Below are 57,143 nucleotides of genomic sequence, written 5' to 3' on the forward strand. Positions count from 1 at the left end.
AGATCCCGGGCGTCAGTCTACGAAGCGGGCCCGTCCGGTGCCACCCCGTCGGCCCCGCGCGTTTCAGAGAGGAACCCGAGAATCCTCGCGTTCACCTCATCGGGCTCGTCGAGGTGGAGAAAGTGGCCCGCTCCGGCGACGACCGCGGCGCCGCTCCCGGGCGGCAACACCTCGCGGACGCGGTCGGTGAAGCGTGACTGCATGCAACCGTCGTCGGCCCCGTGTAGGTACAACGTGCGGCAACGGGGTTCGCCGAGCCAGTCGTTGCGAAAATCGCGATATCGCGGATCGACACGCGGCTTACGCAGCGCCCGGTAGTAGCCCAGGGCCGCTGACCGATGTGCCCGGGTGGGCAGCGCCGCGAGCGCGTGATCGATGTCGAGACTTGCCGGACGGGACCCGCGGGTCAGCCGCCACCGGCGCCACAACAGCGGGATCAGCGTGTCCAGGCTGCGCTCGGGCACCCAGGGCAGTTGATTGAACGCGATGTACCAGCTCATGAGCATCTGACGACCGAGCATTCTGGCACCTTCGGCGCCCTGGGCCAGGGAGCGCCTCACCGCGGGCACCGGCGGCACCGCCATCGACACCACCGCCGCGTAGGGATTGTCGAAGCGATGCGCGAGCGCGTTGGCCGTCATCGCGCCCCAGTCGTGCCCGATGAGCACCGCATCCTCACCCGCACCCACCGCCGCGTGGATCCCGCGGGCGTCGTGGGCCAGCGCGGCAACGTGAAAGTCCTTGTCCGCCGGTATGTTCGACGGCGCGTAGCCGCGCGTGAAAGGAGCGATGACCCGGTAACCGGCCGCTGCGAGCTCCGGACCCAGGTGCCGCCAGGTCCAGGCCGAATCAGGAAAGCCGTGGAGGCACACCGCAACCGGGCCGTCGTCGGGACCCCACGTCAGTGCGCGCAGGGTGAGGTGGCCGAGGTCGATGACGACGGTGTCCGGAGACCGGCCGCCGGGGTCGGAACCGGAATTCGATCGGCCGTCGGGGTTCACCTGGCCGCGCGCCAGGCCGTCTGCTGAGGTCATCGACGCCAATCTAGCCCTGTTGCCAGGGCACCCGCATCGACTTGCCCCGGTTCAGCGCGGGGCGAGCGCCACACGGGCCTCTCGCAGCTCACCGTCGACGAGCCGGAGAACGCGCGACTCCGACGCCTCGGCGGTCAGCGGGAAATCCGTGCGGACGTGCGCACCCCGGGACTCGGTGCGGGCGGCCGCCGACGCCACGACGGCCGACGCGGTGAGGGTCAGCGCCGCATCTTCGACGTCGCGCGCCGATCGCGGAACCCGTCGAGGTGCCGTCGAGAGCAGGTCGGCGGTCTCGGCGAGCCCGTCGGCCGACCTGCGCAATGCCGCGCGGCGCGACATCGTGTCCTGCAGGAGGCCGCGGTCGAGGATCGGGACGGTTTCCGCGACCGGGCGCCGCGCGCGTTCCGGCACCGGCAGGCCACGACGGGTGATCGCGACCCCGGCCGCGCGGCGACCCATGACCAGACCTTCCAGAAGGCTGTTCGACGCCAGACGGTTGGCGCCGTGCAGGCCGGTGCGCGCGACCTCCCCGGCCGCGAGCAACCCGTCGACCGCGGTCTTGGCGTCGCTGTCGGTCACGACCCCGCCGCAGAGGTAGTGCGCGCCCGGCACCACCGGGATGCGACGGGATGCGGGATCGAGCCCCGCGGCCCGGATTCCCGCGCTGACGGTCGGGAACCGGGCCTCGAAGTCGGGGACGCCTCCGACATCGAGGTAGACGCACGGATGGCCGGTGAGTTCGATCGCGGTCTCGACCGCGTCGGCGACCACGTCCCGCGGGGCCAGGTCGCCCATGGGGTGGACCCCGGCGGTCACCGACCGGCCCTCGACGTCGACGAGTGTTCCGCCCTCACCGCGGACCGCCTCGCTGATCAACGTGCGCCGGCCCCGTGCCCCCGCGGTGTAGAGCATCGTCGGATGGAACTGGATGAACTCCAGGTCGGCCACCTCGGCACCGGCGCGTAGTGCGAGCGCGATGCCGTCACCGGTCGCACCTGCGGGGTTCGTCGTCGCCGCGTAGAGGTGTCCCGCGCCGCCCGTCGCAAGCAGCACGGTCGGGGCGAGTACCGACTCGGCACGCCCGTCGCGCAGGACGGCGACGCCGAGCGCCCGCTGCTGACCGTCGTCGCGGTCGTAGTCGTCGAGGAGCACCGCGGTCGCGATCGCGTCGTCGAGGAAACGGATCGCGGGCGTATCCCCGCGGCCGGCTGCGGTACGCACCGCCGAGTGCAGCGCGCGCTGGATCGCAGCACCGGTCGCGTCACCGCCGGCGTGGATGATCCGACGCAGCGAGTGACCGCCCTCGCGGGTGCGGAGCAGCGCGCCGTCGACGCCCCGGTCGAACTCGGCTCCCCAGTCGATCAGCGCCGACACCGACGCCCACCCGTCTTCCAGGATCGGTCTCGACGCGGAGGCATCGGTGAGGCCGGCGCCCGCCGCGACGGTGTCGGCGAGGTGACGGTCCACGGAGTCGGCGGGATCGTCACCGACAGGGCCTCCGTGGCCCGCGGGCATCACCACGGCGACACCGCCCTGCGCATAGAACGTGGAGGTGGGCTGCTCGCCGCGGGTGGCATCCCAGCGCGGCCCCTTGTTGAGAACGACCACCTCGAGCCCGTTCTCGGCGGCACACAGGGCGGCGGTCAGTCCCGCGATGCCCGCCCCCACCACGACGAGGTCGGCGCGCAACGAGCCGGGCTCCTCGATCCGCCCGTGTGTGGACCCGCTCATCTCAACCGCCTCTCGCCGCCGGCCACCCGCACTCGAGGTCAACTCCCGGCTCACGTTTTCGATTCCCAGTCGAAAACCCTACTCCTCGGTGAGCCCCGTCGAAAATGTTTGATTCCCCCTGATCACGGCAAACCCGGGGGTCATGAAAACACTCTGGTTCGACCCGGCCGGCGACTCCGCCTCCGACGCCCTGCCCGACGTCCGCCCGGAGACGATGCCCATCGACGTCATCGACACCTTCGACCAGGTCGTCATCGGTGGCGGTATCACCGGCCTCACGACTGCTCTGCTGCTCGCCCGAGCCGGGCAGACCGTCGCGGTTCTCGAAGCGCGGCACATCGGCGCCGCCGCGACGGGACACACCACCGGCAAGCTCTCCCTGCTCCAGGGATCGAGACTGTCGTCGATAGCGAGTCGGCAGAAGAAGTCCGCGGTCCACGACTACGTCGAGGCCAACCGCGAAGGTCAGGCCTGGCTCCGTCACTACCTCGAGCACCGCGGCCTGAAGGTCGACGAACGAGCGGCGCTGACCTTCGCCTCGACCGCCTCGGGCGCGAAGACCGTCGAGGAGGAGTTCGCGGTCTGCCGCGCGCACGACATCCCGGTGTCCCACGTCGACACCCCGGAGCTACCCTTCGACGTCCGGACGGCGATCAGGCTCGAAGGTCAAGCCCAGATCGACCCGATGGTGGTGCTGCGGGCGCTCGCCGACGACCTCCGCGCCCACGGCGGCCACCTCTACGAGGGCGTACGGGTCCAGGGCCTGAAGCACGGATCGCCGAACGTCCTGTCCACCGACGCCGGGGACGTCCGCGCCGATGCCGTCGTCGTGGCGACCGGCCAGCCGATCTTCGACCGCGGCGGCTACTTCGCGCGCATGCACTTCTCACGGTCGTACGCCGCGGCGTTCACCGTCGACGAGCAGATTCCCCGCGAGATGTACCTGGGCGCCGACACTCCGTCGGTGTCCCTACGGACCGCGACCCGACCCGGTTACGACGGCGAGTTGCTACTCGTGGGCGGATGGGGCCATGAGGTGGGTCGGACGAGTTCCGAGCGACAGCACGTCATGGACCTGCTGGCGTGGACCGAGAAGCACTTTCCCACCGCTCGGATGGTCGCCCGCTGGTCGGCGCAGGACTACACCACCATCGACCAGCTCCCCTACGTCGGACCCATCCTGCCCGGCGTGGAGAACGTCCAGGTGGCAACGGGTTTCGCGAAGTGGGGCCTGACAAACGGTGTCGCCGCGGCACTTGCGATGACCGGGCGGATCCTCGGTAGCGAGCCGCCGTGGTCGAAGACCTTCCGCCCGTTCCGGACCTCCGAGGTCACCAGTCTCGGTTCACTCCGTTCGGCACTCTCGGCCAACGGACAGGTCGCGGCGTACATGACCGCCGGTTACGCGGGCCTGCTCAAACCCACCAAGAAGCATCCCGCCGAAGGCGACGGCGTGGTCGGGCACGACGGGATCAGTCCGCGCGGTGTCTGCACCGTCAACGGGACGACGCAGTCGGTCGCGCCGCTCTGCACCCACCTGGGCGGCGTCCTGCGGTGGAACGACGCGGAACAGACATGGGACTGCCCGCTCCATGCCTCGCGCTTCGATCCCGAGGGCAACGTGCTGGAGGGTCCAGCGACCCGAAATCTGGCCTCCCAGAAGACCTCTGGAGACGGTGAGCGCTGACCCCCGCGGCTAGGACTCCCGGGACCCGATGAGCGCTTCGGAGACGGTCTCGGCGGCGGTGCGCAGCGCCGTGACCGCGCGAGTGCGCAGATCGTCGTCGAACCGGGCGACCGGCCCGGAGATGCCGACCGCCATCGGCGTCGGGGCACCCGGGACCGCGACTGCCATGCCACAGACCCCCACCTCATGTTCTTGCTCGTCGGTGGCGACGCCGTCTGCGCGTACCTGCTCGACGGCGGCGAACACACCCGAGAGGGACGTGACGCTCCACTCGGTGGCGGCGGTGAGACCGGCCTGGGTCACGTGTTTGAGGATTCGCGCGTCGTCGAGCTCGGCCAGGACGGCCTTGCCGACGGCGGTGTTGTGCATGGTGACCCGGCGTCCGACCTCGTTGTTGGTGCGCATGCTGTGCGGTGACGGGACCTGCGCCACGTAGATGACCATGTCGCCGTCGAGTACCGCGAGACTCGCGGTCTCACTGAGTTCGGCGACCAGGGAGCCGAGTACGGGTGCAGCCACTGCGCCGAGCTGGCGATTGGCGACCTCACCGAGCCGAATCAGCCGGGGCCCCAACGCATATGACCGGTTCGGGAGTTGGCGGACGTATCCGATGCCCACGAGCGTGCGGAGCAGCCGGTGGATGGTGGGCGGCGGCAGCGGCGACTCCGCGGACAGATGACTGAGCGAGCATTCGCCGCCGGCGCGTCCGATGAGCTCCATCAGCTCGAAGGCGCGCTCGACCGATTGCACTCCGCCCGAGCTCCCTGCCATCGCCACCTCTCCATTGCACTTCTCGGTACTCCACAGTCCGAGATCACGCTACGTTCCGTCATGTGAAACCACAATCGGTCGGCGTCGCAGCTCAGGACTGGTGGCAGACGCCGGTCCTACAGTAAACTCCGCTCTGCGGAATTACTTTTCCATCTACCGATGAGGGGTGCCTGTCGTGAGTGCGCAGCCCGGTCGCCTCGGTGCGGCCTTTCTCGCCGGGGTCGAGGCCGCTCTGGCCCCGGCGGACGCCGTGCTGTCCGGTCGATACCCGGGCGACGACGGCAGCCGGCAGCCGGTCCACACGGTCTACGTTCCAGCAGACCGGTACTCGGCGCGAATCGCCGAGGAGTGGGGGCAGACGGCGCTCGACACCGCCGCCGAGCACGGCGGCCTCGCCACGATCGCCCGCTCCACCGTCGCCCGGACCGACTCGGACGCAACCGCCCTCGCGACCCTCGTCGAGGCGAAGCTGCGCACCGAGCCCATCGAGGACCTGCGCATCGACTTCGAAGACGGCTACGGCGTCCGCTCCGACGACGAGGAGGACGCAGCCGTGGCGGCTGCCGTCGCCGCGATCCGCGACGCCGGGACCACTCCCCCGTTCATCGGCATCCGTTTCAAGTGCTTCGAGGCCGACGTGCGGGCTCGCGGCCTGCGCACCCTCGACCTGTTCGTCTCCGGACTGGCCGAGGCCGGGGAACTCCCCGCCGGGTTGACCCTGACGTTGCCGAAGGTCACCTCCACCGACCAGGTCGTCGCGATGGTGACCGTCGCCGGAGAACTCGAACGGATCCACGACCTCCCGGACGGACGCATCGGTTTCGAGATCCAGGTCGAGACCCCGCAAGCGGTGATGGCTGCCGACGGCACTGCGGCCGTCGCGCCGATGATCCAGGCGGGCGAGGGTCGGGTGACCGCGCTGCACTACGGCACCTACGACTACTCGGCATCCCTCGGCATCGCTGCCGCGTATCAGTCGATGGAGCATCCGGCCGCCGACCACGCGAAGGCCGTGATGCAGCTCGCCGCCGCGGGCACCGGCGTGCGCTTGTCGGACGGGTCGACCAACATCCTGCCGGTCGGCGACCGGGAGGCCGTCGAGGCAGGCTGGGCGCTGCACGCGCGGCTGGTCCGCCGCCACCTCGAGCGCGGCTTCTATCAGGGATGGGATCTGCACCCCGCCCAGCTGGTCACCCGCTTCCTGGCGACCTACGCCTTCTATCGCGACGGATTCGACTCCGCCGCAGTGCGTTTACGCAACTATGCGCATCGGATCGAGTCATCGGTGCTCGACGAACCCGCAACGGCCCGCGCGCTCGCCGGCTTCATCCGCCGCGGCGAACTGTGCGGGGCATTGACCGTCGACGAAGTCGAGGCCGCGACCGATCTCCCCCTCGCGAAGGTGCGTGAACTAGCGCTCCATCGTCCGCCGGCTTCCGGCGTCTGAGTTCGAAACCATCAGCCCTACACGCCATTCACCCCTTCGACGAACAGGACACCACGATGACCGCGTCGCCGTACTACACCCCCACCGGCGGACTGCCGCCGCAGACCGATCTGCTCACCGACCGCGCGGTGGTCACCGAGGCGTACACGGTGATCCCGCGTGGCGTGCTCCGCGACATCGTCACGTCGGTCTTCCCCGAGTGGACCGACACCCGCGCCTGGATTCTCAACCGCCCCGTGCCCGGCGGCGCCCAGACCTTCGCCCAGACGATCGTGGAGGTCGCCCCGGGCGGCGGTTCGGATGCGCCGGAACCGCAGTCGGAGGTCGAGGGCTTCGTGTTCGTCACCTCCGGCGCACTGACGGTCACCGTCGCGGACTCCGATCACGTCCTGACCGAGGGCGGTTTCGGCTATCTGCCCGCGGGCACCCCGTGGTCGGCACACAATCGCGGTGACGTCCCCGTGTCGTTCCACTGGATCCGCAAGCGCTACCAGCCCATCGCCGGTCATGAGCCGGCCCCGAAGTTCGGCAACGAGCGCGACATCGAACCCTCGCCGATGCCCGACACCGACGGCGCCTGGCGCACAACGCGAATGCTCGACCCGCAGGACCTCGCCTACGACATGCACGTCAACGTCGTCACCTTCGAGCCCGGGGCGTCGATCCCGTTCGCCGAGACCCACGTGATGGAGCACGGCCTCTACGTCCTGGAAGGCAAGGCCGTCTATCGGCTCAACGAGGACTGGGTGGAAGTCCAGGAGGGCGACTACATGTCGCTGCGCGCCTTCTGCCCCCAGGCCTGCTACGCGGGCGGACCGTCGAACTTCCGGTACCTGCTCTACAAGGACGTCAATCGGCAGATCGCGCTCTGACAACCCCCTTCTCGCCGCTGTCGTACCGTGGACCCGATGCGTATCGCGGTGGTGGAGGACGACGACGGGGTCGGTGATGCGCTCGTCGACGCCCTGAACGAGGTCGGCCACGAACCCCGTCGGATGCGCCGCGGTGCCGACCTCCTACTCGGTCACCGGGATTTCGACCTGGTACTGCTGGACCTGGGTCTCCCCGACGAGGACGGTCTGACCGTGTTGCGCCGGTTGCGGGCCGTCAGCGAGATGCCGGTGGTGGTGCTCACCGCGCGGCACGACGAGCGGTCGGTGGTGCGGGCACTTCGCGGGGGCGCCGACGACTATGTGGTCAAGCCGGCGCGGCTGGGCGAGCTGATGGCGCGCCTGGAGGTGGCCGCCCGCCGGCGCGCCGTCGACGAGTCACCGGCCGCCCGGCGACGGGTCACGACCGGCGACATCGTGGTGGACCTCGATGCGCGGCTGGTCACCGTGGCCGGTGCCGACGTGGCACTGACTCCCAAGGAGTTCGAACTCCTCGCGCACCTCGTCACACGCCGTGGTGAGGCAGTGAGCCGCGAACAATTGATGGACGCGATCTGGGGCGACGCCTACGTCGCGATCTCCCGGAGCCTCGACGTACACATGACCGCACTCCGGGCGAAGCTCGGCAGGCCCGGCGTGATCGAGACGATCCGCGGGTACGGCTACCGCTGGGGCTCCTGAGCGATGTGGCGGCGCGTGCTGCTCGTGCTCGTCGCCTACTCGGCGATCGTGGTCCTGGGGCTGGCGGTCCCCCTCGCCACGACGGTGAGTCGCGAACGGCTGCAACGTTTCACCGAGAGCCGGACCGCGTCCGCGGTCTACTTCGCCGACCTCGCCGACCGGGAACCGGAGATGCGGGGCACCGAGCTGCAGCAGGCCGTCGAGCGCTATCGCGACCTCTACGGCGAAGGTGTCGTGGTGGTCGATCGAGCCGGTACGACGCGGGCCTCGGCCGGCCTCACCGCGCAGTCACCAGAAGTCGCCGAGGCCGTGTCCGAGGCGCTGCGCAACCAGCGCACCCGGATCGCGTCGGGATTGACGCCCTGGTCGCCCGGGTCGGTGCTGGTGGCCATGCCGATCGGTACCGGCACCCAGGTCGACGGCGCGGTGGTCATCGAGGCGTCGACGTCGGCGGCCAGACGCGACGTCGCCGAGACCTGGGCGGTGATCGCCGGTGGGGCCGTCGCGATGCTCGTGGTGGGGTCGCTGATCGCGGTAGCCCTGTCGCGGTGGACGGTTCGCCCGCTCACCGCGTTGACCACCCGGGTGCGCTCGCTGCGCGCATCGATCATCGACCGCGTTCCGGGCACGAACGAACCGAGGCAGAACGGACTCCGCGATCACCGGCGCAGCGGCCCGCCGGAGGTCCGTGAGCTGGCCCGGATCTTCGACGAAATGGCCGACGACGTCGAGAACGCCACCGCGGCCCAGCGCCGTCTGGTCGCCGACACCGCCCACGCCCTGCGTAATCCGCTCGCCGCGGTCCGGTTTCGTCTCGACACTCTCGGTCTCGGCCTGACCGGCAGATCGCTCGCCTCGCATCAGAAGACGCTCGTGGAGATAGACCGGCTGGACCGCATCGTCGAGGACCTGCTCGTCCTGGCCACCGCCGAGTCGCGGCCGGCCGGCTCCGCCACCGGCGTCTGCGACGCCGCCACGGTGCTGGTCGACCGCCACGACTTCTGGGCGGGTGCCCTCGCGGACGCCGGACTGTCGGCGTCGATCGCACTGCCGTCGGGGCGACCGTCCTCGACGATCGCCGCACTCGACGAGGACGATCTGATCCGGGTGATGGACGTCCTGATGAGCAACGCGGTCCATCACGCCGGACCGGGCGCGTCCGTCGAGCTGGGCTGCCGGTCCGAGGGAACTCGCGTCCGGATCTGGGTGGCCGACACCGGCCGCGGTGTGACCGACGGCGAATTGCCCCGCGTGACGGAACGGTTCTTCCGTGCCTCGGCCGGCACGGGACCGGGCTCCGGGCTCGGACTCTCCATCGCTGCGGCCCTGGTCGAGGGGGCCGGGGGCGAGCTGACGGTGAGCGCCGGACGACCTGCGGGCCTGCGGGTGGACCTCTGGATCCCGAGGGCGGACGTCGGGGCGGACGATCAGTCCTAAGGGAGTGTTAGGAAACCGCGATCGGCTTCCGTTGAGCCTGTGACTGCGTTCACAGTGTTAGGGGCACCGACGCCGGCCCCGGGTCGGGTGCACGTTCGACGACCTGGAGGACACCGATGACCGACTCGCCCACCCGGCACCCCGCGGACGCGCGGAGCGCACCGACGAGCTCCTCGCCCGCAGCGACCCGTCGGGCCGTGCTCAACACCCTGCGCGGGTCCTCGGGCAACCTCGTGGAGTGGTACGACGTCTACGTCTACACGGTGTTCGCGACGTACTTCGAGAGTCAGTTCTTCGACCCTGCCGACAAGAACTCGACCGTCTACGTGTACGCCATCTTCGCCGTCACCTTCCTGATGCGGCCGGTCGGTTCCTGGTTCTTCGGGCGCTACGCCGACCGTCGGGGCCGACGTGCGGCACTGACCTTCAGTGTGTCGTTGATGGCCGCATGCTCGCTGGCGATCGCGCTGACGCCGGGTCGGGAGTCGATCGGCGTGTGGGCAGCGGTCATCCTGGTGCTCTGCCGTCTGGTGCAGGGTTTCGCCACCGGTGGTGAGTACGGCGCATCGGCCACCTACATGTCCGAGGCCGCCACTCGCGAGCGTCGCGGCTTCTTCTCGTCGTTCCAATACGTCACGCTGATCGGCGGACACGTGTTGGCACAGCTCACCCTGCTCGTGATGCAGGGCTTCCTCGACAAGGATCAGATCTCCGACTTCGGCTGGCGCATCGCGTTCCTCATCGGTGGTGTGGCCGCGGTCGTCGTCTTCTGGCTGCGCCGCAGCATGGACGAGTCGCTGACCCCGGAGCAGCTGGAAGCCGTGCGCAGCGGCGCCGACTCCGAGTCCGGATCGATTCGCGAACTCCTGCTGAACAACTGGCGTCCCCTGCTGGTCTGCTTCCTGGTCACCATCGGTGGCACCATCGCCTTCTACACCTACAGCGTCAACGCGCCGGCCATCGTCAAGACGGCCTACGAGGACCACGGCCGCACCGGTACCTGGATCAATCTCATCGGCCTGGTGTTCCTGATGGCGCTGCAACCGATCGGCGGAATGATCAGCGACAAGGTCGGACGCAAACCGGTCCTCATCTTCTTCGGCGTCGGCGGTGTCCTGTACACCTACTTCCTGATCACCTACCTGCCCCAGACCACTTCGGTCGCTGCGTCGTTGACCCTGCTCGGTATCGGTTATGTGATCCTCACCGGTTACACCTCCATCAACGCGATCGTGAAGGCGGAACTGTTCCCCTCGCATGTCCGGGCCCTGGGAGTCGGTCTCGGTTACGCCCTCGCGAACTCCGCGTTCGGTGGCACCGCGCCGCTGATCTATCAGGCCGCGAAGAACGGCGGTCATGTCCCGTGGTTCATCGCCTACGTCACCGTCGTGATCGCGGTGTCGCTGCTGGTCTACATCTTCGTCCTGCGCAACAAGGCGGAGACGCCACTCGATCGCGAGCAGGGGCGGGCCTTCGTCGACGCAGGGGCCGATGCCCAGCGGGCCTAAGGTGACACCATGTCGTACGCGCGCGGGTCGGTCGACCGGCGGACCGTGCTCCGCGGGGGCTGCGGCGTGGGAGCGTTGCTTCTGCTGTCCGCGTGCGGAACCGAGCGAGGCGCACCGGTCCACCTGGCGGCCGGAGAGTCCGGCGGATTCTTCTGGGAATTTGCCGGTCTCCTCGCCGCGGCGGCCGACCGGGTGGGCGCGCCGCCGATCCGCCCTCGTCAGTCGGGCGGTTCGGCCGAGAACCTCGATGCCCTGGCGAACGGTTCCGCGGAGCTCGCCCTCAGCCTCAGCGACACGGCCACCGAGCGTGCGAACCCTCAGCTGACAGCGCTCGGGTGCGTGTACGAGAACTACTTCCAGGTGGCGGTCCGCGCCGGCTCCGGCATCGCGACGATCGCCGATCTGCGCGGACGGGTGGTGAGTGTCGGCGCACCGGGATCCGGCGCCGCGGGACTCTCCGAGCGGGTGCTCGCCGCCGCCGGCCTCGCACCCGCCCGCGACATCCGACCGGTTCGCCAGACGATGCGGGACGCCGGCGCGGCGCTCGCCGCGGGAGCAGTCGATGCCGTCATGTGGGCAGGTGGTCTGCCGACCCCGGCATTCACCGACCCGCGGGTGCCGATCGCCCTTCTCGACCTCGGCGGTGTCGTGTCGGCCTTACGACGGCAGTACGGGCCGGCGTATGAGCCCGTGCGCATCCCGGCCGACATCTACGGCCGACATCCGGCGGTCACCACCGTCGGCGTCGCGAACCTGCTGCTCGCCCGCCGGGACGTCCCCGACGCGACCGCTGCGGCCGTCGTCGATCTGCTTCTCGACGAGTCCGCACGCCTCGTGCCGTCGCAGGCGATCGGCAGTCAGTTCCTCGACGCCCAGTCATTGATCCTCACCGGCTCCGTCCCCCTGCATCCGGGTGCCGCGCGCGAGTACCGCCGTCGACACGGGTGATCGACTGTCGAGGACACGGAACCCAGGGAATGGCACGGTCAACGACAAGACCGTGCCATCACGCCGCCTCGGGAACGACGGGCGCCGTCCTGGTTTCGTTGCGCTGCTTCCATTCCCACACCGCGTACAGCACCTCGGTGGTGTACCCCAGGTCCATCCGGCCGCCACCGACCGGGACCGTCGCGCCAGTGCTGATGCGAGGGTTTGGTCGCCACTCCGTCGGTGTCGAGGTCGGCGGCGCCACCTCGATCTCGGCACCATCGGGGCGATGAAACGTGAACCGCTGCCCACCATGCGCGGTGATCGAGAACTCACCCCGATGCAGCGACCGGTGACACGACCCGCACAACAAGATCAGATTGTCCGGATCAGTCCGCCCACCCGCCGACCAGAACTCCACATGATGCGCGTGCAGATGACGCGTACGCCCACACCCCGGCACCTGACAACACCGATCCCGCACCAACAACGCCCGCACCAACACCTTGTTCGGCACACGCTTCCGACGCCCCACACCCAACAACGCGAGCCTGCCGGGTTGCCCGGCAACCCTGCGGCTCACCACATCCCGAGCGGTCGCACCACACCGGGCCTCGGCCAGGTCATCGTCGGACAACGCCGGACCATCATCGAGATGAGCCTGCTCCACACCCTCACCGGCATGGATGAGGATCTCCGCACCCGGCGCAAGATCGGGCATCGCGATCCCGTCATGGACCATGTCGGCCATCACCACCACCGCCGGCGCCAGATTCGACGGCACCTGCCGCCACAGATCCCGTCGCCGCGACGGAACCACCTCGGAATCCGTCCCGCCCGAACCGGACTCGGTGTTCCGCGGAACGCTCGGGCCAGTGGGCAGATCCGGATCGTCGCTGATCCGGGTGCGTTCGTACTCCGCACGCACCGCACCCGCCAGAAAGCGCGCCCCATCCAGCGGACTCAACGTCAACGACACCGACAACGACCCGTCAGCATTCCACCTCCACCGCCCCGTCGACTCCACCAGCGGCCCACTGTCCTCCTCGACACCGCGGTTGCGGTCGATATGGCGCATCGCCCGCACCGCCCGGTCCAACTGACTGGCCGTCGTCGACAACGCCAGATTCACCAACTCCAGCTCACGCTCCGGTGTGGCCACCCGCGTCAACGCGCGGACCTTCGAATACGTCAACCGCCCCTGCGCGAACGCCTCACGAATCAGCGACAGATCGACCAACGCCCGGGCCACCCGCACCTGCTCATGCGCGGTGCGCATCGAGATGCCCGCCTTCCACGACAACCAGTGCGCACACGAGGCGATCCCCGGACCCGACCACCCGTGCCGCTCATCCCACTCCGCGACCAAACCCAGAAACTGCGCCGTCAACGCGGTGATCTGAGCCGCATAACCGAGCACTCGATGCTCGAGCATCTCATCAGACAACGACGCCGGGTCGGCATCATCGAACATCGACGACACATCCCCAGCAGAACGAAAAGCACTGACCCCCACAGCAACCCCCATGCCCCGAATGAAAGGTACAAGAACAAGCTATCGGGCGGCACCGACAACTCTTCCGGTCTCGATCCGAGGTCCCGAGTGTTCCGCGGAACACTCCGGAACTTCACGTCCGTACTGGCGGCAACGCCCTCTCTGACGACTCCGCACGTTCATCTGGATGAAGCAACAGACCGATCAACGCATCGCGACCGCTGACACCCGTGCTTCGGCTTGCCCGGAAGAGGTGGCCTTCGACGGTTCGGACCGACGTGGTCAACCGGTCTGCGATTTCGCGGTTGGTCATTCCTTGACCAGCCAGTGCGATGACTTCACGTTGACGAGCGGTCAGGGGAACCGACAGCTGGTTCATGCGTAACGCGGGGGTGTCGGCGCCGGTTCTGGCCGCAAGCTGTCGCGAGAACGCTGTCGCCGTCATCGCGGAACCGCGTAGTCCGCCGCTGCGACATACGACGGCAGCCTGTGCCGCTGCATCACCGGCAGCCACCAGATCACCGAAGGACTCGTACATTTTCGCCGCCGCCATGAGCCCGTCACCATCGGCAGCTCGTAACGCGACGACGTGGGCCGCAGCCGCTCCCACGCGCGGGCCTTCCACCCTCGACGCGAGTGCTACCAACCGGTCCGCATAGGTGGTGTCGCCGAATTGGGCTGCGGTCTGAAGGCACATCACCTCCCGCGCCGGTGCCGGGAGGTCCCGCGCGGCACGCGCACCGTCAAGGGAGATGTCGATGGCCTCGCTCACCAGCCCGCCCGCTGCACGGGTCCAGGCGGCCGCGGTGACCACATAGGTCAACGACTCTCGCGCCGGATCGTCGGCCGGCACGCGCGAGAGGGCCGCCTGCGCATTCGCGGCATCTCCCGTCATGGCCAGCGCGGTTGCCATTGCGAAATCGACGCACGATCGGAGTAGCTGATTGTCGACGAGGGCACTCGCCTCTGCGAGAAGGCGGCGGGCGAGCGGGAGTTCACCGCTGGACAGGGCCAGCAGGCCGGAGAAGGTCGCACGATACGCCCGCGCGAGCGGATGGTCCATCGGCTCGCCCTCGAATCGCGTCGCCAGACCAGTCGCTTCTCCGATCAGACCCGCGAACAGAAGCGTCATCGCATGACAGGCGGTGAAGGAGAAACGAGCGCTCGCGGTTATCGGCGAAGTCCGGGCGAGAAGGTGACCGCGCTGCGCGTGGTCACGGACCAGCGAGATTCGACCGAGCTCGCCGCACGCGGTCACGAGCCCGAACCTTCCGACGAACTCGGCGGCCGGTGGCAGCTCGCCCGTTCCCGACAGACCGGCAACAGCGACCTGCGCTGCGGATTCGAAATCGTTCTCCAGCGACAGGACGGCGGCCAGCAGACATTCATAGATTTTCGTCAGCCCACAGTCTTCTGCGGCCATCTGCCAGTCGCGGATCTGGCCGGCCTCTGCGCGATTGTTCTGGCGGAGAAAGATCCCGACACGGATGAGGCCGAACACAACGCGCTCGACCTCTGTGGTTGCACCCGCGAGGAGTTCGTGATTGATCGCGAGGGCGGGTTCGAGGTGTTCACCGTTGGCCAGTGCATTCATCAGAACGGTCTGGGCGGGAACACCTCCGCCGTTGTGGATGGCACAACGAGCAAGACGCTCCCCGGTCACCGGGTCCATCTGGCGGATCGCCGCGTTCGCCGCATCCACGAGCACATCCGGATCGGGTGTCGTATCCGACTCCACCGTCAAGACCGCGCGGCGGACGAGTTCGACATCGTTGAGCGGGCGTCCGTCCGTCGGCGTCGGTAGTGCCGCGATCACCGCGCTTCGGAGCCTGCGCAATCGAAGCGCGGGTGCACGGTGCCTGCGCACTTCGCCATACATGGGATGCGCCAGCCGCACAACGGGATGGACCGCGTCCGTGTCGACCGTGATGAGGTCGGCGGCCTCGGCCTGCTCGACCGCCGCGTGACCGACGACGGCCCGCACGGTCTCCAGTTGGAGGGGCTCGGCGACCGCCAGGACATCGACAACGGAGACAACGTGGTCCGGTTGTCGGCCTACGCCGGCATCGACCAGTTCGAACAGCGTCTGCGACACCATCGGAGCGCGGTCCCATATCCAGACCGAGAACCGACGGAACAGATGACCGGCCGCCAACTCGTCGGATACTAGTTGGCGCAGGTACAACACATTGCCGCGCGTGTAATGCCACAAGCGATCGGCGCTCTCGGATTCGATCACGCCGTTCAGGACATTTTCGAGCAGATCGACTGTTTCCAACCGTGACAGCGGCTGCAACTCCAGACGCGCCAGGCCGTTGCTCTTCCAGAGGGTGCGGATCGTATCCGGAGCTTGCTTGCCGGTGCGGACGGTGAGGACGACGGATGCCGTGCCGTGCAGGACCATCTGATGAACGACCAGCGCCGACTGGTCATCAAGAAGGTGCGCGTCGTCGATCAGGACGAGCGGTGGGTCGTCACTTCCACCCGCGACCGCGTCCAGGACCCTGCCGATACGTGCGAGGGGGTCCTCGCCGGAACCTGTGGTGTACTCCGCGAATACCCCGAGCGGCACTGAGCGGGCAGACTCGGTGGCCGCCAGATACCGGCATCGCCGACCGGTCCGACGCGCCGCATCCAGGATCTCGTGCGCGAGTCGACTCTTACCCACACCCGCGGCGCCAGAGATGACGATGCCACCGCCGAGGACACCGGCCGATGCCGCCGCGAGCTCTTCAGCCCGTCCGGTCAGCGGCCAACAATTCATGGATAGAGCTTAGATACATCGGATTCACAATGGAATCGAAAATGCGACGGATCTGAATAGCTTGCCTCACTAATCATAAAACGCAGCACATCAGCAAACCGAGCACGACGACGTAAAATCAGCAAATGCAGAACCTCGACATTGTTGGCCTCATTCGTTCGGTGTGCAGGCATCTCGTCCCCCCGGTTCACGCGTTTGCGGACCTGAGATCTATTGGAATCGTGCTTCTTTCGAGCTCAGCCCTCGTCACGATCGGAATCCCCGCCGCTGTGCCGATATTCGTGAACGCCGAACCTCAACCGGGACGGAATCCGGTGGTGCTGGTGCACGGTTGGACTGCGTCACGATTGCTACCACCCCGAGATCACGACTTCGAGCCTCTTCGAGCTGCTCTGCAGTCGGACGGTCACTCGGTCTACGCAGTCGAGTTGCCGGGAGACGTCAACTCCGTCAACGCCCGAGTGATCGCGCAGACAGTCGCTGCCGCCCAGACCGACTCGGACGGAAGACAGGTCGATCTCGTCGCGCACAGCATGGGCGGTCTGTCTGCGCGCCACTACATCAAGTACCTCGGCGGAACCTCGCGGATCGGCAACTATGTCTCGATGGGCACCGGTCAGTACGGTTGGCTCCCGACCTGCGTTCTGCCCGCACGTCTCGGTGGGGAGATGTGTCCCAACAGCACGTTCCTGGCGAGGCTCAATCATGGTGACGACACTCCCGGGATGGTCAGGTACACAACGCTTCGGACGGTGGCCGACGACGAGTTGGTCCCTGGAGGACGGGACAGGGCGCTCGACGGTGGAGCCTGTGTCGTCGACCGCATCGAAGGCGGTCCGCACATCGACGAACCGAAGAACCCGACGATGATCGCTCTGGTTCGCGAGGCGCTCGATGGCGCATGCCCTGGCGCATTCGTAAATCTACCGGCAGTGTGACCTCAGAGTTCTCGCCGACGGAGGACCATGCCGAGTTTGGCCTCGGCGATTTCGAACATTCCGGGCAAAGCCGTCGAATCCACCCCCAGGATGTCGGCGATGACCGAGTCGCTGATCCCGGCCATCCGCAACCGAAGTGCCTCGGAGTACGGCAGTGGCAGCCGATCCAGAGCACACCGGACGGCGTCTTCGTCGAAGTCGTTGCCGGCCACCGTCAACCACCACTGCCTGTCAGTATCCCGAGAAATCCCCGGATCATCCTCAGAACGCGAGACAGGAGCTGCCGAGGTCGAGGCCCTGTCCGACAGCGACATTCTTCGCTACCGACACCGCGCCCGACGGAGCCTCGAGCGCCCTGAGCAGATGCGCTCCGGTACTGGCCGGCTTCCACTTCAATGTCGCGACCCCACCTGAGACAGGTTGCGCGCCTCCCCCGATGGTCATGCCGTTGTCGGTGAAGTACACGTAGCTTCCTGGTTTGGCCGGCACCGTGAGGGTGTAGGTGCACCCGGCGCCGTAGCGGCCGGCGAACCCCGGACTGACGTCGATCTGTCCAATCGCGTGAGCCGGGGCCACGATCAGTGAGGACACGGCGAGTGTCCCCAACGCCGCAGCTGTGGCGCCCGCGATGCGTCGGGTGCGGAGTGATGAGCGATTCGATGTCATGGTGACCCTTTCGGAGTGATGGAAAGGATGCGTGTGCACCCGTCGATCACTCTGCCGCGGTACAGCATCGCGAGCGGAAGTAGTCGACTACTCCACTACGTTCGGCAGCTGAAAAAGGTCACCACTTCGAGTTCCTGTTGCGTATACGCGCTCAGTCCCCACACAGGAACTGCACGATCACCGCGTTCACCGCCTGCGACGCCTCGATCGGGATGAGATGTGTCCCGGGGATCACCGCCAGGCGAGCGCCGGCGATGGCGGCGGCGACGTCACGGCTGTGCTCCAGGGTCACCTCGTCCTGGTCGCCCTGCATGACCAGCGTCGGTGCGGTGATCGCTGCCAGATCACCGAGATCGATCTCGGGTTCGGAGTTGATCATCGCCATCGTCTTGTCGAAGACGACCGGGAAATGATCTGCCCCGTCCGGCGATTCGGATGCGTACTCCGCGGCGAAGAAACCCATCAGCTCGTCGTCGGCGGTGTCGAGCGCATCGAGAATACCCCCGACGGCACGCCCCGAACTGTTGTAGTACTGACCTATCAGCACCAGGTGACGGACCAGATCGGGTCGGCGAAGCGCGACCAGCACACCCACCACCGCTCCATCACTCCACCCGACGATCTCGGCAGGGCCGCCGACGACCTCGTCGAGATAGGCGATCGTCTCCTCGGCCATGTCGGCATAGTGGAACTCGTCCATCACGTCTGGGCTGTGACCATGGCCGTGCCGCTCCGGACAGAACACCTTCCAGCCCGCCTCGACGAGGGCAGGAACCTGCCCGCCCCATGACGACGCACCGGAGAAGGCGCCGTGCAGCAGGACGGCGGGTTGCCCGTCTCCCTGGATCTCATGCCAGACACGGGTATTCGGCTCCGGATGGCTGATGGTCGTGTATTCACGGATCGGAGAGGTCACCCGGCCAGAGTAGTGATCGACACCGCGTGGCGGGGCATCGTGGGAAATTACACTGCGACGCACCCCTCGCCGACCGGCTCGTGGGCCTGGCCGGACGGGACCCGCGGTGGACGCGCGGGAACTCGGGCGGTCAACCCCGGAACGGCCAGCCGGTGATCTTCTTCTCCCGCGGCGGGGCGTAGGTCCGCACCTTCGACGTCGAGAGACCCATCCGGACAAGACCTTCGGCGATGGTCACCGCAGCCCGCACGCCGTCGACGATCGGAACCCCGGTCGCTTCGCGGACCTGCTCCTCGAGCTCCGCCATACCGCCGCAACCGAGGCAGATCACCTCGGCGTGATCGTCGGACACGGCGCGCGTCGACTGTTCGACGATCGCCTCGACCGCTCGCTGCGGGTCCGACTCCAGTTCCAGCACACCGAGTCCCGACGCCCGGACCGATGCGCAGCGTTGATCGAGGCCGGCGAGCTTGAGCCGGTCCTCGATGAGCGGGACGGTCCGGTCCAGCGTCGTCACCACCGAGAACTTGTGACCCAGGTACATCGCCGTCGACGCAGCGGCCTCGGTGATGTCGACGACGGGGACCTCGAGGAGTTCCTGCAATCCCTCACGGCCGTGCTCGCCGTACCCTGCCTGGATCACCGCGTCGTACGGCTCGGGGTAGGCGAGGATCGCGTCCATCACGGCGATGGCCGCGAGGTAGGACTCGAAATTCCCCTCGCACGAGTCGGCGCCGAATCGCGGGGTGATGCCGATGATCTCGGTGCCCGGCGAGGCCACCGACCGAGCCGACTCGGCGATGGCGTCGGTCATCGACTCGGTGGTGTTCACGTTGGCGACGAGGATGCGCATCAGATCTTCTCCCTGATCAGTGTGTGCTGGCGACGGAGATCGGCTCGCCCGACACCTCGGCGAACGGCCCGCGGCGGTCGGCGACCACCAGGTAGACCACCGCGCCGAGACCGGCGCCGATGAACCAGGAGAACTCCGAGATCACTTCGAAGGCCGGGACGAAGGCCATCACCAGAGCGATGGCGGCAGTCGGGACCAGGGCGGCGACCGCCCGCATGTTCACCCCGCCGCGGTAATGATAGGCGGCGTCGGGGGCCTCGCTGAACAGCGCTGGTACATCGATCCGTGCGCGACGGACGAGCCAGTAGTCGGCCATCACGATGCCGAACAGCGGTCCGAGGAGCGCACCGAGCCCGCCCAGGAAGTAGTTGATCACCGCGGGAGAGTTGTAGAGGTTCCACGGCAGGATGACCAGACCGATGATCGCGGTGACGAGCGCTGCGCGCCGGAAGTCGAGATGGCGCGGGAAGAGGTTCGACAGTGCATAGATCGGCGCGACGAAGTTGGCCATGAGGTTCACCGCGACGGTGAGAATCAGCAGTGCCAGGCAGGCCAGCACCAACAGGAAGGTGTTGGGCACGGTCTGGACGATGTCCGCCGGCGATTCGATGACCGTGCCGTTGATCCGGAACTGCGCACCGGCGAGGACGATCACGATGCCACCGAAGAGCAGCATGTTGAGCGGGATGCCCCAGAAGTTGCCGCCCACGATGGCCTTTCGCGATTCCGCGTTGCGCGTGAAGTCGCAGAAATTGAGGACGAAGGTGCCGTAGATCGCGACCCACAGGCTGGCGCCACCGATGATCTGCAGCCACATGTCCACGCCGGTCAGGGAATCAGGCGTCGACCACGCGATGGTCCAGTCGGCGTTGCTGAGCATCCAGACCGCCAACGCGACCATCGTGATCAGGATGACCGGACCGGCGAAGGCCTCGTAGCGTCGGATCATCTCCATGCCGTAGCTGACGATGATCACCTGGATCACCCACAGGGACACGAAGGCGATCCAGCCCAGGGTCGAGAGTCCGAGGAAGCGGTTGGTGTCCAGATCTGCCGCCCCGGGGAACAACGCCACCAGCATGATCCGCAGGACGACGGAGGCGAGGTAGGTCTGGATGCCGAACCACGCGATCGCCACTCCGCCACGGATGAGGGCTGGGATCTGCGCGCCGCGGATACCGAACGAGATGCGACTCATGACCGGGAACGGCACACCGGTCTTCTCTCCCATGAACCCGGACAGGTTCAGCAGCAGGAAGAGGAAGACCCCGCCGAGGACCAGTGCCGTCAGGATCTGCCAACCGCCGAGCCCGAGCGCGAACAGGCCGATAGCGAAGGCATAATTGCCCAGGCTGTGGACGTCGTTGGCCCACAGCGTGAAGATGTTGTAACTGCTCCAGCGCCGCCCGACGCGGCTGGTCGGCGCCAGGTCGGCGTTGTACAACCGGGGGCTCAACCCGTCCGGGACGGTCCCGGTGACACCATGCGCGCTCTCGTCGGCCGGGAACCCGCCCGGGGACTGCGTCGGCGATGCATCGTCGCGGGAAATCGTGGGCGGTTCAGTGCTCATCTCTGCACTTTCGGTCGGACGGTCGGCGATGACCGCGCTCCTACACTTGCGGACGTTCCGTGATGTGGAATCAGATTTCCGCGTTCGTGACAGTTAGCCCCATGCTCAGGGTCGTTGTCAATAGCATGACCCTGGGCTACTCGCGAGTTACGTTCCGAAATGACAGAGCAAGATTCCATGATGAGGAATAGTCTGAGCTAGTCTCTGGATCGACCCAGGACACGGCGACCATCAAGGAGTCCCGCCCCATGACCTCAGAATCCGGTGACCACGCCCCTGTCTCCGACACCCCGTTCGACCTGGTCGTGCGCGGCGAACAGACACTGACGACGGCGGGCATCGTCGCGCGCGAGATCGGCATCCGCGACGGCCGGGTGGTCGCCATCGAACCGCTCGGCAGCGGTCTGGCGGGCGCCGAGGTCATCGAACTCGCCGACGACCAGGTGATGATCCCCGGTTTGGTGGACACCCACGTGCACGTCAACGAGCCCGGTCGCACCGAGTGGGAGGGCTTCGACTCGGCCACCCGCGCGGCGGCAGCCGGCGGCGTCACCACGCTCATCGACATGCCGCTCAATTCGATCCCACCCACTGTGAACGTCGACGCCCTGGCCGAGAAGCGTGCTGCCGCACAGGGCAAGACGCACATCGACGTCGGCTTCTGGGGCGGCGCGATTCCCGGCAACGAGGACGACCTGCGCGGCCTGCACGATGCGGGAGTGTTCGGCTTCAAGTGCTTTCTGCTGCACTCGGGGGTGGACGAGTTCCCGCACCTCACGGCCGACGAGATGGAAGCCGACATGGCCAAGCTCGCCGAGTTCGACTCGCTGATGATCGTCCACGCGGAGGATTCTCGGGCCATCGACAAGGCTCCCTCCCCCGAAGGCGATGAGTATCAACGGTTCCTCGCGTCGCGGCCGCGTGGCGCCGAGAACCTGGCGATCGCCGAGGTGATCGAGCGCGCGCGCTGGACCGGGGTCCGCGCCCATGTGCTCCACCTGTCGTCGTCGGACGCGCTGCCGATGCTGGCCAGCGCGAAGCGCGACGGTGTGAAGATCACCGTCGAGACCTGCCCGCACTACCTCACCCTGCTGGCCGAGGAGGTGCCCAACGGTGCGACGGCCTTCAAGTGCTGCCCGCCCATCCGCGAGGCCGGCAACCGTGAATTGCTGTGGGAGGGACTGCTGGCCGGCACCATCGACTGCATCGTCTCCGACCACTCGCCGTCGACCGTCGACCTCAAGGATCCCGAGAACGGCGACTTCGGCGTCGCGTGGGGCGGTGTCGCCTCACTGCAGCTGGGACTGTCGCTCATCTGGTCGGAGGCCAAGAAGCGCGGCATCGACCTGCCGCAGGTCATCGAATGGATGGCGTCGAAGCCTGCGGACCTCGCCGGCCTGCCGAACAAGGGCCGCATCGCCCTCGGTTGCGACGCCGACTTCGCCATCTTCGAGCCGGAGTCCGCACAGATCGTCGACGTCAACCGGCTCCACCACAAGAACCCGGTGAGCCCGTACGACGGCCGGGCGCTCGCCGGAGTGGTCAAGGGGACCTGGGTCCGCGGTCAGCGCGTGGACTTCGAGACCGCCCGGGGCCGCATGCTCCGACGCGGCGACGTCTGAGGCCCCGCGCCGCCGAGAATGCGGCGGAACACCGGACGCGTCATGACGGCCACCGGCCGTTGTACTGCGCCGGCCAGCACGCGTGTTCCCAGATCGATTGCGCGCGCGTCGATCCCGACAGGAATTCGCTGATGCCCGGCAAGGACTCCGTGCAGGATGGCGGCGGCAGCGGCGGGCGGTCGCGTACCGGGCATCCGGTGGGTGAAGCCCTTCGTCACGAAGTCGCGTACGCGAGGGTCGACATAGCGTGCGCGGTAAGCGATCTCGGTGTGGACTGCGCCCGGGAAGACGATGTGCAGCGTGACGCCCGACGCCTCGGCCCGCAGTTGCTGCTGCACGGTCTCCGAGTAGCCCCGGGTGGCGAACTTCGACGCCGAATACGCGGATTGGGATGGCGATCCGAGTAGCCCGAATGCACTCGACGTGTTGACGATGTGTCCGCTACCGGCCGACTGCAGATGCGGGAGGAACGCCGACGTCCCGTTGACGACGCCACCGAGGTTCACGGCCATGATCCGACGCGCGTAGTCGTCGTCCTCCTCGAGGACGCCGGCGACCATGGTGATGCCTGCGTTGTTGAACACGATGGCGGGCGGTCCCGCCGCGTCGACGATCTCGTCGGCATGAGCACGCATGGCGTCGGCGTCGGAGACATCGAGTTCGGTGAACGTCACCCGGCCGCCGTCCGCACGACACATCCGGGCGGTCTCGCGCCCGGCGGCCACGTCGTCGTCGCCCACGAACACCTCGATTCCCGCGCCGGTCAGGTGTCGGGCGAGCGCACGGCCCATGCCCGCACCCGCGCCGGTGATCACGACCGGTCGGCCGGCGCACAGCCGTCGGAGCCGGTGATCGCTGACCTGCGGATGCCACAGGACCTCGGGACGCCACGACAGGTCGGGACACCGCTCGAGGAACGCTCGCCAGTTCGTCACCCTCGAGGAACTACCCCCTCGCCGGGCCGCTACACATCCCTCCTTCCCCGACACCGGGCGTTTACCGAGACCGTGCGTTTACCGAGGCCTGGCGCGGGTACCCCGCGCACCGAACGTGACCACACGAGAGGAGGCGGCAGTTGAGCGCATCGGACGCCGTTGTCATCGGAGCCGGCCACAACGGTCTCATCGCCGCGATCCGACTCGCCGATGCCGGCTGGGACGTCACGCTGCTGGAGGCGCAACCGGAGGTCGGTGGCGCGGTCCGCAGCGCGGAGCTGACGCCCGGTTACGTCTCCGACCTGTTCAGCGCCTTCTACCCGCTGGCAGTGGCTTCGCCGGTGTTCGCCGACCTCGACCTCGCCGCGCACGGTCTGCGCTGGAGCCGGGCGCCGCTGGCGTTCGGACACCCCGCCGGGCCCGACGACGACGACGCGCCGGTGGTGTTTCCCGACGCGGCCGACACCGCCGCGCACCTCGGCACCTTCGACAAACACGACGAACGCGCCTGGCTCGACCTGGTCGAACAGTGGCACCAACTGCGTCCCGCGATTCTCAACACCCTGTTCGGGCCGTTTCCGCCGGTCGGCACGCTACTCAAGCTGCTGCACTCGATCGGCACCGCCGACGCCCTGCGCCTCGCACGGTTCCTGCTCCTGCCCGCCGACCAGATGGTCCGTGAGTTGTTCCACAGCGAGAAGTCCGGCCTGCTCATCCTCGGCAATGCACTGCACGCCGACATCCCGCTCCACGCTCCCGGTAGTGGCCTCATGGGGTACCTGCTCACGATGCTCGGCCAGGACACCGGCTACCCGGTCCCCGTCGGCGGCGCGGGCGAGCTGTCGGCGGCACTGCGGCGACGCGCCGAGAGTGTCGGGGTGAGCGTCGTGTGCGACACCGAGGTGGTGTCGATCGACGTCCAGGGCGGGCGCGCCGTCGGCGTACTCGACAGCACCGGCCGCCGCTGGCCCGCCACGCGCGCCGTACTGGCCGACGTCTCGGCACCGGCGCTCTACACCCGGCTGCTCTCCCCCGACGATGTACCCACTCGCGTCCTCGACGACCTGCGACTGTTCACCTGGGACACCCCGGTCGTCAAGATCAACTACGCGTTCGGTGAGGCAATCCCCTGGCGCAGTTCGAATCTCGCCGGGGCCGGCACCATCCATCTGAGCGCCGACGCACGCAACATCGCGTACTCGACAGCCGACATCGAGACCGGACGGGTCCCCGAACATCCCTTCCTGCTGTTCGGCCAGATGTCCACGTCCGACGCGAGCAGGTCACCCGCCGGCACCGAAAGTGCCTGGTCGTACAGTCATCTACCGCGGGGCATCACCGACGACGAGGCGGCCCGGTTGCTGGCTCGCCGGATGGACGCGGTGTTGGAAGCGCACGCCCCCGGCGTGTCCGACCTCATCGTCGGCCGTAGCGTCCAGACGCCGCAGGACCTGCAGGCCTCCGACGCCAATCTCGAACACGGCACGGTCAACGGCGGCACCGCGCAACTGTTCCAGCAGTTGGTCTTTCGGCCGACGCCGAACCTCGGCGGAGCCTCGACGCCGATCGACCGCCTGTATCTCGCGGGATCGGGCGCACATCCCGGCGGCGGGGTGCACGGCGCCTGCGGCAACAACGCCGCGCGGGCCGCACTGGGGTCGGACGGCGTCCGCGGCCTTCCGCGAAGACTGTTGAGCCGCAACATCGTGCAGCGTATGACGAAAACCCGGAACACACGCTGAACGAGACACACTGAACGAGACGCACTGAACCCCACCCACCGAACCGAACACACCCCGAACGGAGACACGAAAGAATGAATCGAGTCCAACGCCACACGAGCGCGACCCCGGCCCAGGTGTGGTCGGTGCTGTCCAATGGCTGGCTGTACGCCTCCTGGGTGGTCGGCGCCTCCCGCATCCGCGATGTCGACCACAACTGGCCGCAGGCCGGCTCGAAGATCCATCACTCCGTCGGCGTGTGGCCGGCGCTGCTCGACGACGAGACCGAATCGGTGGAATCCAAGGCGGGATTGCTCGTGCTGTCCGCTGCCGGATGGCCTTTCGGCCGCGCACGCATCCGTATGACCATCGAGAAAGACGGTGACGGTTCGCTGATCGGAATGGAGGAGTTCGTGGAGACCGCTCCGCTCAAGTGGATCCCGCCGATGATCCAGGAGACCGCGATGTCGCCGCGCCTCAACGAATGTCTGAGGCGCCTGTCTATGCTGGCCGAGAACCACGCCTCCTGACGATTGCGCGGCAGCCGGGCCGGGTTGGCGATTCGCTCAACGCCGGCCCGCGATCTATCACGTCGTCTCAGTCTGTTTCGTCGTCTCGCTCGCGGCGTGCCGCCTCTGAAGCCTGACGGCGCAGGCGTTCCCGGTACCCGTAGGTGGCGCGCAAGACGTCGTCGTAGCTGTCCGCACTGGAGCCCAGCGCCCCCGCGAATATGCCCATCGAGGTGGCCAGCCACGCGAGATACACGTAATTGCGAAGCCCCACCGGGTATCCCAGCTGTGAGGCGAGGAAGTTCTCTTCGATGACGATCAGGGCCGCGATCAGGGTCGCGGCGAACAGACCGGCATAGAGCACGAGTGCGCCGAAAGCCACGGTGCACACCGTCGCCATGTTGTAGAGCCGGGCCCTCGGCTTCGAGGTGACCGCCGAACGCTCCCACAACCGGTTGTTGGTGATCAGCCACACCGAGGCGAGCACCATCGACAACAGGGTGATCGCACCCAGCCGCCAGGAGCTCAGGGCGTTGGCCATCGACCAGATCGTGGAGAAGAAGATGCCGAACGAGGCGGCCGCCGCAGCCGCGGCCGTCATACCGGTCAGGGTGGGGATGAGCCGCCACGGGCGGTTGCCGCGGACCATCCCGGCCATCAACCGCGCACGATGCCGATAACCCTCGGCCAGAACGTATTCGGTGTCACCGTCCCGAACCACGCTCAGTCCGCGCCGGTCCTCGAGTTCATGCATGGACCCGGCGTCGAGCATCGCGCGTACGACGGTCTCGATCAGGGTTCGCAACGCACGCCGCGGGGCGGGACCCAGGGCGGGCAACGCGAGTACCGCCGCGCGGCGTTCGCGATCGACCTCGGCGAGGATCACCCGGTTCCGCGTGGAATCGGGCGCGCCGCCGGCGTCGCGCGCCTGGTAGAGACGCGGCATCTCGGTGACGAAGACGATCACCTCGCCCGCGGTGTCGTCGGTGCCCCAGACGGTTTCGAGGTCACCGCGGGGCGTCATCTGCAGTGTGGTGTCACGCGTCACGGTGAAACCCAGGTATTCGAGCCCTGATTCGCGAGCGATCTGCTCGATCTTGCTCTCGCCGTGCGCGATCAGGGTCTCGGGCAAACCGTGCTCGGCCACGACCCGAAGGCCGCCCGCGTGCCCGCCGCTGCCTGTTCTCTCGCCGTCTCGTCCTTCGGTGAGCATGGCTCGAACACTAGCGCGGCTCAGTCCGGCGGCTCGGGTACACCGGCGTCCGACGAGTCCGGGTCTTCCTGCTCGGTGACATTCGGCTCGGGGGTATCCGGCTCGTCGACGGTGCGCTCCTCGAGTTCGTCCACCTTCCGCCGCGCGTCGTCGGGTGTTGCGCTCGGCGTTCCGGTCTCACTCGGTTCCATCGGGAGTTTCTCCGACATCGGGTATCACGACCATTCCTGTTCGACTACGGACCGTCGCCGGGTTCCCGTGCACGACTACCGTCAAACGTCAGGACTCCGCTTCGATGTGCTGAAGGAGTGGACCCGTCACAGCGTCGAGGTGTCGATCACGAAGCGGTAGCGCACATCCGAGGCGACCACGCGGTCGTAGGCCTCGTTGATCTGATCCGCCGAGATCACCTCGATCTCCGCGCCGATGCCGTGCTCGGCGCAGAAATCGAGCATCTCCTGGGTCTGCGCGATGCCGCCGATCATCGAGCCCGCGAAGCTGCGACGCTTGCCGATCAGCGCACCGGCCGGGACCTCGATCGGATGCTCCGGCAAGCCCAGTTCGACGAGCGTCCCGTCGAGTGCCAGCATCCCGAGATACTTCTCCATCGGGAGGTTCGCCGACACGGTGTTGAGGATCAGGTCGAAGGAGTTGCGGAGTTCCCGGAAGGTCTGCGGATCGCTGGTCGCATGATAGTGATCAGCGCCGAGCCGCAGGCCGTCCTCCATCTTCTTCAGCGACTGCGACAGCACCGTCACCTCCGCGCCAAGAGCGTGCGCGATCTTGACCCCGACGTGTCCGAGACCGCCGAAGCCCACGATGGCCACCTTCTTGCCGGGCCCGGCGCCCCAGTGCCGCAACGGGGAGTACAGCGTGATGCCGGCACAGAGCAGGGGTGCCGCCTCGGCCAGTCCGATGCCCTCGGGGATCCGGCACACATAGTTCTCGTCGACGACGATCGCCGTGCTGTACCCGCCGTGGGTGGGCTGGCCGTCGCGGCCGATCGCGTTGTAGGTGCCGATGCCGCCGCGCTCGCAGTACTGCTCCTCGCCGAGGCGGCACGGTTCACACTCCCGGCACGAGTCGACGAGGCAGCCGACTCCCACCCGGTCGCCGACGGCATACCGGGTGACCGAGTCACCGACGGCGGCGACGGTTCCGGCGATCTCGTGGCCGGGCACGACCGGGAACCGGGTGCCTCCCCACTCGTCGCGGGCGGTGTGGATGTCGGAGTGACAGATCCCCGCGTACGCGATGTCGATCGACACGTCGTGGGGACCCAGATCGCGCCGGTCGATGGTCGTCGGTTCCAGCGGGCGGTCGGCTGCGGGCGCGATGTAGGCGTTGACGGGCGTGGGCATGGGACCTCCTGCGGTCGGGTGTCGGGCTGCTGCGCATCGCACAGGTCTCGTCACACGGGTCTCGTGGACGGATGCGGACTGGCGCATGTGTGCGGTACCGCCAGTCTGCCCGCCCACCCGCGCCGACGCCATAACGGCACGTGGGAGGTCTGCACCCACTGGATCCTCGGCCGCCGATCGTTACAATGACCGACGGTGACGATCAACAGCTCAGTCGACGACGGTCAACGTACGCAGCTGCATCCGGTGTCCCGGGTCGCCGAGATCACGCGATTCGGGACGACGACCGTGCACGCGGCGGCGGGCGTGGGCCGATTCGTCCTCCACACGGCAGGCGACGCGGTGCGCGGTCGCGCACCCAGCGCTGCGCGCGTCGCGCACGAGATCCGCACGACGTTCGAGCACCTCGGCCCGACCTACGTGAAGCTCGGGCAGCTCATCGCGTCGAGTCCCGGGGTGTTCTCCGAGGCGATGTCCGCCGAATTCGAATCGTTGCTGGACCGCGTCAAACCCGCCGACCCGGCGCTCATGCGCCAGCAGTTCATCAACGAACTCGGTCGCCCGCCGGAGGATGTTTTCGCCTCCTTCGACCCTGTTCCCATCGCTTCGGCATCGATCGCGCAGGTGCACACCGCGACACTGCACACCGGCGACGAGGTCGTGGTGAAGATCCAGCGTCCGGGTATCGCCGACCGGCTCGCCCCCGACGTCGCCATCCTCGAACGCCTCGCCGGGCTCGTGGAGGTCTCCGAGTACGGCCGGATGCTCAGCGCGCGACACGTCGTCGAGGACTTCGCCGCCGGACTCGACGCCGAACTGGATTTCCGCATCGAAGCCGACACAATGCGCGAATGGTTCGACTGCCTGCAACCGGGCCCGTTCGGTGACCGGGTGCGCGTCCCGCAGGTCTATGACGAGTTCACGACGCAGCGGGTGCTGACGATGGAGCGCATCCACGCCACGCGCATCGACGATGCCGCCGCCGTCCGCGCAGCCGGGCACGACGGCGTCGCGCTGTGCCGCAATCTGCTCCTGTCACTGCTGGACTCGGCATTCCACGGCGGCCTGTTCCACGGAGATCTCCACGCGGGCAACGTGCTCGTCGACGACGCGGGCAAGCTCGTGCTGCTCGACTTCGGCATCGTCGGACGGTTCACGCCGCGCACGCGTCGCATCCTCCGACAGCTCGTCGTCGATCTCGTCGTGCGGGGCGACCACGAGTCCGCCGGCCGGGCCATCTTCTTGTTGGGAGCCGTGCACAAGCCGGGTTCCACGACCCAGGGCGCCCAGGACATCAAGAAGGTGACCACGCCGCTGTCCACCACCGATCTCGGTTCGATGTCCTACACCGACCTGGGACGTCAGCTCGCGGCCGTCGCGCGGGCCCACGATGCGAGGCTGCCCCGCGAACTCGTCCTCGTCGGCAAGCAACTCCTCTACGTCGAGAAGTACATGAAGCTGCTGGCGCCTCGCTGGAAGGCCATGTCCGACAAAGAGATCTACGGGTACATGGCGGGCATCCTGAAAGAAGCCGAGCGCGACCGGCGAGCCGACCGCGCACGACTCGGCTGATCGTCCGCGTCCGATCCCGGCATGTCGGACCCCCACTGTGGCCTGCTGCGGGCGACGCGACCGCTAGGGTGGGAGCGATCAGCTGATACCAGGAGTCACACATGAAGCGATTCGTGCCGGCAGTGCTGGCCTTCTTTGGCGCCGCGTGCATCGCGGCTGCCATCGCCATACCTCTCTATCTGGTACCGCAGTTGAAGGTGGTGCCTCTCGATCTGGACATCACCTCCGACGCCACAACGGTTGCCGCAGACGGTTCGACCGGAGAGCGGTTCCCCGCAGTCATCTTCGACCGCTGCTCGGTGTCGGAGAGCCGGGCCCGCACGCTCGACGCGTCGCTGAAACAGCAGCGCCGCTCGATCATCACCGAGCCGTCCGACAGTCGCCAGGCGAGCCTGCAGTCCGCGCAGACCGTCCTCATCGAACGACTGCGTGACGCCGAGGGCGTCGAGACCGAGCCGTCGGTCGCACCGGCGAACGACGCCCGCACCTGTGAAGACGGGCTGCTGACCGCGACGATCGACCGTGTTTCGGTCAACCGGAAGACCTCGGCACCGAACGGTGCGGTGAGCTCACTGCAACTCGAGGCGGTTCCGGAGGGCGGCAACGTCAACGACGTGTCGGTCGCCCTCGACAACCGCACGGGCTACCAGTACAAGTTCGGCTTCGACGTCCAGAAGCGCGACTACCCGTACTACGACCTCAACACCCGCCAGGACTGTGCGGCGAAGTTCGAGGGCGAAGAGACCATCGACGGGCTCGAGACCTACCACTTCGTGTGTGAGGTCCCCGAGACCGACCTGTCGAATCTCCCCAACGCGCAGGGCGAGGCCGCACTGGGCACGATGCTGACGATGCCCGCCCGGTGGTGGGGCATCACCGGGCGCGGCGTGCGCGCCAACGACCCGATCACGATGCACCGCTACGCGGCGGCGACCCGCCACGTGTGGGTGGAGCCGACCACAGGCACCATCGTCGACGGCCGCGAGGACCAGCACCAGTACTTCAAGTCGCCCGACCAGAGCGACGCGACCCCGGAGCCGGTGCGCGAGTTCCGCATGGATGCGCTCAAGGGCACGTTCAAGTGGACCGATGCGACGGTCAAGAACCAGGCCGACAAGGCCAGCGGGTACGTCAACCAGCTCAAGGTCGGCGGTGTGTGGGTGCCCATCATCCTCGGTGTCGTCGGCGTGATCCTGTTGATCATCGCGGCCCTGCTGTTCTTCCGCGGTCGTCGCAACGACACCCGTCCGGCCGACGCGCCGCCGGTGGTCACTCCGCCCGCCGACGAGCGCGACACCACGCTGATCAAGCGTGACCCGCCGCCCGCGGCCGGTGCCACACCTGCGGGCGCCAACCCGTGGGAACGACCGACCGAGCAGATCCCGAGGGTCGACGGCGGCGACCCGCCGGCCGACGACTCGGCCACGCGGACCTTCCGCAAGCAACCGCCACCCGAGTAGGACTCGGCAGCAGCGCGACCACTGCGGGCGCATCCGGTATCCACCGGATGCGCCCGCAGTGTTTGGGTCGGGCGAGTTGGGCCGGCACCGCCCACTGCGGGTTGAGCCGGCACCGAGCGCAGCGAGGAGCCACCCCATTGCTCCCTGAGGTGCGACGAGCCACCCCATTGCTCCCTGAGGTGTGAGGAGCGCAAGCGACGAGCCACGAAGGGCTGGCGACGCAGGCTTCGTGCCCTTCGTGGCTCGCCCGCTCGCACCTCAGGGAACAGGAAGGCCTCCGCTGGCGACGCAGGGAACAGGAAGGCCCCCGCTCGCACCTCAGGGAACAGGAGGCCACACAACAGCAAGGGCCGGTGACCCGAAGGTCACCGGCCCTTGCCGATTGCTTGCGTGAGCGGGGTGGCTCAGAAGAACGCGGGGCGGAAGGTCTTCGCCCACGACTCCTTGAAGGTGCTCTGCCAGTAGTCCCACCAGTGCGCACCGTCCGGGGTGATCCGGGTGGTGAGCTTGACGCCCGGGACGAGCGCGAGGCGACCGATGTAGAGCTGGCTGCTGGTCGATGCGGCGACCTCGAGCGGGATCATCTGCGCGAACTTGACCGGGTCGAAGTTGGCGCTGGCCGGGTTGACCGAGGAGTCGTACTTGCTGCCGACACCGCTACCGGACGAGACGTAGACGTTCTTGCCCGCCAGATTGCCCGCGCTCAGGAACGGATCGTTCTGGAACCAGGTTCCGGCGGGGTAGAAGCCCCACATGTTGAACGGGTTGCCGCCGACCTCGGCGACCGAGGCCATGATGCCCTGGGTGAAGCCCGGCATGGTGACCGTCGGGTAGCCGCTGTAGGACGCGACCGCCTTGTAGAAGTTGGGGTGGCGCGACGCGAGGTTCAGCGCCGAGGTGCCCGACATCGACAGGCCCGCGATGCCGTTGCGACGACTGTCGCTGCCGTGACGCGCCGCCATGTAGCGCGGCAGTTCACGCGTCAGGAAGGTCTCCCACTTGTTGACGCCCAGCTTGGGGTCGGGGGTCTGCCAGTCGGTGTAGAAGCTGCCTGCGCCACCGAACGGGATCGCGACGTTGGTTCCCTTGCCGGCCATGTAGCGGGCAACATCGGTGTTGATCAGCCAGCCGCTGTTGTTGTTGGGGGCACGGAGTCCGTCGAGCAGGTACAGCGTCGGCTTGGGTCCGCCACCGCCGGCCGAGACGATGCACACGGGCACGGTCCGGTTCATGGCGTTGGAGCGGACGTACTCGACATTGCAGCCGTTGGCCGCGGAGGCCTCCGGCGGAGCGGCGACCAGCGTCGCACCCGAGACGGCCACAAGAGCCACGAGTCCGGCGACCAGGCGCTTACGGGCGCGTGTCAGCATTCGTCAGTTTTCCTTTGGATCACCACGGCCGGAGTCGGCCGCTTGCGGGTCTTGCTACCGGGTACTGCTGCGGGCATGTGTACGAGGTCGTACGTAGAGGGGATTGTATTGGTCCCCCCTGGGAGCGGTACCCGTCCTGCTGAAGTGTAACGGCACGATAACGTCGCGGCAAAGGCGAGAGCGGGTCTCGTGATGGCGACTTCGAGTGTTGCACATCACATCGACCGCACGCGAACAGCTCATTTGGGGCATTCGCGGCGCTCGCGGCCTGATTGTCCTCCGAACGGACCGCCTCGGCGCGACCCGGCCGTTACCCGTTTGGGTGGGCAACGGTGACACGCAATTCCTCGGCCGGCCCGCCCCCACAGACGCCGCATCGTCGTCGGCCCGATCCCGGGCCCGGCGCGCCGCCACCCACTAATGTCGGGTCGGTGAACATGGGTGAGTACCTCGCGGCCGACGCCACCACGCTGGCCGGGCTTGTCGCCTCCGGGGAGGTGACCGCCGCCGAACTCCTCGACCTCGCGCGGGCGCGCGCCGACGCGGTCGACGATGCTCTGAACGCGATCGTGATCCGCATGGATGCCGAGGCAGACCGCCGGGCGGGTGGCGAACTGTCCGGTCCGTTCGCCGGAGTCCCGTTCCTCATCAAGGACCTGGCCCAGGACTACCGCGGCTATCCGACGACGCGGGGGTCGCGCGCCCTCGCCAACCACGTGGCCAAGGAGCATTCGGTCACCGTTCAACGCTTCCTCGACGCCGGGCTGGTGATCTTCGGCAAGACCAACACACCCGAGTTCGGAGCCAAGGGGGTCACCGAGCCCACGTACTGGGGTCCCACCCGTAATCCCTGGAACACCGAGGTCACCGCCGGCGGCTCCTCGGGCGGCAGTGCCGCGGCGGTCGCTGCGGGAATCGTCCCCGCGGCCGGCGCCAGTGACGGCGGTGGATCGATACGCATCCCCGCGGCGTGCGCCGGCCTGTTCGGGTTGAAGAGTTCGCGCGGCCTCATGCCGTTCGGTCCGCAGACCGGTGAGCCGTTGTTCGGCATGGGGATCGAAGGGGTGGTGACGCGTACGGTGCGCGACGCCGCCGGCCTCTACGACGCCCTCATCGGGCCGACGCCGTCGTCGACCTACCCGACGCCCCTGCACACCGAGAGCTACACGGCCCGCATCGCGACTCCCCCGCGCCTGCTGCGTATCGGCGTCACCACGAAGTCGGCGATCAATCCGAATCCCCACCCCGAGGCGGTGGCCGCGGTCGAGCACGCCGTGGCGTTGCTGACCGACCTGGGCCATCAGGTCGACGAGGTCGATCCGCCCCACGACGACGCCGAACTCGCCCGCGATTTTCTCGACATCTGGTTCGCCAAGTGCGCCGCCCAGGTCGACGAGGTCCGCCGGCTCACCGGCGCACCCGACTCGCACTTCGAGGCGGACACACTGACCCTCGCCGAACTCGGCCGCTCCGCGGGCGTCGTGCCGCTGTTCACCGCACTCGACCACATCAACGACCACGTCCTCGCACTCGAACGTTTCCACCAGACCCACGACCTGCTGCTGACCCCCACGCTGGCGGTGCCGCCGCCGCGCATCGGATCGATGACCACCCCGCGGGTTCTCCAGCAGGCGGCCCGCCTCGCGGCGCGCGCCCGCGGCGGCCGCGTCATCTCGCGCCTGGGCATCATCGACCAACTCGTCTACGAGAGCCTCGGCTGGGTGCCGTACACGCAGCTCGCGAACCTGACGGGCCGACCGGCGATGAGTGTGCCGCTGCACTGGACCGACACCGGGCTCCCCCTGGGCGTCCAGTTCGTCGGCAGACTCGGCGCCGACGGCGATCTCCTCGCTCTGGCCGCCGGCCTCGAGCAGGCCGCGCCGTGGTTCCACCGGTACGCCGACATCTCGCTGTAGTGCCGGGCTAACCTCGTCTGCGAGTGCACATGCCGGGAGCAGCCCGGCGTGGCGGCGGTGTGAGGAGTTGCGGTGGCGGAGCACGAGGCCGACGCGGTGGTCGTCGGTGCGGGACTTGCGGGTCTCGTCGCGACGTACGAACTCACCAAAGCCGGGCGACGCGTGCTCGTCGTCGATCAGGAGAATCGCAAGAACCTTGGCGCACAGGCGTTCTGGTCACTCGGCGGCCTCTTCATGGTGGACACACCCGAGCAGCGGCGCCTCGGCATCCACGACTCGGCCGACCTCGCTCTGCAGGACTGGATGGGATCCGCGGGCTTCGACCGCGACGACGAGGACTACTGGCCCCGACAATGGGCCCGCGCCTACGTCGACTTCGCGGCAACGGAGAAGCGCCAGTACCTGCACGACCTCGGCCTGCGTATCACCCCGATCGTCGGGTGGGCTGAACGCGGCGGCGGCTTCGCCGACGGTCACGGCAACTCGGTGCCCCGGTTCCACCTCACCTGGGGCACCGGCCCGGAGGTCGTCCGCGTGTTCGCCGAACCGGTCCTCGAGGCCGAGAAGCGCGGCCTGGTCGAGTTCCGGTTCCGCCACCGCGTCGACGAGCTGATCGTCGAGGACGGCACGGCGGTGGGCATCCGAGGAGCGACCCTCGCCCCCACCGACGCCGATCGCGGTCAGGCCTCCAATCGGGATGTGGTGGGCGACTTCGAGATCCGCGCGGGCGCGGTCATCGTCACCTCCGGCGGCATCGGCCACAACCACGACCTGATCCGCAAGAACTGGCCGGTCGACCGGCTCGGTCCAGCGCCGCAGACCATGATCTCCGGTGTGCCGGCACACGTCGACGGCCGGATGCTGGAGATCAGCGAGACCGCCGGGGCCAGCATCGTCAACCGCGACCGCATGTGGCACTACACCGAGGGCATCCACAACTGGGATCCGATCTGGCCAGACCACGCGATCCGGATCATCCCGGGCCCGTCCTCGCTCTGGCTCGACGCGAACGGCAACCGCCTCGCCCCGCCCAACTTCCCCGGATTCGACACCAATTCGACGATGAAGGCGATCCTCGCCGCCGGGCACGACTACTCGTGGTTCCTCCTCACCCAGACGATCGTGGAGAAGGAGTTCATGCTGTCGGGGTCCGAGCAGAATCCCGACATCACGGAGAAGGACCTCAAGCTCACCGCGCGGAGCCGGCTCGCCAAGGGCGCCTCCGGTCCGGTCGACGCGTTCATCCGCAACGGCGTCGACTTCGTGGTCGCCGACAACCTGCCCGAACTGGTGGCCGGGATGAACAAGATCGCACGTGGTCCGCAGCTCGACCTCGCGCACATCGAGCGGATCGTGTCCGCCCGGGATGCCGAGATCGGCAACAAGTTCTCCAAGGACGCCCAGCTGATGGCCATCACCAATGCACGACAGTTCGTCGGCGACAAGATCGTTCGGGTGGCCAAGCCGCATCGGCTGCTCGACCCCGCGCACGGCCCGCTCATCGCGGTCCGACTCAACGTCCTCACCCGGAAGACCCTGGGCGGACTAGAGACCAACCTCGACTCCCAGGTGCTACGGCCCGACGGCAGCGCCTTCGACGGGCTGTTCGCCGCGGGTGAGGTCGCCGGCTTCGGCGGCGGCGGCGTGCACGGATACAACGCCCTCGAGGGCACGTTCCTCGGCGGGTGCATCTTCTCCGGCCGCGCCGCCGGACGCGCAGTGGCGCGGGCCATACCGCGCAACTGATCCCGAACCGGCCACACACGTCTGCCCGTCGACGAAAAGGGTTGCCTGCCCTACACATTCGCGGCACGATCTGCCACCCCACCGTCGATGCCCATCGGCTAGGGTGTTCAGCGTGCCGGTGCCCCAGACCATCCTGACGCGGAAGACGAAGTCGGCGATCTTCCTCGTCTTCACCATCGACGACGGCGGTGAGGACGCGGTTCGCGATGCGCTGGAAGAGATTCCCGGATTGAACAACGCGGTGTCGTCGCGGGCCCCGGAGGCAGCGCTGGCAGGCATCGTGTCGATCGGGTCGGACGCCTGGGATCGCCTCTTCGACGGTCCGCGACCACGCTCGTTGCGACCGTTCGTCCCCTACGTGGGCGAGGTCCACACCGCGCCGGCGACCCCCGCCGATCTGCTCGTGCACATCAAGTCCGACGACATGGGTCTCTGCTACGAACTCGGCGCCAAGATCACCGCCGCACTCGGTGACGCCGTCACGGTGGTGGACGAGGTCCACGGCTTCCGCTACTTCGACCTCCGCGATCTCATCGGCTTCGTCGACGGCACCGAGAACCCCACCGGCCAGGCCGCGATCGACGCGATCACCGTCGGCGACGACGACCCCGATTTCGAAGGTGGCAGCTACGTGGCCATCCAGCGGTACGTCCACGACCTCTCCGCCTGGAACGCGCTGCGCACCGAAGACCAGGAGGCGGCGATCGGCCGCACCAAGCTCGACAACATCGAGATGTCCGACGACGACAAGCCGATCAACTCCCACATCGCGCTGAACAAGGTCGAAGACGAGAACGGCGAGGAGATCGACGTCGTCCGCGACAACATGCCCTACGGCGACGTCTCCGGGAACAGCGCGAACGGCCCGGGGGTGAACGGCACCTTCTACATCGCCTACTCGGCCGGCCCCGACGTCACCGAGGAGATGCTCCGCAAGATGTTCATCGGCGACCCGCCCGGCAACTACGACCGCCTCCTCGACTTCACGACCGCGGTCACCGGTGCCCAGTTCTTCACCCCGACGCTCGACTTCCTCGAAGACCTGCCGCCCGCCCCGGGTGGCGCCCCCGTACCCGAATCCGCCCGCGCAACGCCGTCCGACGGTTCGCTCGGCATCGGGTCCCTGCACTGAAGGAGAAACCATGAACAACCTGCATCGCGAACTCGCACCTATCTCCGAAGCGGCGTGGGCGGAGATCGAGGAGGAGGCGACGCGCTCGTTCAAGCGCAACATCGCCGGCCGCCGGCTCGTCGACGTCACCGGTCCGCTGGGCTCCGACACCGCATCGGTCACCCTGGGACATCGCTCGAAGATCGACTCGCCCGCCCAGGGCATCACCGCCTTCCAGCGCCGCACCCAGTCACTGGTGGAACTGAAGGTCCCGTTCACCGTCTCGCGCGAGGCGATCGACGACGTCGATCGCGGCGCCAAGGACTCCGACTGGGACCCGGTCGTCGAGGCCGCCCGCGAACTCGCACTCGCCGAGGACCGGGCCATCTTCGAGGGCTACGCCGCGGCATCGATCAGCGGTATCCGGGCCGAGGCATCGGCCACGCCGATCGCCCTGCCCGACGACGTCCGCGACTACCCGGAGGCCGTCAGCCAGGCGCTGAGCACGCTGCGGCTGGCATCGGTCGACGGCCCGTACGCGGTGGCCATGTCGGCGGAGGTCTACACGCAGGTCAACGAGACATCGAACCACGGCTACCCGATCCTCGAGCACATCCAGCGCCTGCTCACCGGCGACATCGTGTGGGCGCCGGCGATCAGCGGGGCCTTCGTGATGAGCACCCGCGGCGGCGACTTCGAGCTGACCATCGGGCAGGACGTGTCCATCGGTTACGACTCGCACGACGCCGACGTCGTGAACCTGTACTTCCAGGAGTCGTTCACCTTCCTCACGCACACCGCCGAGGCCGCGGTCGCCCTCACCGCGCCGACGATCCTCTGACGCACACGGGCCGGGTGGTCGTCGACGCTTCCCGTAGAACGAATACCCGGATGAGTCCGTTGCGAACGGCAACTACCCTGGCGCAGGTGATCGCAGTAGCACTCGCCCCGCCAAACTTCGCCCCGCCCCCGGCGCCGGCATGCTGACCCAGCTCGTCCGCACCTACCTCTCCCGGTATCGCCTCCACGTCGCCCTCGTCATCGTGCTGCAGTTGCTGGCGACCGTCGCGATGCTGTACCTGCCGAGCCTGAACGCAGACATCATCGACAACGGCGTCGCCCGCGGCGACACCGGTTACATCGTGCGCATCGGCGGATGGATGCTGCTGGTGAGCGTGGCCCAGATCGTCGTGACCGTCACCGCGCAGTACTTCGGTGCGCGCGCCGCACTCGGCGTCGGCCGCGACATCCGCGGCGACCTCCTGCACCGCGTCAACTCGTTCTCCGCACGCGAGGTCGGTACCTTCGGGGCACCGTCGCTGATCACCCGGACCACCAACGACGTCCAGCAGGTGCAGCTGCTCATCGTGATGAGCAGCGCGATCCTCGTGATGGCACCGATCATGTGCGTCGGCGGAATCATCATGGGCGTGCGGGAAGCCCCCGCGCTGTCGTGGGTCATCGCCATCGCGGTACCCATCCTCGGTGTGTCGATGGGCGCGATCATCGCGAAGATGATCCCCGGGTTCCGCGCGATGCAGGAGCGGATCGACAACGTCAACCGCGTGCTGCGCGAACAGATCACCGGCATCCGGGTCGTCCGCGCCTTCGTCCGCGAAGACTACGAGCGCAAACGCTTCGCGGTGGCCAACGACCACCTCGCCGACGCCACCCTCCACGTCGGCCGGCTGATGGCACTGATGTTCCCGACGGTCATGGTGATCACCAACGTCACCATCGTGGCGGTCATCTGGTTCGGCGGTCACGCGGTGTCCGACGGCTCCCTCGAGATCGGGGCACTGACGGCGGTGATGAGCTACGTCATGCAGATCCTGATGTCGGTGATGATGGCGTCGTTCCTCGCGATGATGGCGCCGCGGGCCGCGGTCTGCGCCGAACGCATCTCGGCGGTCCTCGCCACCGAGACCTCGGTGCACCCGCCCTCCGATCCCGTCGGATTCGCCTCGCATCCCGGCATGGTCGAGTTCGAGGCCGCCGAGTTCCGCTACCCCGGTGCCAGCGATCCGGTGTTGCACGACATCACCTTCCAGGTCGCGCCGGGCACGACGACCGCGATCGTCGGATCGACCGGATCGGGCAAGACGACGCTCCTGGGTCTGGTACCCCGCCTCATCGACACCACGGCCGGCGAGGTCCGGGTGGGCGGCGTCGACGTCAAACGGCTCGACCCGGACGAACTGCGGTCGGTGGTCGGCCTCGTCCCCCAGCGTCCCTACCTGTTCTCCGGAACCGTCCGCTCCAACATGCTGCACGGCAAGTCCGACGCGACCGACGAGGAGATCTGGGAGGCGTTGCGCATCGCACAGGCCGAGGACTTCGTGTCCGCCATGCCCGACGGGCTCGACACCAAGGTCTCCCAGGGCGGGACCACCGTGTCTGGCGGGCAGCGCCAGCGCCTCGCGATCGCACGCGCTCTCATCCGCAAGCCCTCGATCTACCTCTTCGACGACTCGTTCTCCGCACTCGACCTCACCACCGACGCACGACTGCGGGCCGCCCTCCGGCCCGCAACCCGCGACGCAGCGGTGATCGTTGTGGCGCAACGTGTCTCGACCATCGTCGAGGCCGAACAGATCGTCGTCCTGGATCGCGGCCGAATCGTCGGCCTGGGAACGCACGACGACCTGCGACAGTCGTGTCCCACCTACGCCGAGATCGTCGAATCGCAGATGGCGATGGAGGAGCGTTCATGACCCGGCCCGGAGGCCCGCCGATGGCGGCCGGACCCGAATCCAAACCGCGGTCGTTCTGGCCGTCGGTCAAACGCGTTGTCGCCCAACTCGCCTCCTACCGGATGCTGATGACGGTGACCCTGGGCTCCCTGGTGGGTTCGGTCGTGCTCATCGCCATCGCGCCACGGGTCCTCGGGCACGCGACCGACCTCGTGTTCGACGGCGTCATCGGACGAACACTGCCCGAGGGTCTCACCAAGGACCAGGCCGTCGCGGGCCTCCGCGAGAGCGGCGACAACACCTTCGCCGACATGGTCTCGTCCATGGACGTGACCCCCGGCGTCGGAGTCGATTTCGGCGACGTCGGGCGGGTGCTGCTGATCACCCTGGCGCTCTACGTCGTCTCGTCGTTGCTGGCGTGGCTGGCCGGTTACCTGCTGAACATCGTCGTGGTCGGGACCATCCGACGTCTGCGCGACGACGTCGAGGCGAAGGTGCACCGCCTACCGCTGCGCTACTACGACACGATGCCCCGCGGCGAACTGCTCAGCCGGGTCACCAACGATCTCGACAACCTGTCGCAGAGCATGCAGCAGACGATCTCCCAGTTCGCGAACTCCGTGCTGACGGTGATCGCCCTGCTGATCATGATGCTCTGGATCTCGCCGCTCCTGGCACTGATCGCCGTCGCCACGGTGCCGCTGGCGATCGTCGCCACCGGGGTCATCGCCAAACGTTCCAAGCCGCACTTCTCCGCCCAGTGGTCCTCGACCGGGGCGCTCAACGCCCAGGTCGAGGAGGCCTTCACCGGCCACGAGCTGGTGACCGCCTTCGGACGTCAGCGCGAGATCGAGGCGACCTTCGACGAGCGCAACCAGAAGCTCTACGAGTCCAGCTGGCGCGCGCAGTTCATCTCGGGCGTCATCATGCCGACGATCATGTTCCTGGGGAACCTGAACTACGTCGCCGTCGCGGTCGTCGGCGGACTGCGGGTGGCGTCGGGATCGCTGAGCCTCGGCGAGGTGCAGGCGTTCATCCAGTACTCGAGGCAGTTCACGCAGCCGCTCACCCAGATCGGGTCGATGATCAACCTCATGCAGAGCGGTGTCGCCTCCGCGGAACGCATCTTCGACATCCTCGACGCCGAGGAGCAGACCCCGGACGCCGCGCGGCCGCAGACCCCGTCCTCGGACAACGGGCTCATCGAATTCGACGACGTCTCGTTCCGCTACGTCGAGGACAAACCGCTCATCGAGAACCTCAGTCTCGTCGCCCGACCGGGCCACATGGTCGCGATCGTCGGTCCGACCGGCGCGGGCAAGACCACCCTGGTCAACCTCATCATGCGGTTCTACGACGTCGATTCCGGTGTCATCCGTGTCGACGGGGTCGACGCCACGACGATGACGCGAGACGATCTTCGCGAACGGACGGGCATGGTGCTGCAGGACTCGTGGCTGTTCGGCGGCACCATCTACGACAACATCGCCTACGGCGACCCCACCGCGTCACGCGAGGAGGTGCTCGACGCAGCCCGGATGAGCCACGTCGACCACTTCGTGCGCACACTGCCCGACGGATACGACACCGTCCTCGACGACGAGGGCGGCGGCGTGAGTGCCGGCGAACGCCAGCTCATCACGATCGCCCGGGCGTTCCTGGCCCGGCCCACGATCCTCATCCTCGACGAGGCGACGAGCTCGGTCGACACCCGCACCGAGCTCCTGATCCAGAAGGCGATGGCGAACCTGCGGTCGGATCGCACCAGTTTCGTGATCGCCCACCGTCTTTCGACGGTGCGTGACGCCGACGTCATCGTCGTCATGGAGGACGGCCACATCGTCGAACAGGGCAGCCACGACGAGCTCCTCGCCGCCCGCGGCGCCTACTGCCGCCTCTACGAGAGCCAGTTCACCGGCGCGATCGAGGCGAGCTGATGCCGGTTGTTCCTGAGGTGCCAGCGGAACTCCTACCGCCCGCCCCCTGAGGTGCGAGCGGAGCGAGCCTCGAAGGGTCCAGAAACCATGCACGCGAGAATTCTCATCCACCTCACGACACCGGAAGGGCATATCGCCCTCGCGCAGTGCTCAGATGGACGAGATTTCACGCGGGTGGTCGGCGGCAACCGCCCCCGGAGGAACAGTGCAGCGAGCCACGAAGGTCATCCCGGCCGGACGTTGCGCGCCGCCTGCTCGACGATGGTGGCGATGCGCTTGGTCTTGGTCTCGGGGCGTTTCGCCATGGCCAGTTGCGCCAGCCCGAACTTGCGGGCACTCGGCGGGAACGCGTCCCAGTTGGCACGCGCGACCGGGTCGGCGTCGAGTGCCGCGGCGAGCTCCGGGGACTCGATCAGCGCCTCGGCGTCGTCGAACATCGTCCACAGTCCCCGGGCCTGGGCGTCGTCGATGACGGCCTGTCCCGCGGGCTGGATGCGCCCGGCAGCGGCGAGGTCGGCCACGCGGGCCTTGTTCGACGCCGACCATCCGCTGGTGCGGCCGCGTCTGGTGAACCACATACCGCGCCGTTCGGCGTCGATCACCCGGGTGTGTCCGTCGATCCAACCCCAGCAGAGCGCCTCCCGGACGCACTCGTCGTAGTCGAGCGGTTCCCGGCCCGATCCCTTGCGCCAGAACACCAGCCACACACCCGCGGACGAGTCGTGGTTGTCCCGCAACCACTCTCGCCATGCCTCGATCGTGTCCACGGCGAGCTTCGGCGCATCGGGGTCGGCCATGCGTTCACCCTAATGAGCCAGGCCTCGTCTCGGTACAGTTGAGCCGTGAACGAGATCGTCAGCTTCGCGACGGACAACTGGTGGCTGATCTTCCCCATCGGCGCTGTCGTCGGCGGCTGGGCGGGATCGATCGCGAAGTACAACGAGAAACGGCGCAAGGACAAGATCGAACTGGCGCGGATCAAGGCGAACGCCCGGACCGAGCAGCTCAAGCTCACGACGGCGTCGGCTGACCAGGTTCGCCGGGCCCTCCGACAGCACGACGCGCTGAACGAGAAGTGGTTCGGTTACGAGTTGGATCTCGCGACGCTCATCGAGTACCCGATGATGACCGACATGCGTGAGCCGCTGACCCTCGCGTTCCACCGCGCCCGGGTCCGCGCCGACGATCTGCGCCCCGAGCCGGACGCGTCCTTGCCGCCCACCGAGTTCGCCGAGTACCGCGACGCCGTGGGCGAATACGCCGCGGCATTCGACGCGGCGGAGCGAGAATCCCGGCGGCGCAGACAATCCGACTTCTCACCCGTCGAACGCGAAGCCCTCGACCGGGCGCGCAAGCTGATCAGCGTCGCCGCCGACTCCGCGGCCACACCCGCCGAGCGGCAGTCGGCCTACAAGAAGGCCCGAGCCGAACTCGAGGGCATCATCGACGTTCCACAGATGGCCGCGGCGCAGCTCGAACGTCAGATCGCCGGTGCCCTCGAGCGGGGCTCGGAATGATCACGCGCTCGGATCGAGCCCGCTGATCAGAGGTCGGGGATCGGCAGGTCCAGGTTGGGCGCGATGATCCCGCCGTCGACCTCGAGGATTTTGCCGGTGACGTAGGCCCCCGCCGGCGAGGCGAGGTACAGCGCCGCGGCGGCGATGTCCTCCGGTTCGCCAAGTCGGTGCAACGGCGTGGACGTCTCGACTGCGGTGCGCATCCCCTCGTCGCCGGCGACGATCTCCAGCGCCGAAGTGAGGATGGCGCCCGGCGCGATGCCGTTGACCCGAATCCTCGGGTTCAGGTCCATCGCGGCGATGCGGGTGTAGTGCGCGAGAGCCGCTTTCGCGGTGCCATAGGCGGCGTAGGCGCGGCCGGGCAGGCGGCCGACCGCGGACGTGATGTTGATGATCGAGCCCCGGCCGCTGGTCGCGAGGATCTGCTTGGAGCCGGCGACGACGAGTGCGTGCGCGTTGCCGACGTTGAAGTCGAACGCGTCCCGCAGATGCTTGGGGCTCGTGTCGAACAGCGGACGTGGCATCGCGCCGCCCACGTTGTTGACCACCGTGTCGAGGCGCCCGAACTCGTCCACCGCGGTCTGCGCCAGCGCGGCCGCGGCGTCGGGGTCGCCGAGGTCCACGGCGACGGTGTGCGCCCGCCGGCCGGCCGCACGGACCCTTTCGGCGACCTGTTCGAGGTCGGACTCACTGCGGGCCGCGATCACCACGTCGCCGCCCGCCTCGGCGAAGGCGACCGCGATCGCCGCCCCGAGCCCACGGCTCGCGCCGGTCACGATGGCCACCTGGTCGTCTATCCGGAATCTGTCGAGAATCACCTGTCGACCATGCCACGCCGATCGACAAAACGAGAACGTGTTCTAGAAATCCCTCGGAATCAGCAGGTCACGACGTCAGTAATCGCGGCCGGAGGTGACCACCGACAGCAACTCCTCCCCCGCCGCGAACCGGCGGAGATTCTCGGCCACCCACGGCGCGAGTTCGCGGGTCAGACCGGACGCCGGGTTGGCGACGTGCGGGGTGATGATCACGTTGGGAAGCGACCAGAGCGGATGGTCGGCCGGGGGCGGCTCGGGATCGGTCACGTCCAGCGCCGCACCCGCGATCCGGCCCTCGGTCAGTGCGTCGTACAGGGCGGTCTCGTCCACCAGCGGTCCACGCGCGACGTTCACGATCCAGGCGTGGTCCGGGAGCGCGGCGAGACTCTCGGCGTCGATCATGTGGTGGGTCTCCGGTGTCGCGGGCGCCGCCAGCACGACATGATCGGTCGAACCCCACACGTCGGCCAGCTCGCTCGACCGCCGCACCTCGTGCGCGCCGGGAACGTCGCGGCCCGACCGGTTCACCGCGACGACCCGCGCCCCGCATGCGCGCAGCCGCGGCGCGAGCGATGCACCGATGCCACCCGCACCGACGATCGTCACCGTCGATCCGTGCAGCGACCGCACCGCGGTGTCGATCCGGTCCTTGTCCCAGTGCCGTAGTACTGCCGTGTTGATCTGCCGCAGCCCCGCGAGAAGCAGCGCCAGCGCGTGCTCGGCCACGTTCTCTGCGTAGAAACCCGACGCATTGGTCCAGAGACGGCGGTCGTCGAGCACGCCGGCCGCCACGTAGTCCTCGATGCCCGCGGTCTTGAGCGCCACCCACTCGACGGCGTCGGGCAACTGGGGAAACTCCGCGGGCGGGCCGATCCAGACCAGCACGCGAGCCTCGTGGAGCTCGACGACACGACCGCCCGCGCCCTCGACGGCGGCGACGAGGTGCTCGTCGTGGTGGGGTTCGACGGCGACCGGAACGGTCATCGCGCCACCGCCCGCGCGGCGGTGGTGGCGAGTTCGTCGGCGATCTCGTTGAAGTGGTCGCCCGCGTGGCCCTTCACCCAGCGCCACTCCACCTGATGCCGCTTCTCCTCGTCGACGAGGCGCCGCCACAGGTCAGCGTTCTTGACCGGCTTCTTGTCCTTGGTCTTCCATCCGTTGGCCTGCCAGCCGTTCACCCACTTCATGATCCCGTTGCGGACATACGTCGAGTCGGTGTAGATGATCACGTTCGACGGCCGGGTCAGCGCCGCGAGACCCTCGATGGCGGCGGTGAGTTCCATCTTGTTGTTCGTCGTGTCGGGTTCGGACCCGGAGATCCGCTTCTCGGTGCCCTTGTAGCGGAGCACCGCACCCCACCCGCCGGGACCGGGGTTGCCCAGACACGCACCGTCGGTCGAGATCTCGACCACGGCCGCACCGGCCGGGTCCGCCGGCGAACTGTCAGACTCAGGATTCGCTGAAGCTGTCACGGGGGAAGCCTACGGCAGCCGCCGCGCGCGACCGCGGGCTCACCGGGAGGCAAAGTGCTCGCGTCGCTGACATCGGCAGCCCCGGGACCTAGGGTGGAACCATGGCTGTCTGGGACCCGACACGCTACCTGCAGTTCGCCGACGACCGTGCTCGGCCGTTCCTCGATCTCATCGGGCAGATACCCATCAATCCGACCTCGGTGGTCGATCTCGGTTGCGGTCCCGGCCATCTCACCAAGCACCTGCGCGCACTGTGGCCGGCCGCGGAGATCCTGGGCATCGACGACTCGGCGGCCATGGTCGATCGCGCCATCCGCGACAACACCGACGCGCATGCCAACTACGACGTCGCCGATGTGTCCCACTGGGCCCCGCACCGCCCCGTCGACCTGATGATCTCGAACGCGATGTTCCAGTGGGTGCCCGATCATCTCGACGTCATCGACCGGCTGCTCGGGCACCTCACCGACGGCGGCGCGTTCGCGCTTCAGGTGCCCAACAACACCGAGGCACCCACCCATTCCGCGCTCGCCGACCTGGCCGCCACGGAGCCATATGTGGGGGCCTTCGGCGACCTGCGAGCGCTGCCCCGTCTCGACGCCGTGATGTACCTGGACTTCTTCACCGCGCGGGGCTATCACGCCAACGTCTGGGAGACGACCTACTTCCATGTGCTCGACGGACCCGATCCGGTCTTCGACTGGATGTCGGGCACCGGCGCCCGACCGTACCTACAGGCGCTCCCGGACGACTTGCGTCGACAGTTCGCGAACGACCTCAAACAACGGTTCGCCGAGGCCTACCCGAGCCGCGACTGCGGCACGGTTCTGCCGTTCCGTCGCACCTTCGCGGTGGCCAGTCGCCGCTGAGTTTGAGCACTGCCGCTCCCCTCGGCCGCCACTTCTGCCACACTGACACCACTTGTCGTGGTCCAGCAGGGAGAACACCCATGTCTCGACGCAACCGGCCGCATCTGCGCCCGATCAGGCGTGGCCAGCGCACCGTGACCACCGTCGTCGTGGCAGTGGCCGTGGCCACCGGGCTCCTGACCTCGGTGTCGGCTCCCGCCCGGGCGGCGGTCTGCAACGTCACCGGTATCACCGGGGGCGATGTCGGAAGCACCGGCAGCAGCGGGTCGAGCCAGGCGGGCTGGAGCAGCCTCGACTTCGGCAGCTATCGCGCCGACGGCAAGAAACCGCAGGGCCCGCTTCCGAGACTGAGGGGCGCGACCACGGCGATCTCCTGGGTGACGGGACCGCGCAGCCCGGCGCGCACCGACGCGCGGTTCGGCATCACGGCCACCGACGTGGGGGTTCCGTGGGACAACGGTTCCGGTCAGATCCTGATGGCGTTCGGCGACACCTGGGGCAGATGTGCCGGCCAGATGGTCTGGAAGCACAACACGTTGCTGCGCAGCGACGCGAACTCCGACCTGGACAAGGCGATCCGATTCCCCGACGCCGTACCCGGATCTACTCGTTCGGGTGCGTCGGTGACCGGCGCCCATCCCACGTGGGCGCAGCCGATGTTCAACGCGGTCGGCGTGCGTAACGTCGAGGTCGGCCGCATCCCGACGGGTGGCATCTCGATCGGTGGCACCCAGTTCGTCAGCTTCATGTCCATCCACCGCTGGGAGGGTCCGGGACGCTGGCGGACGAACTATTCGGCGATCGCCGTGTCGCACAACAACGGGCAGACCTGGTCTGTCGACAACGGCACGATGCGGTGGAACACCGACCTCACGGTTCCGGGCGTACCGCAGGTCTCCGCCGGACACGGTCGCTTCCAGATGGGTGCCTTCCTGCGCAGCGGCGGATACATCTACCAATACGGCACACCCAATGGACGTTTCGGCGCGACCTATGTGGCCCGGTTCCGTCCCGCCGACATCCTCCGTCTCGAGCGCTACCGATACTTCGACGGTCAGAACTGGTCGTCGAACCCGGCGGACGCGACACCGATCGTTCCCCGCCCGGTCGGCGAGGTGTCGGTGGCCTACAACAACTTCCTCGGCAGGTTCGTGATGCTCACCGAACGAGCGGGCACCATCGTTCTGCGGACGGCTCCGACACCTCAGGGACCGTGGGGCGGCGAGCGGGTGCTGATCTCGCAGGCCCAGTCGAGCGGCCTCTACACCCCTTACCTCCACCCGCGATCGTCGGGAAAGAACCTGTACTTCGTCGTGTCCCGGTGGGACGACTACAACGTGATGCTGGTGCGCACCGATCTGTCGAAGGTGCGGCCGTGACGCGGCGCATCATCCTGATCCGCGCGGTCAATGTCGGTGGAGCGAAGCTACCGATGAGCGAATTACGTTCCATCGCAGCAGAACTCGGGGCGACGGAGGTCTCGACCTACATCGCGTCGGGGAACCTGATCTGCGCGCCACCGGGTGATTCCGATGAGTTCGATCGGTCTCTCGAGGCGGCGCTGGAGGAACGCTACGGCTGGTTTCGGGAAGTCATCAGTCGCACGCCCGAACAAGTCCGCGGCGCATTGGCCGCCCATCCGTTCGAGGTGGTCGACGACAAGTACTCCTATGTCTACTTCCTGACGGGTGCGCCGGCGCCGGACAAGGCGGCGGCGTTCGCGGAGAGGGACTTCGACGGCGACGTCTGCCAGGTGGTCGGCACCGACCTGCACATCCGCTACGCCGACGGCGCGGGTCGGTCGAAGCTGACCGCACCGGTCATCGCGCGCGGGCTCGGCGTCCAGGGAACGGGGCGCAACCTGCGCACCGTACGGACGCTGCTCGACCTGTCGACATCGCCCTGACGACGCGGTGGCCGGTCCCCGACGGCGGGCGTAGCGTCGGAGGAGGACGAATCAGATGGACCCGATGCCAGCCATACCCGACGCGCACGCCGAGAGGACTCCGGACATGAACCAGCCGGTCCCGCCGCCACCGCCACCACCCGAGCCCGTCCCCGCGCCCGAACCGATTCCCGAACCACCGTCCGAGCCCCCGATTCCCGTACCCACGCCACCGCCGGCGCCCGAACCGCAACCGCGTCCGGCCGAGCCGGATCCGCCGCCTCGACCGACCGTCATCTGACGGTCAGCCCCGCGACAGCGCTCGGGTCACGCGGTCGAGATCTGCGAGTTGCTCCTCCCTGGGGGCCTCCCAGAGCTTCTTCGGGAGCTTCTCCAGATCCTTGATCGCCGCCTCGGCACGGTCGAGCGCCTCCGCGGATTCGTCCCCGGTGAGGTCGGCGGCGGCGATCAGCCGATCGTCGATCTCGAAGACCGCGTCGTCGAGACGCTCGCGCGCGGCGACGAGTTCTTCGTCCCGCGGGATGGCGGGATTGGCGTGGACGTCGGCGATCGCGTAGCGAATCCGTCGATGCAACAACGCTTCTCGGGTGTTGTCGGTGGTCCAGCTCTCGGGCGCCCGGCCGGGACGACCGGGGATCAGTTCGGTGGACCGTGCGAACGAACGCACTCGTTTGTCCGAGTCGTAGGCAAACCAGGCGGCGCCGCCGAGGATGAACAGGGCGACCACGACAACCGCCACGATGATGATGACCGCGATCATGGGGCCAGCCTACTCAGGACGACCGCACTCCCTTGGGCGCCTTGCCCGACATGAAACCGAACAGGTATCCGGCGACGCGCCGCATCTGGATCTCGTCGGCTCCCTCGGTGATGCGGTACCGACGATGGTGGCGGTAGATGTGTTCGAACGGCTCGTGCCGTGAATAGCCTCGCCCACCGAACACCTGCATCGCCTGGTCGGCCGCGTCGCAGCACAGTCGGTTCGCCTGGTAGTTGCACATCGACACCTCTGCCGACGCCGCGAACGGACCGTAGGTGTCCATCTTCCAGGCGGTTTCCCGTATCAACGCGCGGACCATCGCGGCGCGGGTGTGCAAATCCACCAGCGGGAACTGGATGGCCTGATTGGTCGACAGCTTCTTGCCGAACGGAGCGCGCTCGTTGGCATAGGCCACGGCCCTGTTGATGCAGTACTGCGCCGCGCCGAGGCTGGATGCGGCCTGCCGGATGCGGTTCTCGTTGAAGAAGTGTTGGACCACCTGCAGTCCGGCGCCCTCGGCCCCGAAGACCGCCGAATCCGGCACCCGGACGTCGCGCAGGCTGATGTGGGCGTGATCGGTGGGCATGTTGAACGTCCACAGATACTCTTCGACCGCGAATCCGGGGTCTTGCGGGTCCACGAGGAACGCCGTGATCCCGCGGGCCTCACCGGGCTCGCCACTGGTCCGCGCGAAGATGATGTCCCGGTGGGCGGCGTGAATCCCGGTGTTCCAGGTCTTCTCGCCGTTGATGATCCAGTCGTCGCCATCGCGGACCGCGCTCGTCTCCATCCACGTCGCGTCGGAACCGTGGTCCGGTTCGGTGATCCCGAACGCGAAGAACTTGGTTCCGGCGGCGAGGCCCTCGACCCACTCCTCCTTCTGCTCGGGAGTTCCGTACTCCAGCATCAGGAGCAGGCCGATGTTGTTGCCCACGATGGCGTGCTCGTTCTGCAGATCGCAGTGCAGGCCGAGCCCCTTCGACGCCAGATGTTCGCGGATGATCGCCATCGCCAGATTCGATCCGTCACGCCCGCCGAACTCCGCGGGGAACGGGTACCGGAAGTGGCCGGCGGCGTCGGCCCTGCGGCGCGCCTCACCGAGGAGTGCCTCCCACTCCTTGTTCGGCAGACCTCCGCGTTCCCAGTCGGTTCGCGAATCCTCCCGACGGTGGTCGAAGAACCGGATGTTGTCATCGGTCTGCTCGAGGGGCAGGATCTCGGCCTCGATGAAGGCGTCGAGTTCGTCGAGGTAGTCGCTCAGCGACTGGGGCACTGCGAAGTCCACGGTGATTCCTTCTCGGTCGGTTTCGCTGGGTCGGTCGGGTTCGGAGGGCGGCGGTCACGGATGGCCCGGTCACGGATGGCCCGGTCACGGATGCGGGACCGCGAAGTACCTGGGGTTCGCGACCAGCAGCCGAGCGCGCACGTCGGCAACGATCGCGTCGCGCACCTTGTCGTCGCTGCCGTCGAGCTCACCCGTCCGGAGCCCATCGCACAGCGCCCGCTGGTCGGCGACCCCGAGCGTGCTCAGACGTTGCGCGCTCTCGGCCGTGTGCCGGGCACCGAGCAGTTCCTCACGCCGGACGACGTCGACGACGTTGCCCGCGACCCGGGTGTGGAACCGCACCTGAGGCGTCAGGTCGGCCTGCATGGCGTCCGACCGGAGGAACTCGGCGAGCGCTTCGAGCAGTTCGGAGGTGCTCGGGGACCCGTACAGATCCTCGCGGGTCGCCGATGGATCGTCCAACGGGTCGGCCACGGGTTCAGGGGTCACGAGACCCAGGTCGAGCAGTGCGTCGAATTCCTGCTCGGCGCTGCGTCTTCCGATCGCGACGAGTTCGACGGAGCGTTCGACGCCGTCGAGGTGCCGCGCGGCCTGGACCGCGCAGATCAACCCCCACTTCACGGTGGCGTAGAGCTCCCACCACCGCAGTGCCTCCTCGGTGGGCCGCCATCCGGCCACGTCGGCGTAGGCGTCCAGCAGGGTCGATCGATCACCCATTCCGGCAACGGGCGTCGAACCGCCGAACCGCCAGGCCTTCGCGCACAACCACCCCAGATCTTCCACCGGGTCGCCGATGTGGACGAGTTCCCAGTCCAGCACCGCGGCAACACCGTCGGGGTCGACGAGGAGGTTGCCCAGCCGGAAATCGCCGTGCACCAGGCAGTCTCGATTCGACGCGGAGGTCCTGTTCTCGGTGAGCCACTGCGTGGCCAGCACCAGACCCGCGGGCATGGTGTCGAACTCGCGCGGGAACAGCCGACGCAAACCCTCGATCGGATCGGTGAGCTCGACGAGGCCGGGGGTCTGCGAGGTGTCGATCGCGTGGATGCGTGCGAGGATCTGACCCGCCTGTGTCGCGAATCGGGATCGTGCACCCGCGTAGGCGTCGTCGCGCAGGATTCGTCGCGGAATCGATTCTCCGCCGATGAAATTCATCGCCAGGTAAGGGAAACCCAGCACGTTGTCGGGCTCGTCGAAACCGGCGTCGAGGATGACCGGCACCGGGACGCCCGCGTCCGCCGCCGCCCGGAGCACCTGGGCTTCGTCGCGCAGTCCGCCGTCATCGGCGGCGGCGGGTACGGCGCGGATGATGATCGGCTCGGTGGTGCCGGAGCCGTCGACGAGCGTCGCCGCATACGTTGCGCGGCTCGCGCCTGCGGGGAGGCGGCGAGCCGAGTCCACCGTGATGGTCGTGCCGCGCGTCGTGGCCAGTCGTGACGCGATCGTGGCGGCCACTTGTCCCGCTTCAGGTGCTCCCACGCAATCCCGTCCCTTCGCGCCGCCTCGCTCGCGGGTGTAACCGCCGACACAGCGAAGCTAGCACGAAAGCTGAATCCATCCTCAGAAATCTCCGCCGCTCGGGGTCTGGAACTCGGGCTGGTCGATGATGCGCACCCAGGACCCGTCAGGCCGCCGGGCCACCACCTGCGCGCGGGCGCCGGCGCCGTCGCGGGGAGGTGTCGATGTCAGCGCCAGATCGTCTCCGAAGACGAGCGTCGGCAGCGGCGGCTCCGGTACGAAGGTCGGCCGGTGCTCGAGAACCGATGCCCACAGGTCGCGGATGGCCTGACGACCCCGGGTCACTTCGCCGGGCGGGTAGGCCATCACGGCGTTCTCGTCGTACAGGGATGCCACCGCATCGGCGTCTGCCGCATTGGAGAATTCGACGAACAACCGGGTGAGGTCTTCAGGGCTGCGGGCGGTTTCGTAGGCGGTCATCGCTGGTCCTTTCGTGGGGAGTTGTTCCACTTCCACGGTGTCGGCGATACGCCGATAAGTCCAACTGATGCTCTTGATGGTCGGTATCATCGTCAGTTATGGAACTCAGGCAGCTGGAGTACTTCGTCGCGGTGGCGACCGAGGGCGGATTCACGGCAGCGGCCAACCGGGTGCACACGACTCAGCCGAACATCAGCGCACAGATCCGCGGTCTCGAACGTGAACTCGGGTCGGCTCTGTTCGACCGGTCCGGTCGCACCGTCCGGCTCACCGATGCAGGTGTCGCAGCGCTACCCGCTGCGCGCGAGGCTCTCGCCGCGGCCGAGAACGTGAGCCGCGCGGTCGCCGACGTGGACGGCCTACTCCGCGGCAGCCTGTCGATCGGGATGGTCGAGGGCTGCACCATCGCACCGCTCTTCGCGACGCTCGGTGACTTCCGGTCGGCCCACCCGCAGATCGAGTTGAGCCTCAGCGAATCTCCCTCCTCGGACCTGATCGCAGCCGTCGACGACGGCCGGCTCGACGTCGCACTGGCCGGATACGGGGACGATCTGCCCGCCGGGGTCGAGTCCCTGACGGTCATCGCCGAGCGCGTCGTCGCGGTCGTGCCGGCGGAGGCGCACCCTGCACGGCGGACCGTCGGCATGCCCGCACTCCGTCGGCAGTCGCTGATCTGCCTCCCCGCCGGCGCGGGAATCCGGGCCGTGTTCGACGCCGCCGCGCTCGCGCAGGGTGAGCCCGTGCGGCCCGGGATCGAAGCGTCGTCTCCGGACGCCATCATCGAATTGGTCTGCAGCGGAATGGGTGTCGGCATTCTCAGCGAATCGATCGCCGACGCGGATGAACGCGTCGTCGGACTACCGATCCGGGGCGTCGAGACACTGGCCCGCCTGGGTCTGCTGTGGCGGTCCCGACCATCCCCTGCGACCACGCGTTTCATCGAGCTCGCCCGCGCGGCTTTCGGTGTTGCTGCACGGGCTTAGACCTCGATCTACGGACCGACCCTCGACCTGAACCTCTGAACAACAACACGCACAAGCACTCAGACCACTCCCACCGTCACCACCGTCCTGGGACATGACCCAAATATGGTTGTTGTGATGTATCGGGTCTTCGGTGACAGTTTGTGGCCACGAGGCTTTCCGTTGCCGACGTACTTGATGCCAGGGCTGGGGTCAACGGGTATGGGCTCGTGCCGCCCGCCACCATCGACCCGCACCGCCGACCGCTACCCGCCAACAACCGGCGCACCATGCGACTCGACGATGCTGCCTGAATCACTCTGCACGACCACCGGTCGCAGGTCGACAGATCAGGGGCCGACAGGCTTGTCACTTGCGCCTGTGCCCGCGGGAGCGGCTGCCGGGGCAGCAGGCTCGTCGGTCGGTTTACCGGCGACGAGATCGCCGATGCTCAGACCCCAACGGCCCCAGCGGCCGTCGAAGTTCTTCGCACGATCGCGCGCCTTCTCCACCTTGGCGGGTGAGTAGCGGCGTCGCGCCCAGGCGGAGTGGGGCCGGGCGACGCGGATCGCCCCGACCCAGGCGAACACCGGGATGAACACACCCACGATCGCCGTGGAGAACTTGCCCTTCAGCACGCACAGGATCGCGCACGCGATGTTCACCGGCACCGTCGCGACCAGAGCGACCGGACCGATCTCGAGATCGGCGTCCTCGAGAGGATTGAAGCCGAGCAGCGCCATGCCCAGGGCAGCCACCGCCAGGGCCACGACCTGTACCGACAGTTGCCCTTCCGGCGACCAGTACACGTCCTGCAGACGCAGGATGAGTGCGAACTCGTCGAGCACCAGGGAAGCGCCGATGCCGATGAGCACCGCACTGATCTCCGCCCCCGGCGACGCCCCGTTCACGCCCACCGAGAGGAAGGCGCCGACGATCGTGAGGATCAACCCGGGGACCATGTGGTGCACGTGCACACCGCCGGAGACGTTGTTGCGGAACGGCCCCTTGCCCGCGCGGATGAGCCGGGTGATCACCCGGGTCACCACGAACGTGACCACGAACGACGCGAACAGCAGAAACAGCGGAAGTCGTTGGTGCGTCAGTTCGTCGAGGAATGTCACCGGGCCACGACCGTCGTCAGGCGGGAACGATGCCGGTGCGACGCTGCTCGATGATCAGGCAGCGGTCCTCGACGTACAGCAGGCCCCCCTCCTCGGCGATCGAGCGCGCCTCGTCCGAGCGGATGCCGAGTTGCAGCCACAGCGCACTCGCGCCGGCCGCGACGGCAGCCCGGGCGACGTCGGCGCACTCGGGCCCGGGACGGAAGACGTCGACGAGACCGACCTGCTCCGGGATGTCGGCCAGCGACCGGTACACCCGCTCCCCCACGATCTCGTCAGCAGCGGGATTCACCGGGATGATGCGCCACCCATGGTTCTTCATGTACGCCGGAACCTCGTTGGCGGCCTTGGACGGATTCGCGCTCGCCCCGACCACGGTGATGGTGTCGTAGGTGGACAGGATCTGTTCGACGGCCTCGTCGATGCTCTTCGGTGCGGTCATCTCACGAGTGTAGGGCGGCGGCCGCGCCCCCTCGCGGCCATCGCGTTCACCGGACGACACCGTGCACGACGAGCGCGCTCAGCTGGGCGGCCCAGGCGGCGTCGAACCGTCGTCCGTCCCGGAGCAGCAGCGCGTGGAGCATCGCGGCTCCGCCAACCGCCTCGATGAGCCGATCGGGGTCGACGTCGGGATGCACCTCGCCGCGTTCGACGGCCATCACCAGGCGATCCCGCAGCGCGCCGAACACCTCCGCGAACCCCGAATGGACGCGCGCCGCCAGCTCGGGATCGGCGGCCATGTCCGAGATCAGTCCCGGCAGGGCCGCGCGGGTCACCGGGCTGGCGAACAACTCGCGGGCCGACTCCACCAGCGTCCGGATGTCGTCGGCGACCTCGCCGCTGGACGGTGGCAGACGCGTCATCCGTGAGAACGCCAGATCATGGACCAGCTCGGCCTTGCCCGACCAGCGGCGATACAGGGCCGTCTTCGTCGTACCGGCGCGCTCGGCGATCGCCGCCATCGTCAGCTTCCGATAGCCGACATCGACGAGCAGCTCCGCGGCGGCGGCGAGCACCGCGGAATCGATACGCGCATCGCGAGGGCGGCCGGCGGCCGGTTCGGCGACCTCTGATGTCATCGTGCCCGCCCTCCGCCGGAGATTTCGCGAAGTCGCTGCGAACCGCGCGAGGAGTCTGCTGTCATAACGCTACTCACCGTAGCGAATGTCGCGGTACCGAATCCCGGGGGTGCCCATGGCCACCGAACCCGCCGTCGAGCAGGTCGACCACCTACAGCGTTCGAGCAGGGACAACGCATCGGTCCCCGAGGTGCTGTCGCGCTGGCTCGCGGATCAAGCAGACACACCCGACGCCGCACCCGCGGTCCGTGTAGAAGCCGGCGGCGACAGCAACGGCATGTCCTCGGAGACCATCCCCCTCTCGGTGACCTGGCCCGAATCCCCTGTCCGGGAATGGGTGATGCGGATGGCGCCGGCGGCCGACGACATCCCGGTCTTCCGCTCGTACCGAATGGACCACCAGTACGACACGATGCGTCGGATCGCCGAACTGAGTGATGTCCCGGTACCCGCGGTACATCATCTCGAACCGAGCGGATCCCTCCTCGGTGCACCGTTCTTCCTCATGGACCGGTGCTCGGGCGAGGTACCGCCCGACGTGATGCCGTACACGTTCGGCGACAACTGGTTCGGCGACGCCCCGCCGGCCCGGCAACAGGACATGCAGGATTCGATCATCGGCGTGATCGCCGACCTCCACTCCATCCCCGACGCCTCAACTCATTTCGGGTTTCTCGTCGACGACCTCCCGCCGGGTGAGAACAACCTGTCACGGCTCCTCGTGTGGCTACGGGACTGGTACGACCTGTCGGTCGAGGGGATCGGCCGGTCGCCGCTCGTGGAACGGGCCCTCGCCTGGCTCGCCACGCACTTCCCGGAAGACGTGGCCCGCGACGAATCCGTGCTGTCCTGGGGTGACGCCCGCCTCGGCAACGTGATGTTCGCCGACTTCGCGCCGACGGCCGTACTCGACTGGGAGATGGCCCGCCTCG

At 67.9% G+C, this 57,143-nt stretch carries 52 protein-coding genes and 2 pseudogenes (1 of these 54 only partly in view); 27 read left to right on the plus strand and 27 right to left on the minus strand.

The window, feature by feature from the left end:
- Positions 1-12: 12 nt before the first annotated feature.
- Positions 13-1,034, minus strand: a pseudogene (locus ACSUZC_RS22420) (alpha/beta fold hydrolase).
- Positions 1,035-1,085: 51 nt separating this feature from the next.
- The gene (gene nadB, locus ACSUZC_RS22425; RefSeq protein WP_439030644.1) at positions 1,086-2,765 is read right to left on the minus strand and encodes an L-aspartate oxidase; all 1,680 of its coding nucleotides are present in this window, start codon (positions 2,763-2,765) and stop codon (positions 1,086-1,088) included.
- Positions 2,766-2,907: 142 nt separating this feature from the next.
- Here nadB and ACSUZC_RS22430 point away from each other — a divergent pair, with 142 nt between their 5' ends.
- A complete protein-coding gene (locus ACSUZC_RS22430; RefSeq protein ID WP_439030645.1) occupies positions 2,908-4,452 on the plus strand; it encodes an FAD-dependent oxidoreductase in 1,545 nt (514 codons plus the stop codon).
- A 9-nt stretch (positions 4,453-4,461) separates the two neighbouring features.
- On the opposite strand, the gene ACSUZC_RS22435 is transcribed toward ACSUZC_RS22430, so the two are convergent.
- On the minus strand, positions 4,462-5,223 hold the full coding sequence (locus tag ACSUZC_RS22435) for an IclR family transcriptional regulator (protein WP_439030646.1): 762 nt from the start codon (positions 5,221-5,223) through the stop codon (positions 4,462-4,464).
- A gap of 175 nt (positions 5,224-5,398) precedes the next feature.
- Between ACSUZC_RS22435 and ACSUZC_RS22440 the strand changes: the two genes are divergently transcribed.
- The 6 genes from ACSUZC_RS22440 to ACSUZC_RS22465 all read left to right on the plus strand — a co-directional run bounded on the left by ACSUZC_RS22440 (position 5,399) and on the right by ACSUZC_RS22465 (position 12,134).
- Positions 5,399-6,670 carry a DUF6986 family protein gene (locus ACSUZC_RS22440; protein ID WP_439030647.1) on the plus strand — a complete coding sequence of 424 codons (1,272 nt, stop codon included), beginning with the start codon at positions 5,399-5,401 and terminating at the stop codon, positions 6,668-6,670.
- A 56-nt stretch (positions 6,671-6,726) separates the two neighbouring features.
- Positions 6,727-7,542 carry a bifunctional allantoicase/(S)-ureidoglycine aminohydrolase gene (locus ACSUZC_RS22445; RefSeq protein ID WP_439030648.1) on the plus strand — a complete coding sequence of 272 codons (816 nt, stop codon included), beginning with the start codon at positions 6,727-6,729 and terminating at the stop codon, positions 7,540-7,542.
- Positions 7,543-7,578: 36 nt separating this feature from the next.
- Positions 7,579-8,241, plus strand: coding sequence for a response regulator transcription factor (locus ACSUZC_RS22450; protein ID WP_439030649.1), 663 nt, complete (start codon positions 7,579-7,581; stop codon positions 8,239-8,241).
- A 3-nt stretch (positions 8,242-8,244) separates the two neighbouring features.
- Positions 8,245-9,678 carry a sensor histidine kinase gene (locus ACSUZC_RS22455; protein ID WP_439030650.1) on the plus strand — a complete coding sequence of 478 codons (1,434 nt, stop codon included), beginning with the start codon at positions 8,245-8,247 and terminating at the stop codon, positions 9,676-9,678.
- Between the two features lie 116 nt (positions 9,679-9,794).
- Positions 9,795-11,186 (plus strand): MFS transporter, encoded by a 1,392-nt coding sequence (locus ACSUZC_RS22460; RefSeq protein WP_388055225.1) that lies wholly within the window; start codon positions 9,795-9,797, stop codon positions 11,184-11,186.
- Between the two features lie 9 nt (positions 11,187-11,195).
- Positions 11,196-12,134 (plus strand): TAXI family TRAP transporter solute-binding subunit, encoded by a 939-nt coding sequence (locus tag ACSUZC_RS22465; protein ID WP_439030651.1) that lies wholly within the window; start codon positions 11,196-11,198, stop codon positions 12,132-12,134.
- 58 nt (positions 12,135-12,192) lie between these two features.
- On the opposite strand, the gene ACSUZC_RS22470 is transcribed toward ACSUZC_RS22465, so the two are convergent.
- Together ACSUZC_RS22470 and ACSUZC_RS22475 are read right to left on the minus strand one after the other, a co-directional pair.
- A complete protein-coding gene (locus ACSUZC_RS22470) occupies positions 12,193-13,587 on the minus strand; it encodes an HNH endonuclease (RefSeq protein WP_439030652.1) in 1,395 nt (464 codons plus the stop codon).
- A 154-nt stretch (positions 13,588-13,741) separates the two neighbouring features.
- Positions 13,742-16,372 (minus strand): LuxR C-terminal-related transcriptional regulator, encoded by a 2,631-nt coding sequence (locus ACSUZC_RS22475; protein WP_439030653.1) that lies wholly within the window; start codon positions 16,370-16,372, stop codon positions 13,742-13,744.
- A gap of 125 nt (positions 16,373-16,497) precedes the next feature.
- Here ACSUZC_RS22475 and ACSUZC_RS22480 point away from each other — a divergent pair, with 125 nt between their 5' ends.
- Positions 16,498-17,310, plus strand: a complete 813-nt coding sequence (locus ACSUZC_RS22480) for a lipase family alpha/beta hydrolase (RefSeq protein ID WP_439030654.1) — start codon at positions 16,498-16,500, stop codon at positions 17,308-17,310.
- Between the two features lie 2 nt (positions 17,311-17,312).
- Here ACSUZC_RS22480 and ACSUZC_RS22485 read toward each other — a convergent pair whose 3' ends face one another.
- The 5 genes from ACSUZC_RS22485 to ACSUZC_RS22505 form a co-directional block, all read right to left on the minus strand.
- Positions 17,313-17,522, minus strand: a complete 210-nt coding sequence (locus tag ACSUZC_RS22485) for a hypothetical protein (protein ID WP_439030655.1) — start codon at positions 17,520-17,522, stop codon at positions 17,313-17,315.
- Positions 17,523-17,571: 49 nt separating this feature from the next.
- Complete coding sequence (locus ACSUZC_RS22490) at positions 17,572-17,976, minus strand: hypothetical protein (protein WP_439030656.1); 405 nt, start codon at positions 17,974-17,976, stop codon at positions 17,572-17,574.
- 151 nt (positions 17,977-18,127) lie between these two features.
- Complete coding sequence (locus ACSUZC_RS22495) at positions 18,128-18,892, minus strand: alpha/beta fold hydrolase (RefSeq protein WP_439030657.1); 765 nt, start codon at positions 18,890-18,892, stop codon at positions 18,128-18,130.
- A 130-nt stretch (positions 18,893-19,022) separates the two neighbouring features.
- Positions 19,023-19,745, minus strand: a complete 723-nt coding sequence (locus ACSUZC_RS22500; protein ID WP_439030658.1) for an aspartate/glutamate racemase family protein — start codon at positions 19,743-19,745, stop codon at positions 19,023-19,025.
- Between the two features lie 16 nt (positions 19,746-19,761).
- Complete coding sequence (locus ACSUZC_RS22505) at positions 19,762-21,315, minus strand: NCS1 family nucleobase:cation symporter-1 (protein WP_439030659.1); 1,554 nt, start codon at positions 21,313-21,315, stop codon at positions 19,762-19,764.
- A gap of 248 nt (positions 21,316-21,563) precedes the next feature.
- Here ACSUZC_RS22505 and allB point away from each other — a divergent pair, with 248 nt between their 5' ends.
- A complete protein-coding gene (gene allB / locus ACSUZC_RS22510) occupies positions 21,564-22,937 on the plus strand; it encodes an allantoinase AllB (RefSeq protein ID WP_439030660.1) in 1,374 nt (457 codons plus the stop codon).
- Here allB and ACSUZC_RS22515 read toward each other — a convergent pair.
- Positions 22,880-23,872, minus strand: coding sequence for an SDR family NAD(P)-dependent oxidoreductase (locus ACSUZC_RS22515; RefSeq protein WP_439030661.1), 993 nt, complete (start codon positions 23,870-23,872; stop codon positions 22,880-22,882). The genes allB and ACSUZC_RS22515 overlap by 58 nt on opposite strands.
- 140 nt (positions 23,873-24,012) lie before the next feature.
- Between ACSUZC_RS22515 and ACSUZC_RS22520 the strand changes: the two genes are divergently transcribed.
- Positions 24,013-25,614: a phytoene desaturase family protein gene (locus ACSUZC_RS22520; RefSeq protein WP_439030662.1), complete on the plus strand. Its 1,602-nt coding sequence runs from the start codon at positions 24,013-24,015 to the stop codon at positions 25,612-25,614.
- A gap of 74 nt (positions 25,615-25,688) precedes the next feature.
- Positions 25,689-26,123, plus strand: coding sequence for an SRPBCC family protein (locus tag ACSUZC_RS22525; RefSeq protein ID WP_439030663.1), 435 nt, complete (start codon positions 25,689-25,691; stop codon positions 26,121-26,123).
- A 67-nt stretch (positions 26,124-26,190) separates the two neighbouring features.
- Here ACSUZC_RS22525 and ACSUZC_RS22530 read toward each other — a convergent pair whose 3' ends face one another.
- The 3 genes from ACSUZC_RS22530 to ACSUZC_RS22540 all read right to left on the minus strand — a co-directional run bounded on the left by ACSUZC_RS22530 (position 26,191) and on the right by ACSUZC_RS22540 (position 28,676).
- Complete coding sequence (locus ACSUZC_RS22530) at positions 26,191-27,315, minus strand: hypothetical protein (protein ID WP_439030664.1); 1,125 nt, start codon at positions 27,313-27,315, stop codon at positions 26,191-26,193.
- A 20-nt stretch (positions 27,316-27,335) separates the two neighbouring features.
- Positions 27,336-27,506 carry a hypothetical protein gene (locus ACSUZC_RS22535; protein WP_439030665.1) on the minus strand — a complete coding sequence of 57 codons (171 nt, stop codon included), beginning with the start codon at positions 27,504-27,506 and terminating at the stop codon, positions 27,336-27,338.
- 126 nt (positions 27,507-27,632) lie between these two features.
- Positions 27,633-28,676, minus strand: a complete 1,044-nt coding sequence (locus tag ACSUZC_RS22540) for an NAD(P)-dependent alcohol dehydrogenase (protein ID WP_439030666.1) — start codon at positions 28,674-28,676, stop codon at positions 27,633-27,635.
- Positions 28,677-28,871: 195 nt separating this feature from the next.
- On the opposite strand from ACSUZC_RS22540, the gene ACSUZC_RS22545 reads away from it, so the two are divergent.
- From ACSUZC_RS22545 to ACSUZC_RS22555, 3 genes are all read left to right on the plus strand, one after another.
- The gene (locus ACSUZC_RS22545) at positions 28,872-30,248 is read left to right on the plus strand and encodes an ABC1 kinase family protein (protein ID WP_439030667.1); all 1,377 of its coding nucleotides are present in this window, start codon (positions 28,872-28,874) and stop codon (positions 30,246-30,248) included.
- Between the two features lie 101 nt (positions 30,249-30,349).
- Positions 30,350-31,708, plus strand: a complete 1,359-nt coding sequence (locus tag ACSUZC_RS22550) for a DUF3068 domain-containing protein (protein WP_439030668.1) — start codon at positions 30,350-30,352, stop codon at positions 31,706-31,708.
- 229 nt (positions 31,709-31,937) lie between these two features.
- Entirely contained in the window at positions 31,938-32,102 is a 165-nt protein-coding gene (locus ACSUZC_RS22555) for a hypothetical protein (protein ID WP_439030669.1), read from the plus strand.
- 10 nt (positions 32,103-32,112) lie between these two features.
- Here the strand turns inward: ACSUZC_RS22555 and ACSUZC_RS22560 are convergent, their stop codons facing one another.
- On the minus strand, positions 32,113-33,078 hold the full coding sequence (locus ACSUZC_RS22560; protein ID WP_065632259.1) for an alpha/beta hydrolase: 966 nt from the start codon (positions 33,076-33,078) through the stop codon (positions 32,113-32,115).
- 437 nt (positions 33,079-33,515) lie between these two features.
- On the opposite strand from ACSUZC_RS22560, the gene ACSUZC_RS22565 reads away from it, so the two are divergent.
- From ACSUZC_RS22565 to ACSUZC_RS22590, 6 genes are all read left to right on the plus strand, one after another.
- Positions 33,516-34,994 (plus strand): amidase, encoded by a 1,479-nt coding sequence (locus ACSUZC_RS22565; RefSeq protein ID WP_439033205.1) that lies wholly within the window; start codon positions 33,516-33,518, stop codon positions 34,992-34,994.
- A gap of 72 nt (positions 34,995-35,066) precedes the next feature.
- Positions 35,067-36,740 (plus strand): FAD-binding dehydrogenase, encoded by a 1,674-nt coding sequence (locus ACSUZC_RS22570; protein WP_439030670.1) that lies wholly within the window; start codon positions 35,067-35,069, stop codon positions 36,738-36,740.
- A gap of 112 nt (positions 36,741-36,852) precedes the next feature.
- Complete coding sequence (locus ACSUZC_RS22575) at positions 36,853-37,872, plus strand: Dyp-type peroxidase (RefSeq protein WP_439030671.1); 1,020 nt, start codon at positions 36,853-36,855, stop codon at positions 37,870-37,872.
- Positions 37,873-37,882: 10 nt separating this feature from the next.
- Positions 37,883-38,692, plus strand: a complete 810-nt coding sequence (locus tag ACSUZC_RS22580) for a family 1 encapsulin nanocompartment shell protein (protein ID WP_439030672.1) — start codon at positions 37,883-37,885, stop codon at positions 38,690-38,692.
- A 139-nt stretch (positions 38,693-38,831) separates the two neighbouring features.
- The gene (locus tag ACSUZC_RS22585; protein WP_439030673.1) at positions 38,832-40,565 is read left to right on the plus strand and encodes an ABC transporter ATP-binding protein; all 1,734 of its coding nucleotides are present in this window, start codon (positions 38,832-38,834) and stop codon (positions 40,563-40,565) included.
- Positions 40,562-42,481, plus strand: coding sequence for an ABC transporter ATP-binding protein (locus tag ACSUZC_RS22590; protein ID WP_439030674.1), 1,920 nt, complete (start codon positions 40,562-40,564; stop codon positions 42,479-42,481). Before ACSUZC_RS22585 ends, ACSUZC_RS22590 begins: the two co-directional genes overlap by 4 nt.
- A 224-nt stretch (positions 42,482-42,705) precedes the next feature.
- On the opposite strand, the gene ACSUZC_RS22595 is transcribed toward ACSUZC_RS22590, so the two are convergent.
- The gene (locus ACSUZC_RS22595; protein WP_439030675.1) at positions 42,706-43,278 is read right to left on the minus strand and encodes a YdeI/OmpD-associated family protein; all 573 of its coding nucleotides are present in this window, start codon (positions 43,276-43,278) and stop codon (positions 42,706-42,708) included.
- 45 nt (positions 43,279-43,323) lie between these two features.
- Between ACSUZC_RS22595 and ACSUZC_RS22600 the strand changes: the two genes are divergently transcribed.
- The gene (locus ACSUZC_RS22600) at positions 43,324-43,998 is read left to right on the plus strand and encodes a hypothetical protein (protein WP_439030676.1); all 675 of its coding nucleotides are present in this window, start codon (positions 43,324-43,326) and stop codon (positions 43,996-43,998) included.
- A 26-nt stretch (positions 43,999-44,024) separates the two neighbouring features.
- Here the strand turns inward: ACSUZC_RS22600 and ACSUZC_RS22605 are convergent, their stop codons facing one another.
- The 3 genes from ACSUZC_RS22605 to rnhA form a co-directional block, all read right to left on the minus strand.
- On the minus strand, positions 44,025-44,816 hold the full coding sequence (locus ACSUZC_RS22605; RefSeq protein WP_439030677.1) for an SDR family oxidoreductase: 792 nt from the start codon (positions 44,814-44,816) through the stop codon (positions 44,025-44,027).
- Between the two features lie 75 nt (positions 44,817-44,891).
- Positions 44,892-45,800, minus strand: a complete 909-nt coding sequence (locus ACSUZC_RS22610) for a D-isomer specific 2-hydroxyacid dehydrogenase family protein (RefSeq protein ID WP_439030678.1) — start codon at positions 45,798-45,800, stop codon at positions 44,892-44,894.
- The gene (gene rnhA / locus ACSUZC_RS22615) at positions 45,797-46,288 is read right to left on the minus strand and encodes a ribonuclease HI (protein WP_439030679.1); all 492 of its coding nucleotides are present in this window, start codon (positions 46,286-46,288) and stop codon (positions 45,797-45,799) included. The genes ACSUZC_RS22610 and rnhA overlap by 4 nt, the downstream gene beginning before the upstream one ends.
- Positions 46,289-46,389: 101 nt before the next feature.
- On the opposite strand from rnhA, the gene ACSUZC_RS22620 reads away from it, so the two are divergent.
- The 3 genes from ACSUZC_RS22620 to ACSUZC_RS22630 all read left to right on the plus strand — a co-directional run bounded on the left by ACSUZC_RS22620 (position 46,390) and on the right by ACSUZC_RS22630 (position 49,063).
- On the plus strand, positions 46,390-47,157 hold the full coding sequence (locus ACSUZC_RS22620) for a methyltransferase domain-containing protein (protein WP_439030680.1): 768 nt from the start codon (positions 46,390-46,392) through the stop codon (positions 47,155-47,157).
- Between the two features lie 80 nt (positions 47,158-47,237).
- Positions 47,238-48,536, plus strand: coding sequence for a DUF4185 domain-containing protein (locus ACSUZC_RS22625; RefSeq protein WP_439030681.1), 1,299 nt, complete (start codon positions 47,238-47,240; stop codon positions 48,534-48,536).
- Positions 48,533-49,063: a DUF1697 domain-containing protein gene (locus ACSUZC_RS22630; RefSeq protein ID WP_439030682.1), complete on the plus strand. Its 531-nt coding sequence runs from the start codon at positions 48,533-48,535 to the stop codon at positions 49,061-49,063. Before ACSUZC_RS22625 ends, ACSUZC_RS22630 begins: the two co-directional genes overlap by 4 nt.
- 51 nt (positions 49,064-49,114) lie before the next feature.
- On the opposite strand, the gene ACSUZC_RS22635 is transcribed toward ACSUZC_RS22630, so the two are convergent.
- From ACSUZC_RS22635 to ACSUZC_RS22655, 5 genes are all read right to left on the minus strand, one after another.
- On the minus strand, positions 49,115-49,339 hold the full coding sequence (locus ACSUZC_RS22635; RefSeq protein WP_439030683.1) for a hypothetical protein: 225 nt from the start codon (positions 49,337-49,339) through the stop codon (positions 49,115-49,117).
- A 7-nt stretch (positions 49,340-49,346) separates the two neighbouring features.
- A complete protein-coding gene (locus ACSUZC_RS22640; RefSeq protein WP_439030684.1) occupies positions 49,347-49,823 on the minus strand; it encodes a hypothetical protein in 477 nt (158 codons plus the stop codon).
- A gap of 13 nt (positions 49,824-49,836) precedes the next feature.
- Positions 49,837-51,108 carry an acyl-CoA dehydrogenase family protein gene (locus ACSUZC_RS22645; protein WP_439030685.1) on the minus strand — a complete coding sequence of 424 codons (1,272 nt, stop codon included), beginning with the start codon at positions 51,106-51,108 and terminating at the stop codon, positions 49,837-49,839.
- 84 nt (positions 51,109-51,192) lie between these two features.
- Positions 51,193-52,587 (minus strand): phosphotransferase family protein, encoded by a 1,395-nt coding sequence (locus ACSUZC_RS22650; RefSeq protein ID WP_439030686.1) that lies wholly within the window; start codon positions 52,585-52,587, stop codon positions 51,193-51,195.
- 81 nt (positions 52,588-52,668) lie between these two features.
- The gene (locus ACSUZC_RS22655; protein ID WP_439030687.1) at positions 52,669-53,046 is read right to left on the minus strand and encodes a YybH family protein; all 378 of its coding nucleotides are present in this window, start codon (positions 53,044-53,046) and stop codon (positions 52,669-52,671) included.
- Positions 53,047-53,144: 98 nt separating this feature from the next.
- Here ACSUZC_RS22655 and ACSUZC_RS22660 point away from each other — a divergent pair, with 98 nt between their 5' ends.
- A complete protein-coding gene (locus ACSUZC_RS22660; protein ID WP_439030688.1) occupies positions 53,145-54,029 on the plus strand; it encodes a LysR family transcriptional regulator in 885 nt (294 codons plus the stop codon).
- 206 nt (positions 54,030-54,235) lie between these two features.
- Positions 54,236-54,322 (plus strand): annotated as a pseudogene (locus tag ACSUZC_RS22665) (HNH endonuclease); the annotation flags it as partial.
- A 36-nt stretch (positions 54,323-54,358) separates the two neighbouring features.
- Here ACSUZC_RS22665 and ACSUZC_RS22670 read toward each other — a convergent pair.
- From ACSUZC_RS22670 to ACSUZC_RS22680, 3 genes are read right to left on the minus strand one after another with little or no spacing between them, the layout of a single operon-like run.
- A complete protein-coding gene (locus ACSUZC_RS22670; protein ID WP_439030689.1) occupies positions 54,359-55,132 on the minus strand; it encodes a hypothetical protein in 774 nt (257 codons plus the stop codon).
- Positions 55,133-55,148: 16 nt separating this feature from the next.
- Positions 55,149-55,574: a CoA-binding protein gene (locus tag ACSUZC_RS22675; RefSeq protein WP_439030690.1), complete on the minus strand. Its 426-nt coding sequence runs from the start codon at positions 55,572-55,574 to the stop codon at positions 55,149-55,151.
- 46 nt (positions 55,575-55,620) lie between these two features.
- Positions 55,621-56,211: a TetR/AcrR family transcriptional regulator gene (locus ACSUZC_RS22680; RefSeq protein WP_439030691.1), complete on the minus strand. Its 591-nt coding sequence runs from the start codon at positions 56,209-56,211 to the stop codon at positions 55,621-55,623.
- A gap of 115 nt (positions 56,212-56,326) precedes the next feature.
- Here ACSUZC_RS22680 and ACSUZC_RS22685 point away from each other — a divergent pair, with 115 nt between their 5' ends.
- Positions 56,327-57,143, plus strand: partial view of a phosphotransferase family protein gene (locus tag ACSUZC_RS22685; RefSeq protein ID WP_439030692.1) — the 5' portion only. 317 nt of this gene lie beyond the right edge of the window; only the first 817 of its 1,134 coding nucleotides appear in the window; its start codon is at positions 56,327-56,329; the stop codon falls past the right edge of the window.

The organism is Gordonia terrae, from assembly GCF_051789125.1.
Taxonomy (GTDB): Bacteria; Actinomycetota; Actinomycetes; order Mycobacteriales; family Mycobacteriaceae; genus Gordonia; species Gordonia terrae_A.

What these genes read in the sequence shown, in the direction of transcription:
- ACSUZC_RS22590 (WP_439030674.1), top strand. Translation starts at nt 40,562, where the DNA reads ATGACCCGGCCCGGAGGCCCGCCGATGGCGGCCGGACCCGAATCCAAA.
- ACSUZC_RS22475 (WP_439030653.1), bottom strand. Translation starts at nt 16,372, where the DNA reads ATGAATTGTTGGCCGCTGACCGGACGGGCTGAAGAGCTCGCGGCGGCA.
- nadB (WP_439030644.1), bottom strand. Translation starts at nt 2,765, where the DNA reads ATGAGCGGGTCCACACACGGGCGGATCGAGGAGCCCGGCTCGTTGCGC.
- ACSUZC_RS22655 (WP_439030687.1), bottom strand. Translation starts at nt 53,046, where the DNA reads ATGACCGCCTACGAAACCGCCCGCAGCCCTGAAGACCTCACCCGGTTG.
- ACSUZC_RS22580 (WP_439030672.1), top strand. Translation starts at nt 37,883, where the DNA reads ATGAACAACCTGCATCGCGAACTCGCACCTATCTCCGAAGCGGCGTGG.
- ACSUZC_RS22500 (WP_439030658.1), bottom strand. Translation starts at nt 19,745, where the DNA reads ATGCGCATCCTCGTCGCCAACGTGAACACCACCGAGTCGATGACCGAC.
- ACSUZC_RS22450 (WP_439030649.1), top strand. Translation starts at nt 7,579, where the DNA reads ATGCGTATCGCGGTGGTGGAGGACGACGACGGGGTCGGTGATGCGCTC.
- ACSUZC_RS22585 (WP_439030673.1), top strand. Translation starts at nt 38,832, where the DNA reads ATGCTGACCCAGCTCGTCCGCACCTACCTCTCCCGGTATCGCCTCCAC.
- ACSUZC_RS22530 (WP_439030664.1), bottom strand. Translation starts at nt 27,315, where the DNA reads ATGCTCACCGAAGGACGAGACGGCGAGAGAACAGGCAGCGGCGGGCAC.
- ACSUZC_RS22525 (WP_439030663.1), top strand. Translation starts at nt 25,689, where the DNA reads ATGAATCGAGTCCAACGCCACACGAGCGCGACCCCGGCCCAGGTGTGG.
- ACSUZC_RS22435 (WP_439030646.1), bottom strand. Translation starts at nt 5,223, where the DNA reads ATGGCAGGGAGCTCGGGCGGAGTGCAATCGGTCGAGCGCGCCTTCGAG.
- ACSUZC_RS22465 (WP_439030651.1), top strand. Translation starts at nt 11,196, where the DNA reads ATGTCGTACGCGCGCGGGTCGGTCGACCGGCGGACCGTGCTCCGCGGG.
- ACSUZC_RS22455 (WP_439030650.1), top strand. Translation starts at nt 8,245, where the DNA reads ATGTGGCGGCGCGTGCTGCTCGTGCTCGTCGCCTACTCGGCGATCGTG.
- ACSUZC_RS22560 (WP_065632259.1), bottom strand. Translation starts at nt 33,078, where the DNA reads ATGCTGACACGCGCCCGTAAGCGCCTGGTCGCCGGACTCGTGGCTCTT.
- ACSUZC_RS22535 (WP_439030665.1), bottom strand. Translation starts at nt 27,506, where the DNA reads ATGGAACCGAGTGAGACCGGAACGCCGAGCGCAACACCCGACGACGCG.
- ACSUZC_RS22490 (WP_439030656.1), bottom strand. Translation starts at nt 17,976, where the DNA reads ATGACATCGAATCGCTCATCACTCCGCACCCGACGCATCGCGGGCGCC.
- ACSUZC_RS22625 (WP_439030681.1), top strand. Translation starts at nt 47,238, where the DNA reads ATGTCTCGACGCAACCGGCCGCATCTGCGCCCGATCAGGCGTGGCCAG.
- ACSUZC_RS22565 (WP_439033205.1), top strand. Translation starts at nt 33,516, where the DNA reads ATGGGTGAGTACCTCGCGGCCGACGCCACCACGCTGGCCGGGCTTGTC.
- allB (WP_439030660.1), top strand. Translation starts at nt 21,564, where the DNA reads ATGACCTCAGAATCCGGTGACCACGCCCCTGTCTCCGACACCCCGTTC.
- ACSUZC_RS22610 (WP_439030678.1), bottom strand. Translation starts at nt 45,800, where the DNA reads ATGACCGTTCCGGTCGCCGTCGAACCCCACCACGACGAGCACCTCGTC.
- ACSUZC_RS22505 (WP_439030659.1), bottom strand. Translation starts at nt 21,315, where the DNA reads ATGAGCACTGAACCGCCCACGATTTCCCGCGACGATGCATCGCCGACG.
- ACSUZC_RS22470 (WP_439030652.1), bottom strand. Translation starts at nt 13,587, where the DNA reads ATGTTCGATGATGCCGACCCGGCGTCGTTGTCTGATGAGATGCTCGAG.
- ACSUZC_RS22635 (WP_439030683.1), bottom strand. Translation starts at nt 49,339, where the DNA reads ATGACGGTCGGTCGAGGCGGCGGATCCGGCTCGGCCGGACGCGGTTGC.
- ACSUZC_RS22680 (WP_439030691.1), bottom strand. Translation starts at nt 56,211, where the DNA reads ATGACATCAGAGGTCGCCGAACCGGCCGCCGGCCGCCCTCGCGATGCG.
- ACSUZC_RS22430 (WP_439030645.1), top strand. Translation starts at nt 2,908, where the DNA reads ATGAAAACACTCTGGTTCGACCCGGCCGGCGACTCCGCCTCCGACGCC.
- ACSUZC_RS22480 (WP_439030654.1), top strand. Translation starts at nt 16,498, where the DNA reads ATGCAGAACCTCGACATTGTTGGCCTCATTCGTTCGGTGTGCAGGCAT.
- ACSUZC_RS22675 (WP_439030690.1), bottom strand. Translation starts at nt 55,574, where the DNA reads ATGACCGCACCGAAGAGCATCGACGAGGCCGTCGAACAGATCCTGTCC.
- ACSUZC_RS22540 (WP_439030666.1), bottom strand. Translation starts at nt 28,676, where the DNA reads ATGCCCACGCCCGTCAACGCCTACATCGCGCCCGCAGCCGACCGCCCG.
- ACSUZC_RS22595 (WP_439030675.1), bottom strand. Translation starts at nt 43,278, where the DNA reads ATGGCCGACCCCGATGCGCCGAAGCTCGCCGTGGACACGATCGAGGCA.
- ACSUZC_RS22550 (WP_439030668.1), top strand. Translation starts at nt 30,350, where the DNA reads ATGAAGCGATTCGTGCCGGCAGTGCTGGCCTTCTTTGGCGCCGCGTGC.
- ACSUZC_RS22640 (WP_439030684.1), bottom strand. Translation starts at nt 49,823, where the DNA reads ATGATCGCGGTCATCATCATCGTGGCGGTTGTCGTGGTCGCCCTGTTC.
- ACSUZC_RS22620 (WP_439030680.1), top strand. Translation starts at nt 46,390, where the DNA reads ATGGCTGTCTGGGACCCGACACGCTACCTGCAGTTCGCCGACGACCGT.
- ACSUZC_RS22460 (WP_388055225.1), top strand. Translation starts at nt 9,795, where the DNA reads ATGACCGACTCGCCCACCCGGCACCCCGCGGACGCGCGGAGCGCACCG.
- ACSUZC_RS22445 (WP_439030648.1), top strand. Translation starts at nt 6,727, where the DNA reads ATGACCGCGTCGCCGTACTACACCCCCACCGGCGGACTGCCGCCGCAG.
- ACSUZC_RS22660 (WP_439030688.1), top strand. Translation starts at nt 53,145, where the DNA reads ATGGAACTCAGGCAGCTGGAGTACTTCGTCGCGGTGGCGACCGAGGGC.